This is a genomic window from Coriobacteriia bacterium (genome assembly GCA_034370385.1).
GTDB lineage: Bacteria > Actinomycetota > Coriobacteriia > Anaerosomatales > PHET01 > JAXMKZ01.
The window spans coordinates 173,015-225,473 of record JAXMKZ010000059.1 but is presented as its reverse complement, the minus strand read 5'-3'; the positions used below and the strand labels follow the sequence as shown (position 1 = coordinate 225,473).

Here is a 52,459-nt window from a genome sequence, read left to right as displayed (position 1 = left end):
TCAATCGACAAGACGATGCAGCCGACACTCGTCGTGACCGACGGACTCGATCAGGAGGTGGTGCCCGCGCTCATGGCCGGCTGAGTGACAAGCCCGAGGTCGGAGCAGAGGGCTTCATACACCACTTGCCGGGACGTGGCCTCCCCGATGATTTTGAACTCGCCGAAAGTGTCGCCCATCGGACCCCTCAGACTCCCTATCTTCTGGCGAGGATTGTACCTGAACGTTACCTTCGGCCTCCGCGCCGCAGTCTACCTATCGGCACGAAGGACACCTCTGCGGTGTTGATCGTGAGGAACAACATGGGCGCGGGGGAAGCAGCGCATGTGCACCGGGGCACTACACCGATCACGCTGCGAGTGCGAGCGGTTACGACTACATCACAGTAAGGTAGCCCGGCGCGGCGAGGGTCGCCGTCGGCTCAACGGGGTTGGAGTTCGTTCAGGAGCCGCCACGATCGCGGTTTCTGCGTCGGTGGGGACCTACTTCACGGTGATGTAGTCGTACCCCGGGGACGAGGCGGCCCCAAGAACGGTCGATCCGGGGTGGTACGCACGTATTCGCCAGGCTCCTTTGGACGGGAGACGCAGGGATGTCGTGTATCTGGAATACGTCGAGTAGTTGATGGCCTTCGCCGTGGTCGTGCCGCGGTACTGCCACCACCCATCGATTCCAACCTTCTTCCACAGATAGAGCCTCACGGGGGACGTGTTCGCAATGTGCCTCGGCTTGAGGGTGCCGTACACGGTTCGAGCCTTGCCGGCGTACATGAGCGCGGGAGCCACGGGGGTGCCCACGTAGGGCCGCGGCCTGACGGTGAGGGCGCTGACATCTTCGAGGTAGATGTCTGCCTCGATCCGGATCTCATCTTCGTAGACGACCTTCGTGCCATCGACCGCCGGATGACTCTGCGAAGCGGGGTCCGCGGTCACCCTGTGCGTCACGCCAGTGGCGAGGCGGTGGGCGTAGACATCCGTGTTGCCACCGCTCTCAACCTGATAGACCACCGTGTCGCCGGAGATATCCGGACGCCAGTACCAGCCCGTGCCCGTAGTGAGCTTGCGCTCGACGTTGGTCGCCACATCGTAGAGGTACACGCCGGTTGGTCGGCGTGACGCGTTGAGTCCGACGTACACGAGGTTGGTGCCCCACAAGGCGGGTTGGCTTTGATAGGTCGCGGTTGACGGAACCCGCCGGTCTGTTCCGTCTCGCAAGTCGTGTATGCGAATGGACGATTCGTCGTACGAGCCCTGCTCGTAGGCCACCAGGTCACCGTGAATGACCGGACGACGGTGCTGTCCGAATCCGTCGGTGAGCCGCACCTCCGTGCCGGCGGTCAAGTCGCGCAGATAGATATCAGACGATTCCCCGGAGACGTTGTCCGGGTCGTTCCTGTAGTCCTCCCACACGACTCTCTTGCCGTCGATGCTGGGGTTCGTCTGACGATGATCGTGGCTGGTCAGCTGGCGCTCGGTGCGAGTTGACAGGTCGTACACGTAGATATCACCTTGCGACCAGTGCCCAGATCGTTCGTAGGCGACCAGGTTGCCGTCGATGACCGGCGTCTCGCAGTCCTTGGTGCTCGTCAGGCGTCGTTCGGTTCGGGTGTTGAGGTCATAGGCGTAGATGTCTGCGTATAGGGCAGGGAAGTCGGCGTCGAACAGGTCTAGGACGCGCCAGTCCTGCGCGCGCCAGTCCGCGTACACGATTGTGGAACCTGAGATGTCGGGTGCCATCTGGCTCTTCGCGTTCGTGGTGATCCGAAGAGCGGCCGCAGCCGTGCCGGGATGCGAGAGGCTCAGTGCGACTGCGACGCACGCGATGAGGATTCCGATTGTGCGCCCCGTGGATCCCGGGACAGCGTGATCCTGCGTGGTGCTGTGCGGGGCCCCGATCCTCCAGATTGGCCGTGCCACTGGTTCCCCCTCGTCGCTCGTCCCCGGCGCGCAGCAGGGGTTCTGCCCCGTTGCTGTCGCGTTGCCGTGGCGTCGAATCAGTCTAGCATCGTGTTCTACGGCGACATGAGGCTGGTTACTTGTGGCATTGCGGGGGATAGCGTTGTTGCCCAATCGTGCGATGCGACACGGATTGGCCACCCACACACTGCTATGCTGTTGAGTGTATCCAGACTCAGTTACCTCTTCAGCGAGTGTAACGGGCGATAGTACGCTAGGGAGTAAGTGATGCAGCGGTTCGCACACTATCGGTTGGCGATGGCGACCCTGCTGCTGTCCATGGGTGCCGCAATCTGGGTGTACGGATCGACGACCCCTGCTGATGCGGCGACCGGGACTGGTACGCGCGTATCCGCGGTTCCGGCTACTTGGACAGACGTCACGAACTGGACCGCCGGTTGGTCGGAGCCATGGGGCGTCGCGCTGACGCCCGCAGGAGGCTTTGTCGTCTCCGACAAGGGCACAGATAGAGTCACAGTTGTCCGCTCCGACGGGTCCTCATTCGCGCTCCGCAGTGCGTTCCGTGACCCCACCGGGGTCGCAGTAGACCGCTCTGGGCGCATCTACGTTGCCGACAGCGGCAACGGCATCATCCGCGTGTTCAGCTCAAGCGGGGCGTTCCTGAGAAGAATCGGTTCGCCGGGAACCAGCAGAGGGAAGCTCCGCTCCCCAGGTGGAGTCGCCGTTGGCAAGGACTACTCCGTGTACGTGGCTGACACCGGCAATAATCGGGTGCAGCGATTCAGCTCGACGGGGCACTACCTGAGCCTGATAGGAGGTGGTGCTGGCAGTGGGGCGCACCAGTTCCGGCAGCCGCGCAGCGTAGCGGTTGACTCCCGTGGGCGTGTAGTGGTCGCCGACACCGGCAACCGACGCGTTCAGCGCTTCTCGTCAGTGTCAAACCGCTCCTCGGTGAGGACTCTTGCCACCATCGGTTATACGGCCGGACCACTGGTCGGTCCGTACGGCGTTGCATGTGATGTGACCGGCAACGTTTACGTCACCGATCGATCAGGGGCGCGACTTCAGAAGTACAGCGCACTCGGCACGCTCGTCGAGTCATGGGACGGGCGTCCTGCCGGGGATACGGCGCTGGCGGGCCCTGTCGGGGTCGCGGTCAATGCGACTGGCGAGAGGGTGGTTGTTGCAGATCCCTCACAGGGTAAGGTCCGCACGGGTTCGATGCCGCTGTTCGAGTCCGACGACGACGTGAGCGGCGCGCGCAAGGTCACGAGCTGGCCCGCTTCGGGGGAGTTCGGGGGTCCCCAGGATCCGTGCGACGTCTTCACTTTCACCGTTCCGGCCAATGCGGAGTTCACCATTCGCTCATCGGCGGGGCAGATCGCGATACTGCGCGAGGGAGCGTCATCGGTGGCGGTCGATTTGAGTGACCCCTACGCGTACGGCTGGAAGTTTGCTGCGTCGTCTCGGACTCGCACGGTGGTGGCGTCAGTCCGTGCCTTTGGCGGGGCGCAGGGCGCCTACACGCTTCAGCGCGACATCAAGGCCAAGACGAAAGCGGGATTGAGCTCGCCGACAAGTCGGAGCGGCGTCGTCGCATATGGGAAATCCGTGTCTATCGCCGGCTACGCGAAGTCACTGGCTCCAGGCGTCGCAGCTCCCCCTGAGGTGGAGTTGCTCTTCAATACGGGTGCCAAGGGTTCTACGGCCCTGCCGAGCGTCCGAGTACCAGTCAGCGGCGGTCGATTCGCTTACAACTTCCGGCCCAAGCAGAACACGTGGGTGCGAGTCCGAGTGCCCGACTCCGATGGTTACGTCGCCTTCGGGCCCAGTCCGCGCGTCGACTTCTCGAAGGACGCTCCTGTGCTTCGCGTCAGGCCCCGGATCACACTCACCAGCGGCGCCAGCAAGAGCCGGTACAATCCGCCCGTCGTACGGAAGGGTCAGACGATCACGTTCAAGGGGACGATCCAGCCCGCTCACAGCGTGGGCGACATCGCCGTTACGTTTCGCACGGCGCTCTCGACCGCTCCCACCCAGCGCACTCCGGTACCTGGCAGAGTCGTCAGTGTCGGCGCGAACGACACGGGGTACTGGGAAGCGAAACGGGTCTTTGGCAAGCCGGGCCTCTACCTCATTCAGCTCGATCACCAGCTGAGCGACTGTGGCCTACATGCGGTCACGACCGTCGGACCGTACTACGTGCGAGTGAAGTAGCTCACCCGTACGCGTCCTAGTCGAAAGGATTGCTGCCCCCGCCGGTGCTGCCCCCGCTTGAGCCCCCGCTCGAGCTTCCGCGGGTGCTGCCCCCGCTTGAGCCCCCGCCACTACTGCCCCTGTTGACCGGCCTGGCCTTGACCGTGAGCCGTTTACTCGTGGCGCTCTTCTTGAACGTGTCGCTGCCAGCGAACTTCGCATGAATAGTGAACGTCCCCCGACTGTTCACCTTCCATCCCTTGAGAGTCGCCCACCCGGCAGAGTCCGTGCGGTGCCGACCGAGATCGCCAATCTTTCCCTTGGAGTTTTCGGAGTAGAAGTGAATCCACTGGCGGCGCAAGCCGTTGCCGCCTGAGGTCAGTTTCGCTTTCAGCGTGACTTGGCCGCCCTCGGTGAGGGTGGTTGGCGCTATGGTAAGCGCCACTTTTGTCAGGCGCTTCTCCGCGGGCTCCGCGGGAGGCGCCTCTTCGACGATCGGGGACGGTTCTTCTTTCACTGCCACAGGCTCCGGCCGGGGCTCTTCCGCTGCAGGCTTGCGCAGTACTCCTGCGGCGGTGCCTCCCGCGATGAGGACGAATGCGATTGCCGCTGCGAGGGCAACCCGACGACCCTTCTTGGATCGAGGTGGCGTGACGGGCGTCGGCGTCGGGTCTGATTCGACGTGCGGGGGAGGCGCGACCGGCTCGATGACTGGTTCGACGGGCTCTGGGTACTCGAGCATGGTCGGCTCGGCCATCTCGATGATGGTCGGCTCGGGTGGCGGTGGCGGTGCCGGCACTTCGGGCGAGGCCTGCAGGGCCGGCCCGGGCGCTGGGTACGGTTCGGCTCTTCCCTCGGATGATGGGGGATACGAAGGTGCGGGTGGGGGGGCGGTGGGAACCGACAGAGGATCAGCTGACGCACGAGGATCCACTGTCGCGACGGTCAACCCTGCCCCGGGTCCGAGGGTCGGATCCTGCATGGGATGAGGTGCCTGTGGCGGGTGAGTCGGTACGATGGAAGGCGGGTACTCCACCTCTTCGAAGCTTCGCAGTTCCCAGTCCGAGAGCATGGCATCGGCATCGGCGTAACGGTCGTCGGCGCTCTTCGCCAGGGCCTTCATGACCGTTTCGGACAAATGGGAGGGAATCTCCGGATCGAGTTCGACCGGTGTCGGCGGGTCTTCGTGCGCGATACGGTAGAGCGTCGTGGCGATGCCTGTGTCTGCCGCGCCCTTGAACGGGTTGGTGCCCGTCAGAAGCACGTAGGCGATCACGCCCACCGAGAAGAGGTCGGTTCTCTTGTCTATCGGCAGGCCCCGCACCTGCTCGGGTGACATGTACGCCGGCGTGCCGAGTACCGTGCCGACCGCCGTGTACTCTTCGGTGCTGGCCACGTGGGCGATGCCGAAGTCGGTGATCTTCACGCCGCCGTCTGCGGTCACGAATACGTTGTCGGGCTTGAGGTCGCGGTGAACCACGCCCATCGTGTGCGCGTAGCCAACCGCCTCCAGAAGCTGGCTGATGTGGGCGACCGTCCACGGCACTGGTGCGCGCCCGTGCGCGACGATATCCGAGAGCAACCGTCCGTGGATGAGCTCCATGACAAGACCGGGTCGGCCGTCAAATACGGCAGCCGCATGCACCGTGACGATCCCCGGGTGGCTCAGCCGCGCCACCGCTCGTGCTTCGCGAATGAATCGGCGTTGGAAGTCCGCCGTCACGTGCTCCGATGAACCGGGCGGTGGAAGCGGTTCCTTGATCGCGACCTCTCGTTCGAGCGCGGGGTCATAGGCGCGCCACACCACCGCCATCGCGCCACGGCCGAGCTCTGAGATGATGTGATAGGGACCGAACTCCGCCACGTTGCCTTCCCTCATACGCAAAACTACCGACTGTTGCCCTCTGGTCGGCTTCGTTCACTCTGATAGTGTACGTGAAGATAACCTAACCTGAGCACCGCCCTCTCGGGGGATTCGAGCGGTCGCTTGGAGCGCGCGGAACAAGTATCGAGATGGAGGGGAAATGCAGCTCATTCTGGTCGACGGCGACCGCATAGAGCGACTCAATCTCCCAGCGAAGCCGTTGGGTCAGTACTGGGTTACCCGCGCTGACGAGTCGGGCGGGTGCGACGAACTCCTCAGTGTTGAAGGGGTCGCCGGCCAGTGGGTCTTGAAGTCCAACAGACGCGCGGCGGTGCTTGGGCAGGACGAACAACCGGTGAAGACGATGGTTCTTGAACCCGACGTCTTCTACGGTATACGCATCACCGCGACAGGCGATAGTCTGCTCCTGCTGTGCGAGTCGACCACCGAGGATCGCCAGCGCTTCGTTCGCTACCAACTTCCGGCACATGGATCGGCGCGGATCGGCAGAAGCGAGAGTTCCGAGATCTGTTTCGCGAGCAGATTTGTGTCCAATGCCCACGCGGCGCTGCGCTTCGACGATGGTCATATCGCTGTGGAGGACAGGGGCAGTGCGAACGGCACGTTCGTCAACGGACGCCGTGTTCAAGCTGCCACGCTCAATCCCGGTGACGTGATTTGGATTGTCGGTCTCACGATGGTCGTGGGCCAGAGCATCATCGCCATCAATAATCCTGATGGACTCGTGACCGTCGACGAGCGAACCCTTGCACCCTTTGAGCTGCCAGACTTCAATCTAATGCTCGACGAGGATATCGAGGAGGCTGCCGTTGCGCAGCTGTTCTCGAGGTCCCCGCGCTTCTCGGAGAGAATCCGGACCGCTGCATTCAAATTGGATCCGCCCCCGCAGAGGCGCGAAGAGGATACGCTGCCGGTCATGCTCGTCATCGGCTCCGCACTCACGATGGGAGTGGCCGCATCTTCCATCGGTATCTTCACCGCCTTCAACGTGATTAACCAAGGTCGTCCATTCAGCGACGCGATACCCGCACTCGTTATGTCCGCGAGCATCCTTCTCGCGATGGTGATGTGGCCGTTGTTGAACCGCAGATATCACACGAAGCAGTCCGCCCTGCGGGAGCAGGAGCGCCTGGAGAAGTACCGCGCTTATCTCAGCGGAATCGATGCGCGCATCGAATCCGAGCGTGCTCGGCAAGCGGATGTACTCGGCCGTGCGGTTCCCACCCTTGCCGACTGCCTGGGTTGGGTCATGCGCAGAGACGGCGAGCTCTGGAGCCGCACTGCTGACGCCCACGACTTTCTGTCGGTGAGGCTGGGCGTCGGTGACGCGTCCATGGATATGGAGCTCAGTGCACAGGAGCCGAAGTTCAGCGTCGAAGAGGATTGTCTGGAAGCAGAGATGCGTGCGGTTGCGGACGCCGCTCGAGTGATGACGGGCGTGCCGATCACGGTTTCGTTGCGGGAGCACGCGATTCTGGGTCTGGTCGGCAGCGCGGAGCGGACACACTCGTTGCTTCGTGGCCTTGTCCTGCAGCTCGCCGCGCTGCACGCTCACGATGTCCTTCGACTCGTCTTCATCTATGACCAGGATTCACACTCGGACTGGGCGAGCGCGCGGTGGCTTCCCCACACATGGAGCGACGATGAGTCGATTCGTCTCGTAGCCTCCAGTGCAGAGGAGCTCAAGGGGCTTTCTGTTCACATTGAGGCGCAGATGCGGCAGCGCGAGGATGAGCGTATCCCCGGGCGCACCGGACCACTGAAACCGCACTACGTGGTGTGCGTGCTCAACCCGGCTCTGGCGAGTCGTTCGCACGGCCTTGACCGGATCCTTCGTGAGGGCGCAGAACTCGGATTCAGCGTTGTTGCGGCGTATCAGGACAGGAGTGAGCTTCCCGATGAATGCACCGCGATCGTCGACTTGGGGGATTCGCCGACCTTGATGCTGGCCGAGCAAGGGGAAGTGAGCACGCTTCCCTTCACTCCGGACGTTGCGGTGGCCTCTTGGCCCCGAGATGCGGTCGAAACGCTCGCGAACACCCGGCTTGACACGACCACGGACGTACGAGCGTTCCCTGCCGCACTGCCCGTTCTCGACATGTATCGCGTAGGTCGGGTCGAACACCTCAATATCCTGACGCGCTGGGCGGGCAGCAATCCGGTTCTGTCTTTGGAGGCCCCGATAGGTGTAGATGCGTCGGGCAACATCATGAAACTCGACGTTCACGAGCGATTCCATGGGCCCCATGGATTGATCGCTGGCATGACCGGGTCCGGCAAGAGCGAGTTCATCATGACGTACATCCTCTCGCTCGCACTCAACTACGACCCGCACGAGGTCGCCTTCGTACTCATCGACTACAAGGGCGGCGGCATGGCGAATGCGTTCTCGGAGCTGCCGCATGTGGTTGGCACGATCACCAACCTCGATGGCGCGGAGGTGAACCGATCGCTGGTGTCGATTCAAAGCGAACTGAAGCGTAGGCAAGCGCTGTTCAATGCGGCCGCAGATGCCACCGGCACAAGCAACATCGACATCTATGCGTACCAGGGATTGTACCGAGAGGGCGAGGTCAGCGAGCCGCTGTCCCATCTGTTGATCATCTCCGACGAGTTTGCCGAACTCAAAGCGCAGCAGCCTGAGTTCATGGACCAGCTCGTCAGCGCTGCCAGAATCGGACGAAGCCTGGGAGTCCATCTGATTCTTGCAACGCAGAAGCCATCAGGCGTGGTGAACGACCAGATCTGGTCCAACAGCCGGTTCCGTGTATGCCTCAAGGTTCAGGAGAAGGCCGACAGCGTCGAGGTCATCAAGCGTCCCGATGCGGCCGAGCTGTCGGCAGCGGGGCGCTTCTACCTCCAGGTCGGGTTCAATGAGGTGTTCGAAATGGGACAGTCGTCGTGGGCTGGTGCACCGTATGTTCCGAATGACACCTACACTCCGGATTACGATGACAGTGTCGCGCTGGTCAGCCATCTCGGGCAGATCGTTCGGCGATCACGCGGAGAGAAGTCACGCGGAGTCTTGGGCCCTGCCCGCAGACAGCTTGATGAGATCACGGCCTACATCGCAGGGGTCGCTCAGAGCGAAGGAATCAACATCCGTCCGCTGTGGTTGGACCCCATTCCCGGCGACGTATTCGTTGACGAGCTCAGACGAAAGTACGGGCAGCCCGCGCGCGCGGGTGTCTTGGAACCGATCATCGGAGAGTACGACGACCCGGCCAATCAGCGGCAGGAGGTTCTTGCCGTCCCGCTATCCCGCGACGGCAACGTCGTGGTGTACGGGTCCACCGGGAGCGGGAAGGAGCGGTTCATCCGGACGCTTATGTGGTCGCTCATAGAGTCCAGCCCGCCAGATCTACTCAACATGTACGTGATCGATTGCGCCGCCGAGACTCTTGGTGCGTTCAGGTCTGCACCGCACGTCGGCGATGTGCTCTTCAGCCATGATCACGAGCGTATCATCCGTCTGATGAGGATGCTTGGCAGGGAGATGACGCGCCGCAAGCGGCTCCTGGTTGAGGCGAATGCCGGCTACTCGGCGTACCGTACGCCCAGCGGAGAGCGTCTCGCCTCGATTGTGATCGTCGTTCACAACTACGGCGGCTTCGCAGACGCGCACCCTGACGCGCTGGAGGCGCTCACCTGGATTGCGCGAGATGGAATACGCTACGGATTGTTCGTCGTCTTGTCGGCGACGGGTTCAAACGACGTCCGGTTCCAGATGCTTCAGAACTTCAAGCAGATGTTCGCTCTTCAGTTCAACGACCCAGTCGACTATGTCTCGGTGCTTGGAAAGACCGGCGGCATGCGGCCTTCCACGCTGGAAGGACGCGGGCTGGTGCGGCGCGACGGAGTGCACGAGTTCCAGACCGCCCGACCCCGTTCCGGTGTCGACGACGACCTCGCCTTCATTCGTGAAGAGTGTCAGCGTATGGCCGACGCGTGGGATGGTGCCGCCGCGCCGGCGGTGCCGGCGATGCCGACCATCGTGACTCCGGAAGCGATTGAGGCGATGCTGTCGGATGCTCGGTTCCAAGGAGGAATCCCCTGCGGCGTCGAGGTCTCTACGCTTGAACCCGCTGGTCTGGACTTCGCCGGATCCTTCGGAACCTGGGTGCTCAGCCATGACCCGGAGGATGCGGCGTTCGCTCAGGGCATGACGGAGCTCATGGGTGCGGACATGGGCAACGATGTGGTCGTCTTGGACGCGGCGCCCGCGTTCGTGCAGGATGAGAACCGAACGTACGCCTACGCCACAGGAGCTGCCCTGGACCCGGCGGTTCGAGAACTCAGCAGCCGCATCGCCGAACGACACGTCAGCGTGGAGGCTGGAACGGCCGCAACCGAGTTCGAGGCGCACCCCATCGTCTGCGTCATCGTTTCGTACTCGCGGCTCGCGCAGTCCTTGAGTGCCGAGGTGCGGCTCCTGCTTGAGGGGATGATAGCTCGCGACGGAGTGCCGATAGGCTTCCGCATCGTTCTCGTCGAGGCCGCCTCAGAGGCACAGAAGCTCGCTTATGAGGCGTGGACCACGCACTTCAAGCCCACCCGCGGCGTGTGGCTCGGGAACGGTTTTGCCGATCAGAGTGTCCTCAAGGTGCTCTCCGGACGCAACGACATGTATCGGGAGATCGGCTCTCGGAACGGATACCTGATCTCCAAGGGCGTACCCCGGTTGATCAAGACCCTGCGGTCACCGCTGTGGGCGAAGGACGAGGAGGCCCTCGATGAGTAGAGTGCTGGTGAGCGTGTTCGTGCCGGTCGTGAACCGGGAGATGGACGTCTTCATCCCGTACGAGGTCCCGCTTGGCCGCACCACGGGGTTGCTTCGGAATCTTTTGGGAGACGACCCGTTGACCGGGGGTGAAGCGGTGCGCTCGGCCGTCCTGTGTGACCGCGGAACCGGTGCGATACTGAATCCCGAATTGAGCCCTCAGGAGGCGGGACTCACCAACGCCTCGCAGTTCCTATTTCTCTGATGCCAACACGGCGTCACGGTACGTCATCACTGTGCTTCCAAGCCTGATGCGGTCCCCGTCTGACAGGCGGACCGGATGGGCCAGAGCCGAGTCGTTGACGAAGACCTGAGCGGATTCGCCGACCGGACCCACAATCGCCGTGCCGCCGTGCGTGGTCACGAGTGCATGCACCTCTGCGGCGTCCGAATCGGAGATGAGCAGTTCACACTGGTCACCTTTGCCGACGCGCGTCACACGTTGCAGGGCCACCTGGCGCCCGTCCGCGAACTCGAGAAGTCCGCGCGGCTGGCCCCGGTCGATATCGTAGAGGCCGCGGCCGACCCGAACGATGCGTCCGTCAGATCGCTGGAAGCGACTGATCAGATTGGCGGGCAGGCCCTTTCCGGGTAGCGGGACCCCCTGCTCAAGAAGAGCCGATCTCAGCTCGTCGATCGACATTGCCGCGCCGCGACTCTCAAGTATCGACGCGGTTGCGTCGATGAACTCACCATGACGGGCGGGGGCCTTGCGCGCAGAGACTTCTGCGGCAGGGGTGCCCATCTCTAGGGCAAGCAGTTCTTCGAGCAGGCGAACCCGCGCTTGGGCGTTCTGGAGGCGAAGCTGAGCCGCAGCCAGGTCTTGAGTCGCGTCCGCGAGTTCTTCGCGGGCCCGAGAGAGCAGTTCGCTGAGGTCGCCATTGGGCGTCATTGGCATCCGTCCAGTGTCTTGTGAGCTGTGTCTGCAACATAGCATACAGCGTGCCGAACAGATTCCTCAAGAATCTTCAGTTTCGTAGTTGACAGACTATTTGGTCATAGCTACAGTGTAGCTACAGAGGCGATTGACAACAGAACAGAACACATCAAGCGAGGCAAACAAGGTGAGCGGGGGGATGCGTGGCGCGATGAGGGTGAAGCAGCGAATAGGTAGTGCGCGCTCGATGCGAGCGCTGCCCAGAAACCGAAGTTAGGAGACAGAGATGCCAGCACCGAAGATTTTGGCGGATCCGACTGCGATGAAGCGCGTGGCCTCTGAGGTTGACGGCCTTCGCGAGCGTTATCAGGGACAGGTTGACGCTCTCTACAGCAGCGTTGGCGCCATCGGGTCGGGGTGGACCGGCGCGGATCAGGATGCCTACCGCACTCAGATCGACCAGTTTCGGGACGACTTCACGGAGATGGTCAACCTGCTCCGCAGCTACACCGACTATCTCAACAAGTCGGCGCAGCAGTACGCAACCGAGCAGCAGAATATCGCGTCCGACGCACGTTCGCTGCGCACGGACTTCTGAGGCCCGCCATCACGGTCGATTCGTTCCGTACAAGTAGGAGGAAACCATGAGCTCTGAAGTCATCAATATTCAGCCGGGACAGGTGCGCTCCCATGCGGATGCCATCAAGAACAGCAACACCCAGCTCACCGAGATCATGAATGAAGTCACGCGCAGCGTGTCAGGCTTGCTCGGTGTCTCGTGGGAAGGCACGCCGATCGAGGGCATGAATGCCAAGCTCTCAGCCCTCAAGAACAAGATCCAGACCGAGCAGCAGGTCATCCAGGAATACGAGACCTTCCTTCGCCGCACGGCTGATCGCTGGGAGGCTGTTGACCAGGGTGTCGCCGGCAACGTCCAGCAGGTTCTCGAGTAGAAACGGGCAGACATGGCGGGTGCTGATCGCACCCGCCATGTTGCGCGCCCCAGGAGGTACACGACTTATGCTTCACGGTGAGACGGTTCATTCGAGCAGCCGGCCGCTCGTGGCCTGCGCGCACGACGTCCGGGCAGCGCAAGGACGGCTCCGGATATTGAGCGAAGCGCTTAACGGCAGCTGGCACGGATCCGAGATGGTTCCCGTGAACGACGCCACATCGAGCATCGGTGGGCAGTTGCACGCATTGGAGCGCGAGCTCCGAGCGCTCGCCGAGGACATGGATCACGAGGCCGGCGCCGTTCGAGCCGAGATGGCCGCTGAGGCTGAGCGGGTTGAGGCAGAGCGCACGAAGGCCGAGGCTCAGAAGACAGCTGAACAGCAGGCCAAGCGTGGTGCCCGGTGAGCCGGGTGGACATCGACACGGCCTCGGTCATGCGGATTGCGCATGATATTGCCGCTCTAGCCGCGGCCATGGATCGTGTTCGCCAGGAGCTTGAAGCGGTTCCCGTGGATCCGCGGCTCGCCGACCGGCGACAGATCGCACCGCGTCTGGCTCGCTGTCGTGCAGCCGCTGCGGGAGCGGGTTCCCGTCTGCGGGAGCTCGCACAAGCGCTGGAGGGAGCGGCGGTGCGTTACGAATCCGCCGATCGCCGTGTAAGCATGATGGCGGAATCAATGAACCTCGGTGGCACAGCGAGGGACTCGAAGTCCGGCGGGCCTCAGTCGAACTCGAACAGCACCTCGGTGCGACCGAAGCGGATGTGAGCGCCGCCATGCAGTGCTCGCGTTCCCTCGACTCTGACCCGATCCACGTAGGTTCCGTTCGTACTGCCGTGGTCCTCGATGTAGGGTGCATCGCCGTCTACGCCAATCGAGAAGTGCTTGCGGCTCACAAGGGGGTCCGCGAGGATCGCGTTGCAGGTGGCTCGGTCACGACCCACCACGAAACGCACGGCGCTCGACGTCAGCGTGAATGTGATCGGCTCTTCGCCGGGAACGACAAGGCGGGCGACGAGAACCGGCTCGGGGTCCTGACCTTCGATGAAATGGGCGGCGTCGTGGAGCCCTTTGGCGATGATCACGGTGCCACCGCGTTCGGCTCGAACGCACTCGGTCGAGACGATCTCCCAGCCGGGGGGTGGCGCCGCGGGACGCGTCGGCTGTCCGATGGCAGCAGTGCGCCGAGAGTAGTCGCCGGTCTTCTCGTTCATTCGTCAACGCCAATCTCGGGCTGGGTGAGTGCAGTCTAGTGTATCGTCCGTTCGAAGCGGGTGCTTGAGTAGGTACCCACACGGGGGGCATCCGAATGGGGCGCGGAATCAGGGGCGTTTTCGCGCAGCAATGATGGTCTTGGGACCGTTGTGTCGTTCAACCGAAGGGGGTTTGTGTTCGATGAAGCACCGCCGCATGTTGCGTGCAGTGGTCTCAGGACTGCTTCTCGTCCCGCTGCTGTTGTCCAATATCGCGATCGCCGGAGCCGCACCGGAGCCGGTGGAGCCGAGTGTCTACAAGATGGCCGCTATGGCCACCGCATCCACGGGCAGGCCCACAGAGGTCGAGAAGCCCGGCTTCAGCCGTGTCGCGGCGTCGGGAGCAGTTGCCCAGTCGGTCGCCCTCTCGCGCGGGTGGAGCACCGCTTCGTCCGTCGTGCTCGTCGGCAAGTCCAACTGGAAAGAGAACGCGGTCGCGCCTGGACTGGCCGGAGCGCTCGACGCGCCGATCTTGGCGACATCGGGGTTGCGGTTGGACACGGCCGTCAGCTCGCGACTGTCCCAGATGCGCACGAAGACGGTGTACGTGATAGGAGGCTCGCGGGCGGTGTCGTCGTCCGTGGTGAAGGCGCTTCAGCGCAAGCGGATCCGGGTGATTCGACTCGCTGGCACCAGCCCGGCCGACACCTCGCGCGTAGTTGCGCTGCGCATCAAGTTGATCACCAAGGCCACGCCGGTGGTCATTGCGGTGGCCGAAGGTGACTACGCGGGGGCCGGCGCTGTTTCGGCCTACGCCGCCGCAGCAGCCGCTCCGGTATTGCTGACCAATCGGACTACGGTTCCGTCGGCAACGAAGCTCGCGCTTCGATCGCTGCAGGCGACGATGACGGTGGTGGTCGGACCGACTTCGAAGATATCGGCTGCAGTTGCGTTGGCGTTCCCGGGCGCTGTGCGAGTTGGTGGTGCGAATGCATACGACACATCGGCGAAGCTAGCCGACTTCGGCGTCCAGCGGGGAATGTCCCTTGAGAAGACCGTGGTGATGACTGGGGAGAGCTTCCCGCAGGCGGTACTCGCTGGCCCGTGGGCAGGGCGAACTGGCTCACCCATTCTGCTCACCAAGCGCACGTCGCTGCCGGCCGAGGTCAAGACCTTCGTCGCGAGTTCGGGCTCGAGCATCAAGAAACTCAGGGTGGTGGGAACCACCAAAGAGGTCGCTACGGGAGTCGTCTCGCAGATGATGACGGCGGCCGCGACCATTATCTACGCCGACCTGATCAACCCCGACACGCCGTCGACATCCATTGACGTTCAGTCGGTAAGCGCCACGTCACTGCGAGTCACGGGTACGCCCGCTGACCTAGGGGACCTCAAGATCGGTTCGGTGCTCATTGGTGAGCGGTCGACGACGGCTCCCGAGGGCTACTTCCGCAAGGTCGTCGGAATAGCGCAGAGCAGCGGTGCTGTCACCCTCGAGACGACGGCCGCTACGCTCTCGGACTGCATCGCACAAGGCGGGCTCAACCTTTCGTTCGCATCAGGTGGATCATCCACCGGTGCCGGGTCAGGCTCACTCGTCTCGCCGATGTCTCAACGGGCTCGGGGTTCGGACATCACGGCTGCAGGTTGGGACGAGATCGGGCAGGGGGCATCCATCACGTCTGCAATCGCGTTCGAAGTAGCAGAGGGTGTCACGATCAATGGGTCGCACAAGTTCGGTTGGTCAATAAGTCTCAAGTGGTACGAAGGGGATTTCTGGCACCCAGGTCCAGAGATTGTCGAGTTCAGGCGGACAATCGATCGCTCCTACAAGTTCTCGATCAAAGGCAAGGCCACGCTCGCCGAGTGGAAGCGAGAGAAGAAGCTCGTCGACAAGCAGTTCACAGGCCCGTCGATTCCAATCGGGATCGGCGCCATTCCGACGCTCATTGATTTTGAAGTGATTTCGAAGGCATCCCTGAGCGGGGAGTTCAGCGCCAGTATCGAGGGCGGGGCGACGAAGACCGACACTCAGGGGTGGCGTTGGAAGGATGGATCCCTCTCGACCATCGATGAGTCCCACGACTGGAAGCCTGACAATCCCAAGCTTGTGCTTGAAGGTCAGGCCGAGGCGAAAGTCTCCATCCAGGTCGAGGTCACCTGGCTCATTGCCGGCCTAGCCGGACCGGGCGTTGCAGTCGAGGGATACTTGGCGAACCGCTTCGCGGTGACCGTCGAGGTCGAAGCGTCGAACGAAGGCGCAGGCGCCACGGTGGGTGCTGCGACCGTAACCCCCTCCATCAAGTGGGGGTTGTACGCGGGAGTAACGGGCAAGATCATCGCCAAGGTCGACATCTTCGGTGTTATCGAGCTCGCCAAGAAGGAGTGGCCGGTATTCGATGCGGAGGTGAAGATTCTTGAACGCACTGTAACCGCCGAGAAGCTCGATGACAAAGCTCCTGTGGCCAGTAGTGATGCTCAGCCCACGTACTCCGCCGTGCCTTCGGTGGTGAAGATCACTGCGACAGATGATGGCTCCGGGGTCGCATCGGTGAGCTATCAACTGAATGGTGCTGCCGAGAAGAGGATCACTGGCGACAAGGCCAACGTCTCAATCACCAAGGCCGGCAAGCACACGCTGAAGTTCTGGGCCACGGACAAGCAGGGCAACAAATCGAGTCCGATCACGGTCGTGTTCTTCGTCTCCTCACCGCAGAGCGTGCGCTATTTTGTGAAGACGTGGAACGTTGACGACCGGTCACTGGTGATCGTCAATGGAACCACGGTGGTCGACGTCGCGGCGGGTTCGGAGTCGGGCTGGCGAGAGATCACGCAGTTGCTTTCGCCCAGCGCGAAGGACACGCGAATCGAGTTCAAGACCTACAACGCGGCCGGCGGCTACGCGTGGGGCTACGCGATCGGCGAGCAACGCGCGACCGACACGACCGTCAAGACGCGGGCGAGTCGTTGGAATGAGGGCCTGGCAGGGGTTCCGGGCCAGGGTGCCAACAACAATGACCTGTCTCGCCAGAATCAGTGGATTCCCGTGTTCAACGGCACGCTCGGCGTGGCGCTGGGGCTGTAGGGACCCGCAGATGGTAGACGTCGTCATGGGCGGCGCGGGGAGTCAATCCCGTGCCGCCCATGAATCGTACGGAATCGACGATGGGGCCTCGTCTCAGGCCCGCTGATTCGGCGGAGTGCACACATGACCCACTATGCGATTTCATCCGTTGCCGGTCCGCGACCTCATAATGAGGATCTAGGCTTCGCGTTCGATCTTGCGGAATCATCCATAGGCGTCGGGAATCCTCGAGTGCTGCTGGGGGTATGCGATGGAATGGGAGGTCATCGTCACGGCGATGCGGCCAGTGCTGCCGCGGTGGCCGCGGTGGGACTGTACGTGAGCAATCACGACGGGCGCCTCGAACCCATCGACCCCGAGGCGGCCCTCGCGGAAATCTTGGCATGCGCGAATGACGCGGTAGAGAATCTGGACGGAGCCGAGGACGGGCCGAGCGCTGGCTCGACCATGGTCGCAGTGCTGGTCGACGGCGAGCAAGCGTCTGTTGGACACGTTGGCGACAGCAGGGCTTACGTGATGCGCGGAAACGAGATCAGCCGGATCACGACAGATCACTCGCTCATAGGTCGGCTCGTTGCTGAAGGTACCATCAGTGAGGAAGAGGCTCGTTCCCACCCGCGCCGCAACGTCATCGAGCGCGCCTTGGGATTCGGTGGCCACGACGGGGATTTTGCCTCCGTGGCTCTTGAGCGCGAGGATGTGCTGCTGCTGTGCAGCGACGGTCTGCACGGAACTCTGAGCGATGCGGCGATTGCTGAGACGCTCAGCACAAGCTGGGGTCCGCAGGAGGCGGTGGCCCAGCTCACGGCCCGAGCGGTCTCGGAGGGCGCCAGCGACAACGTGACTGCTGTTGTCTGGTCCCGTCGATGGGAGCGAGGGCCGCGAAGCGAGAGGTTTCGAAAGCGCGGGATACTCGGACGATTCAGCGGCGGCTTGCCCGCCTGATTCTGCGCCGCTTCACCAGTGCAAGTCACTCGTCTGGAGCTGTGGGCTCCTTGACTGACGCTATTGGTAAGGAGTAAGGTTTTACGTAAGGAAGAGTGTTGGAGGTAAGACGATGCGAGCCACAGCCAAAGTCACATCGAAAGGCCAGGTCACAATACCCATCGATGTGCGCGAGGGCCTCGGCATCATGACCGGCGATTCGCTGGTGTTCGAGGTCAAGGCCGGGTACGCGACGGTTAGCCGACAGCGTTCGGCGCTTGATGTCGCAGAGGAGCAGTTGGCTCGGCGAGGAGAGTCCATTGCCCGGCACGCGTCGAAGGAGGAGGCCATTGCGGCCTACTTCCGGGATCGCGGCAAGGACGAGGACCATCCCGAGCGATACGTGGATGAGCTCTTCGTGATCGGTGGCGCGAAGGAGCCACCGGAGTGATTCTTGCCGACACAAACGTCGTGGTCGACTTCTGTGGGGTCACCGCCGCCCGAACCCGACGTGCCCAGTCCGTCAAGAGTGCAATCCCGCGCGGAGAGCGGCTGGTCATCACCGAAGCCGTCCTCGCCGAATGCTTCTGGGTACTGCGTCAGTCGTACGGCTGGAGCGACCGGGATTCGGCGGATGTTCTGGCCGACATCGCGGATTCGACGGAGTTCGCTGCAGAGAATGGATATCTGCGCGTCAGCCTCACGATCAAACGCTCACACCCTTCGCTTGACATCGCGGACTGCCTTCTAGCTGCTCGCGTGTTGGACGGAGACGATCTGATCACTCACGACGCGCGGCTCAATCGCGCCATCGAACTCGAAATGAGAGGGCCTACCCAATGACCGATCGTGAACGCGACACCCTGACCATCCCCGAGCTCACCTACACCGCCGACGGCCTCATTCCGGCCATCGTGCAGGATCGCGCATCAGGCGAGGTCATGATGCTCGCATGGATGAACGCTGACTCGCTCGCCAAGACCTGCGAGACCAAGCGCACGTGGTTTTGGAGCCGCAGCCGTCAGAAGTACTGGATGAAGGGCGAGGAGAGCGGCAACGTCCAGATCGTCCACGATGTACGCTACGACTGCGACGCTGATTGCCTGCTCGTCATCGTGACGCAGGCTGGCGAGGGCAAGGCATGCCACACCGGCGAGCGGTCGTGCTTCTACCGTTCGCTGTGCGAAGGAGAGGACTGAGAGGCGATGACCGACTACATCCCGTCCGGCGAAGACCGTCCCGAGGACATCCTCGAGTACGGCGCGACTCCGGAGATCGGCCCGGTGCTGGAATCGCTGTTCGCCACGATCCGTCAGCGCGGAATCGACCTGCCTGATGGCAGCTACACCGCCACGCTTCTGTCGGGTCACGAGGACAAGTTGCTCAAGAAGATCGGCGAGGAGGCGACCGAGGTCGTCATGGCCGCGAAGTCGGGAGACGCCGACCAGCTGCGCTACGAGTCGGCCGATCTCGTCTATCACCTGCTGGTTGTGATGCAGCGCTGGGGCCTCACGCCGCACGACCTCGCACGCGAGCTCGAATCGCGCTTCACGTAGAGATCAGGGGACGCCGCCATCGTGGTCACACCTCTCGCCGGCAGGCCGGAACCCCAGCGGCGCGAGCCGTTGTGGGACCGCGTGGACCGCAACCGGTTGAGGCTGGTGGCCTACCTCGCGGTGTTCGCTGTGGTGGCGGCCGTGTTCCTCGCCCTCATCGTGGCCGTATTCGCGTTGCTGGTGCGATTCCTCGCGGGTGAGACGGGGGTACTGGCCAAGGCGGCTGGCTGGATGCTCGCCGATGGCGTCTGGCGGCCAGGGGCGACCGGAATCCTCATCGCGGTGCTGTACGAGGTTTGGGCGCTCAGGCGTAGCGAGAAGTGGATCGTCGGGCGCCTGAACGCCGAGTTCGTCGTGAAGGGCACCATGCTCGAGGCCAAGATGGTGCTCAAAGACATGGCCATCGCCGCCGGGCTCCCCGTGGCACCGGCGCTCTACCTGCTGCACACGTCGAACGTGAACGCCTTCGCGTTTGCCACTGCGGGACGACGGCCGATCGTCGGCGTGACCGAGGGATTCGCCGCCCGGCTCACGCTCGACGAACAGCGGGCCGTCTTCGCCAATCTCGTCGCGCGTTTGGCGAGCGGAGACACGATGGTGTCGTCCGCGGTGGTTGCGTTGCTGACGCCTCTCCAGAAGTACCGCTCTCATCGAGTGCGCATGCTTGACGAGGAAGACCGTTTGATTCGCGACGTCTTGGAGGAGCGCCGCTTCGACCCCAATGCCCGGACGGAAGTGGCGGTGCCCGTATCCGCGGCGTTCCTTCCGGTTCTGTTCCCGCTCATCCTGGCAGGCGAGGTCCTCGCCGCAGCTCAGCGCCGCTCGCAGCTTGTCGCGGCGGAGAAGGCGGACGCGGAGGGCATGCTGTTGCTCAAGGATCCCGCGAGCATGCTCTCGGCGCTCGAGCGGTGTGTTCGCCTCAACAACAACGTCATCGAGGCGGACCAGAGCTTAGGCGATGTCTTCTACTGCTGGACGGGCGACAGCACCGATGATGAGGACGATCCTGAGTGGAGACGGGTTGCCCGGCTTCGCGAGGTGCTCGGCGTCGAGGGCTGGGTACCCACCGATATGCCGGCGACGGCCGGGGTCGATATAGTGCCGCCGCGCGCGCCTCGGGTCGGGTCCGGCTGGGAGGGGCGGGGAGAATGAGCGCCTCGGCCCGGCGGCGGATGCGCCACGCCTGCGCGGTGATGGCGGCGCTCGTTGTGCTGCTCGCCGCATCGGGCTGCACACGCACTCCCGTCACCTACGAGCCCCGTTTGGCCGCGTCGCCGCCGTCGAAGCTCGGCGGCACGGTGCCGTCACAGGACTCGTCGCGTCAGGCCGCGGCCCTTATGCGCCTGGCACCGCGCGCCGAAGACCCCGCCGGCTACGGGTTCGATCCGATCGCTGCACTGCGCCACGCCACAGCGATCGCCGCCTTTGGACCTCGGCCCGGCGGCAGCCCCGCCGAGAGGCAGGCCGCTGAGTACATCGCCGCCCGCCTACGTGAACTCGGCTACGAGCCGCGGTTGCAGGAGTTTGCCCTGCCCAGCGGCCTGACCAGTGTGAACGTGATCGCCGTGGCGTTGGGACGGGATGAGTCTCGCCGTTTCCTGATAGGGGGGCATATCGACACCAAGCCGCCCTCCCCGGGCGCCAACGACAACGCGTCGGGCTGCGGGGTCGTGCTCGAAACCGCGCGGATTCTGGCAAAGAACCCGCCCCCGGTGAGTGTGGAGATGGTGTTCTGGGGAACAGAGGAGTTCATCCCGGAGGGCACCGACAGCCACCACCTGGGCTCGCGCCACCATCTCAAGACCCTCACAGGCCAGCAACGCGATCAGCTCGTCGGTGCGGTGTCGGTCGACATGGTCGGCGTCGGGTCGAGCTTCCACGTTCGCACGATGGAGCGTGGACCGCAGTCGCTCAGGGACATGATGCTGCGTGACGCCCGGGCGAGGGGAACGAACCTGACGTTTCTCAAGGACCTCGGCCGAACAGGCTGGAGCGATCATGAGCCCTACGAGCTACACGGGGTTCCTGCGGTGTGGCTCCAATGGCAGAAGGATCCCAACTATCACACCGTGAGGGACGCCGCAGGGATGCTGCGTGCCGCGCCGGTGCGCACCACGGGCGAGTTCCTTGTGGGCTTCATCTATCGGTTGGACGAGGAGCGCATCGCGCGGCTGGACGCCGACCGGTAGGGCCCGATGCGATGGGACAGGGTCGTCGTTGCCAACGAGTCCTTCGTGTGGTATGAACTTAGGGAATGAACGAACGGTATGACCGCTTGGAGGCATCATGGGCGTGGCCAAGGTCACCGTGTCGCTGCCGGAGGAACTCGTGGCCCAGATCGATGGGCTTGCTGACGAGCGCGGGGAGAGCCGCAGCGCCATCGTGCGGGAGGCCGCGCTCGACTACGTGACGGCCCAGAAGCTCGACGCGCAGGACAAACGGCGCGAGGCGGGCGCTCGCAGAGCGATCGAGGCGCTGGAGGCCTTGCGCGCACTGCCGGGTAGGACGGGGAGGACCGGATCGGAGATCCTTCGGCAGATGCGTGACTCAGATGACGGCGGGTGGGACGCCCGTGCACAGTGATCGCAGCCAACCCGTCCGCGTGGTGCCCGACGCTTCGGTTCTCGTGAAGACATTCAGGCCAGAGCAGGGCAGCGAAGAGGCGGTCTCGATGCTCGATATGAGCGGTAGAGGAGAGATCATCCTCGTACTGCCGGCGCTCGCACTCGAAGAGGCTCTGAACGTCGCACGACGGGAGCTCGGAGTGCCCGAAGCGCGCGTGGTATGGACCGCGTTCCTCGAAACGGAGTCTCCCGTGATCGGCATCGATGACGTGGTGGTTCAGACCGCTTTGGACGTCTGTGAGCTGTATGGCTGCACGTTCTACGACGCCGTCGCACCTGCGGTTGCACAGCTGGCAGGTGCAACGTTGTGGTCAGGAGACCGACGGGCACATGGCAGGATTCCGGGAGTGGTACTGGTCGGGTGAGAAAGAAAGGAGCCGACCTCGCATCCGAAGCCGACTCCTACAGGGGCAAGAAGAGTGCGGTGCGCGGCAGCCTACTGCTGCACGCGGATCTTGAATCCTTGGCCGCCACATGACGGGCACTTGATCCAGGACTCCCTCGTCGGGGTCTTGGTCACGGGGATGTACTTGTTGCCCTTGCACTGCGGACACTGCTCTTTGCGGACCATCTCGGTCGCCTCCTTCTTTCAGGAGCTCTACTTCAGTCTTATCGGCTCCTGTGTGATGGGACTTAAGGAGCATTAAGCGTGCCAAGGTGCTTGATTCTTCGCGGCGGGTGGGTATACACTCGCCCGCAACCGAATAGTACGGCCTTTGACGGGGAAGAGTACGCGGTTTTGACGCTCTAGAGAGCCTGGGATGGTGGAAACCGGGCGCGGCCAAATCGGCGGAATGGGCCCCCGAGGCTCCGGGACAACGGTGCAAGACACCTACTAGTTCCGGCGGACTCTCACCGATACAAGGGACCGGGTATGAACGGCGAGCATCGCCGGAGTACTGCAGGCTGAGTGGGTCGGACCGCTACGGTTCGGCCAACAAGGGTGGCACCGCGAGAGGAGTCTCTCGTCCCTTGGGGACGGGGGACTTTTGTGTTTTCCCGACCCCGAAGACCATGTCGTGTCACCGGGAAGGGAACAGCAAACAGATGATACTGCCCACCAGAGAAGAGTTCGTCGCACTGGCGGCCGACTACGATGTCGTGCCGGTGGCTCGAGAGGTCTATGCCGACCTTACGACTCCGATCAGCGCGTTCATGGCGCTGTCCGAGGGCGCGGAGCACGCCTTCCTGCTGGAGAGCGTGGTGGCTGGCGAGCGGCTGGGACGCTACAGCTTCCTCGGCGTGGGTGATCGCGAGGTCATCACCGCCCGCGGCAACGAGGTCGTCGTGGAGAACGGCGGGGTATCCGGCGAGTTGGCCGACGACCCGCTCCGCGTGGTGCAGCGACGCCTGAAGGCCGGGCGCGTGGCGCGGGTGCCGGGACTGCCGCTGTTCGTGGGCGGCGCCGTGGGGTACGTCGGGTACGAAGCTGCGACGACCTTCGAGCGCGTCCCTCGTCACGCTACCGATGATCTGGGCGTGCCTGACCTGTGCTTCATGCTCGCCGACGTCGTGGTCGCGTTCGATCACGCGCGCCGGGTCATGCAGGTCATCGCCCCGGTCAGGCCCGGTGGTGCCCCTGAGCTCGCCTACGACGCCGCGCTCAAGCGCATCGATGGGTTCCTCAAGCGCATCGATCGCGGTCCTTCCGGTGCGGAGCTCGGCGCCGTGGGTGTGCGGCGGGATGTGCCGCTCGTGGAGCACACGTCGCGGGAGGATTTCGTGGCGAGTGTCGAGAGCGCCAAGGAGCACATCGCTGCCGGGGACATCTTCCAAGTGGTGCTGTCCCAGAGGTTCAGCGCGCCCTACGAAGGCGACGGACTCGACCTGTATCGCGTGCTTCGCGCGGTCAACCCGAGCCCCTACATGTTCTACGTTCGAACGCGCGACGTGACGCTCGTGGGCTCCAGCCCCGAGCCGCTCGTGCGGGTTGAGGACGGCGAGGTACTCACGCGACCGCTTGCGGGGACGCGACCTCGGGGGGTCGATGCAAGTGACGACGGGCGATTGCGCGCCGATCTTCTCGCTGACGAGAAGGAGCGGGCCGAGCACGTCATGCTGGTCGATCTGGGCCGCAACGATCTAGGGCGCGTCTCCAAGCCGGGGAGCGTCAGCGTGGACGAACTCATGGAGGTCGAGTACTACAGCCACGTCATGCACATCGTGAGCAACGTGACCGGCACGCTCGCCGACGGCAAAGACGCGGTGGATGCCCTCAAGGCCACGTTCCCCGCCGGTACGGTTTCGGGTGCCCCCAAGGTCCGGGCCATGGAGATCATCCGCGACCTCGAGCCAGCAGCGCGCGGCCCGTACGCCGGCACCGTCGGCTACTTCGGCCTCGATGGCGCTATGGACATGTGCATCACCATCAGGACGTTCGTTCTGGCAGACGGCCATGCCTACCTGCAGTCCGGAGCGGGCATCGTCGCGGATTCCGTGCCCGAGCGCGAGTACGATGAGTGCCTGCACAAGGCCCGGGCGCTCCACACGGCGCTGGAGCTTGCAGCGGGCATGCATGACGAGGGAGAGGTGGCCTAGATGATCCTCGTCATCGACAACTACGACTCGTTCACCTACAACCTCGTGCAGTTGCTGGCCGCTCTCGGTGCTGAAGTCGAGGTGCGACGCAACGACGCTCTCAGTGCGGCTGACGCGCTTGCGCTGGGCCCCTCGGGCATCGTGATCTCGCCGGGGCCCGGTACACCCGACGACGCCGGCATCTCGCGCGACGTCATCCGGGCAGCCGTGGACGCGGGCGTGCCGGTTCTCGGGGTCTGCCTCGGGCACCAGTGCATCGCGGAGGTGTTCGGCGGCTCGGTCTGTCGCGCGCCCAAGCCGGTCCACGGCAAGACTGACGAGGTGTCTCACGACGGATCGGGCCTCTTCGCCGGCGTGCCGAGCCCCTTCACGGCCACGCGCTACCACTCCCTGATCGTCGACGCGGCTCATGTACCCGAAGAACTACAGGTTCAGGCGAGCACGCCTGACGGCGTGATCATGGGGCTTTGTCACCGCGAGAAGCCCGTCTTCGGGGTCCAGTTCCACCCCGAGAGCGTGCTCACCCCCGAGGGCGCGAAGCTGCTCGCCAACTTCCTTGACGTGGCAGGCGAGGTTCCGCTTGCCGGCGAGGCGAGCGGCGCACCACAGATGCTGGCCGCGGCCGGCGGCTCAGCCCGTGCGGCCGGCGACTTCGCCGACGTGCAGACGGTCACCCAAGCCATCGCGCGCGTCGCTGCGGGGGACTCGCTGTCGGAGGATGCAGCGCACCGCGTGATGGGACTGGTGATGGATGGCGAGGCCACGTCGGCTCAGATCAGCGCGCTTGTCACGGGGATGCGCATGAAGGGTGAGACCGTCGACGAGATCGTGGGCTTCGCCCGGGCGATGCGCGAGCGCGCCACCCCGGTGCGCCCGATGGCCGCAGGTCTGCTCGACACTTGTGGGACCGGCGGCGACGGGCTGCACACCTTCAACATCTCAACGACCACGGCGTTCGTGGTGGCGGGCGCGGGCGTGCCCGTCGCCAAGCACGGCAACCGGGCAGTATCCAGTTCGTGCGGCTCGGCTGACGTGCTCGAGGCGCTCGGCGTCGACATCACCCTCGATGCGCACGAGATGGCGCGCTGCATCGACGAGGCCGGCGTCGGATTCCTCTTCGCTCAGGCGCTGCACTCGAGCATGCGCCACGCAGCCGGACCCCGGCGCGAGATCGGTATCCGCACGGTCTTCAACATCCTCGGCCCTCTCACCAATCCGGCGGGCGCCAAGCGCCAGCTGCTGGGGGTGTACGACCCGCGCCTCACGCCGGTGCTCGCAGAGGTCGCCGGTCGGCTCGGGGCGGAGCGTGTGCTTGTCGTCCACGGGCATCCGGGCATGGACGAGGTTTCGGCGTCCGGGCCCACGACGGTTGCGGAGTGTACCGGCCAAGGGCAGACGATCCGTCTGTTCGAGGTGACTCCCGAGCAGGTGGGAATCGCGCGGGGCTCTCTTGCCGATCTGGCCGGCGGTGACGCAGCGGAGAATGCCGCCATCCTACGCGCGATCTTGCGAGGCGAGCATGGTCCGCGTCGCGACGTCGTGTTGATGAACGCGGCCGCGGGGCTGCTGGCAGCGGGGGTGGCCGCTGATCTGGCCGAGGGCGTCACACTGGCGCGTCAGTCGATCGATTCGGGCCGGGCACAGTCGGCGCTTGAGACCTTGGTGGCCGTTTCACAGCGGCTCGGGGCGGCGCGACGCGAGATGGAAGGGAGCGCATAGTGACCGATGACTTTCTTGCGCGCGTGATCGGCGCCCGCCGTGACGCGCTGTCCGTGGCCTTCGGTGACCTGAGGCCCGCCGACCGCGAGCGGCTGGCATGCGCCGCCCGCCCTCCGCGCGACTTCATCGACACCCTGCGGTCGCGAGATGACGTCGCGGTCATCGCCGAGGTCAAGAAGTGCTCGCCGTCCGCCGGAGTGATCGCTGCTCAGTGCGAAGCGTCGAAGCAGGCGCTGCACTATCAGGATGGCGGTGCCGCTTGCATCAGCGTGCTGACCGAGCCGAAGTTCTTCGGTGGATCGTTTGCCGACCTGTCGGATGTCGCGGACGCCGTGGATGTGCCGGTGCTGTGCAAGGACTTCGTCGTGGACCCGGTGCAGCTGTTCGCCGCACGTGGGCATGGTGCCGACGCGGTGCTGCTCATGGTCAACGTGCTCGGTACGGAGGTGGGCGACTTCCTCGATCTTGCCGAGACGTTGGGGATGGCCGCGCTCGTCGAGGTGCACTCCGAGAGCGATCTCGACCTCGCGCTGGCGACCAAGTGCCCGCTCATCGCGGTGAACAGCCGCGATCTGAGGACACTCGATGTCACGCCCGAACGGGTTGCACCGCTGGTGTCGCGAGCGAAGCGAGGAGGCGCGACCGTCGTGTGGGCCAGCGGCATCAAGCGCCGAGCCGATGTCGAGGCGGCGGCCCGGGCGGGGGCTGATGCGGTACTGGTCGGCGAGGCGTTGATGCGAGCCGACTTCCCCGAGGACGTGCTTGAGGAGTTGACGGGCGTGGCAAGGATGCCCGCGAACGAATAGAAGCTAGTGGTTTGTCAGCGGATGGCTCAGTCGATCAGGTAAGCAAGGGGAAGGGAGCACCACCATGTCAGACAAGACGCGATTCGGGCTCGACGAGACCAGGATTCCCGAGGCCTGGTACAACATCATTCCGGACCTGAAGAACCCGCCTGCACCTCCGAAAGTGGTCACGCCCGACGGCACGGAGCTGGCTCCGGAGCAGATCGGCGAGGTCATGATGAAGCTCTTTCCGATGGAGTGCCTCAAGCAGGAGTCCTCGCCGGAGCGCTACATCGACATCCCGGGTGCGGTCATCGACGTGTACAAGACCTACCGGCCCTCGCCGATGCTGCGCGCCAAGCAGCTTGAGCGCGACCTCGGTCTGCCGGCGGGCGTCAAGATCTTCTACAAGTACGAGGGCGTGAGTCCCGCCGGCTCGCACAAGCCCAACACCGCCATCCCGCAGGCGTACTACAACAAGCAGGAGGGCATCACCAAGATCTCGACCGAGACCGGTGCGGGTCAGTGGGGCAGCGCCATGTCGATCGCCGGCGCGCTCTACGGCATCGACGTCGAGGTCTTCATGGTCGGCGTCAGTTACGACCAGAAGCCCTACCGTCGCATCCTGATGGAGACCTACGGCGGCACCGTTCACAAGTCCCCGAGCAACCTCACCGAGGCCGGGCGCCACGTGCTGGCCATGGACCCCGATTCCACGGGCTCGCTCGGCATCGCCATCTCCGAGGCCGTCGAGGTCGCCATGAAGAACGACGACACCCACTACTCGCTCGGCAGCGTGCTCAACCACGTGTGCCTGCACCAGACCATCATCGGTCTTGAGTCCATCGAGCAGATGGCACTTGCCGAGGAGGAGCCCGACGTCGTCATCGCCTGCGTCGGCGGCGGCTCCAACTTCGCCGGGATCGCCTTCCCGTATTACCACCGCAAGCTTGAGGGCAAGAGCAACGCGCGTCTGCTTGCCGTCGAGCCCAAGGCGTGCCCGACGCTCACCGCCGGCGAGTACCGCTACGACCTCGGTGACGAGGCGGGCATGACGCCGCAGATGCTGATGTACACCCTTGGTCACGACTTCGTGCCCGCCGGTATCCACGCCGGCGGTCTGCGCTACCACGGGGACTCGCCGCTGGTCTCGCAGCTCGTCTTCGAGGGCGAAGCCGAGGCGGTTGCCGTCGACCAGACCGCGTGCTTCGCTGCCGCGGTGCAGTTTGCCCGCGCAGAGGGAGTCTTGCCCGCGCCGGAGTCCAGCCACGCCATCCTCGCCGCCATCAACGAGGCGAAAGCGGCTCAGGCGGCTGGCGAAGACAAGGTGATTCTGTTCAACCTCTCGGGTCACGGCCACTTCGACCTGGCGGCTTACGCCGCGTACAACTCAGGTGAGCTGCAGGACTTCGACTTCGCCTCCGGCGCCACGCTCGGCGATGATCTGTAGTCTTCGGTGAGAAGAACGCGCATCAAGATATGCGGCCTGACGCGGGCCGAGGATGTCAGGGCCGCCGTGCAGGCGGGCGCTGACGCGTGCGGATTCATCTTCGCACCCTCGCCCCGTCAGGTGAGCATCGAGCAGGCGAAGCAGCTTGCGGCGTTCGTGCCGCCCCCGGTCGCGCGTGTCGGGGTCTTCGTTGACGCCGACAGCGCATTCATCCGGCGTGCCATCGACGAGGTCGGTCTGACGTCCGTGCAGTTCAGCGGCTCGGAGGCCCCGGAGGACTGCGATGCGGTCGGCGTCCCCGTCATCAAGGTCGTCGCTGTTGGCACGGATTTCGGTTTTGAGAAGGCAGAGCCCTTCCGGGGTCATGCCGCCGCCCTGCTTCTGGACACGTACGACCCGCAACGAGCAGGCGGAACCTCACGAGCGTTTGACTGGCACACAGTCGGCGATCGCCCCGGATGGGCTCCTATGTTTGTCGCGGGGGGACTTCACTGCGGAAACGTCGGGGAGGCGGTAGCTTGTCTGCGCCCGTTCGCCGTCGACGTGTCGTCGGGTGTCGAGTCGGCACCGGGCATCAAGGACCACGATAGAATCGCCGAGTTCTGCGCTGCGGTACGTGCAGCCGACGGGGAGGACCCCTCATGAGCAGACTGTTTCCACGCGCGGACGAGGTCTACGCCGGTCCTGACGAGGCAGGGTTCTTCGGACCGTATGGTGGGCGCTTCGTTCCGGAGACCATCATGCCGGCACTGCTCGAGTTGACTGCGGCCTTCGAAGAGGCCTCGAGTGATCCGGTCTTTCAGCAGGACTTCGACGACCTGATGGTCAACTACGTGGGGCGCTCCACTCCCCTGTATGCGGCGCACAGGCTCGCTGAAGCGGTGGGCCTGGGAACGGTGTTTCTGAAGCGCGAAGACCTGTGCCACACGGGGGCGCACAAGATCAACAACTGCATCGGACAGTGCCTACTCGCCAAGCGAATGGGCAAGAAGCGCGTCATCGCCGAGACGGGTGCCGGTCAACACGGCGTCGCGACGGCGACGGCTGCGGCGCTGATGGGTCTCGAATGCGCCGTGTACATGGGCGTCGAGGACATTCGCCGTCAATCGCTCAACGTCTACAAGATGAAGCTGCTTGGCGCCGAGGTGGTGCCCGTGAACGAGGGCGGCGGGACGCTTGCCGACGCGGTCACCGCCGCCCTCAGGCACTGGGTCGAGCGCGTGGAGGATACGTTCTACGTGCTCGGCTCAGCCGTGGGACCGCATCCGTACCCACTCATGGTGCGCGATTTCCAAAGCGTCATCGGGCTCGAGATCATCGACCAGGCGCTTGCGCGGGGCATCTCCAAGCTTGACGCGGTCGTGGCCTGCGTCGGCGGCGGCAGCAATGCCATCGGCACGTTCTATCCCTTCGTGCTGGCGCCCGACCTGTTCGGAGGCCCGGCGCTGTTCGGGGCCGAGGCGGCGGGACTGGGTGTGGACTCGGGCAAGACAGGCGCCAGCATGGCCAAGGGCGCGCCCGGCGTGATGCACGGCTTCTACAGCTACCTGCTTCAGGACGATACGGGCAACCCGCTCGAGGCATACTCGATCTCGGCCGGTCTGGACTACCCGGGTGTCGGCCCCGAGCATGCGCACTTCCGCGATGCCGGACTCGTGCGCTACGAGCCGGTCACCGATGAGCAGGCACTGCGCGCTTTCGAGCAGCTGTGCCGCACGGAAGGCATCATCCCGGCCATCGAAAGCAGCCATGCGCTCGCACTGCTCCCGCTACTGGCCGAGGAGTTCGGTCCGGCAGCTACGGTGGTGCTGACGCTGTCCGGGCGCGGCGACAAAGACATCGATATCGTGAGAGAGGCGGGTCTTGGTGAGTGATGCGCCGGTATACGGGGAGCGTCTGGGTCGTGCCTTCGCCAAGGGGCACCCGGCCCTCGTGACCTACCTCATGGCGGGCTATCCCGACCACGCCGGATCCCTCGAGGCGATGCGGGCTGTGACACGTGCCGGCGCCGATCTCATCGAGGTAGGTGTGCCGTACTCGGACCAGCTCGCCGACGGACCGGTCATCGTCGACGCGTCGGCGCGCGCACGCCAGGCAGCGGCCGGCCGGTATGGGCTCGTCGAGTCACTGGCGCTGGTCAAGGAGTTCCTCGCCGATGCAGGCCCAGGCGCCCCGGCGATCGCTCTCATGTGCTACCTGAACCCCATCATGCAAGCCGGCTACGCGCGGGCAGCGACGATGATCGCCGATGCCGGCGTGGGCGGCGTCATCGTTCCGGATCTGCCGCCCGACATGGCAGGCGAGTGGCTCGAAGCATCGCGTGACCGGCTCGACACGGTGTTTCTCGCTGCACCCACCTCCACGCCGGAGCGGTTGAAGGCAGTCGCCGCAGCCGCCAGCGGCTTCGTCTACTGCGTGTCGACCACGGGCATCACGGGCGAGCGTGCGAAGCTGCCTGTACACCTCGCCGACACGGTCGCGCGGGTGAAGGCGCACACGACGCTGCCCGTCGCAGTCGGGTTTGGCGTGTCGACCTCCGAGCAGGCCTCTGCCGTTGCCCAAGTAGCCGACGGTGTGGTCGTCGGATCAGCGCTGGTCAGACGTCAGGACGACCCGGTCGCTCTTGAGGCGCTGGCCCGTCAGATGGCAGAGGCCGTCCATTCGGCCTAGGTTCCCTATCGATTCCTCGAGCGCGTTGGTCAGCGGGCTAGCGAAGCCGATGCAGCGCTCACGACACCGCTGCTCTCGCTGGACGGAACCGCCGCTACCGGCGCGGGAGTCGGCTTGGCGGCCACCCTGCGAACCGGGGTGCGCACGCCCTTGTAGCGCAGTGCCTTGCCGCGCGATGGAATCGTGCGAACGCGCCGCTTAGCATGGCTGCCCCAGGTGGTCTGCTCGAGGGCGTAGTACTGACGCTTCTGCTTGTTCTTCCAGCCACCGAAGATCGAGACGTGGCCGGGCTTCCACACTGCGTCGCCGGGCTTGAGCTTCGAGACCGGAATCCGCCTCGCCACGGAGGATATGTTCCTCGACGTGTAGGAGCGCTTGAGTCCCCATGCCATCGACACGAAGCCGGAGCAGTCTTGGCGATAGCCGCGGTAGTAGCGGTGCTGACTGTAGGGAATCTGCTTGACGATCCAGGTCTTCGAGCGAGCCAGGATCGTGGAGCGGGTGATCGCCTGCGCGGAGGCAGGGCCAGAAAGAAGCGCCGTCGCGAGTACCGCGGCGGCGATGACCGCGCTTGCCAGCGCGCGGACGGTGAGACGAGCGGTCGTTACCTTCACACAGTGCCTTTCGCCGACAACAATGCCATGAAGGGCCGTCTCCGGGGCTCTCGTTGCCCGGTCGGTGCCTTCGCGGCGCGCCACTTCGCACGGTCTGCCAACACGATCTGGTACTCGTGTGCGAGCAGCGCCGAAGGGGGAGGGAAGCGAGCGTAGTGCCAAGTCCGACAAACCTGCAGCTCAGAAGGGGTACGGGTCGGCCGTCGTGCTGCTCGGGTAGACTCTGGGAGCGAGAGGAACCGTCCGCGGCGATGCTGGAGGATCTCGGGATGCGCGTGGCGCTGGCACAGATCAACGTGACCGTCGGTGACATCTCCGGCAACGCGGAGCGCGCGATACGCGCCGTTGCTTCGGCGCAAAGCGAGGGCGCGGGAGTGACGCTGCTGCCCGAACTCACCATCACCGGCTACCCGCCTGAGGATCTGCTGTTCAAGGACCATTTCGTCGAGGAGAACCTCATCGCGCTCGAGCAAGTGGCGGCGGTGTGCGGTCACTACGCCCTCGTGGGCTTCGTGGACCGGGTGGACGATGAGCTCATGAACGCAGTCGCGCTGTGCGGCAACCACCGCGTGCTGCACATCTACCACAAGCGCCGCCTGCCCAACTACGGCGTCTTCGATGAGCGCCGATACTTTGCACCGGGACCTGGGCTCATGCTTACCGAGATGGGCGGTTCGCTGTTTGCGACCACCATCTGCGAGGACATCTGGGTTCCTGAGATAGCCGCTGAGGCCGCAGCTGCGGGCGCTGCGGTGCTGCTCAACGTCTCCGCATCTCCCTTCCACGCCGGAAAGGGCGCGGAGCGCGAGGAGATGCTTCGGGCGCGGGCCAGGGACAACGGAGTCTGGCTTGCGTACGTGAACCTGGTGGGTGGTCAAGACGAACTCGTCTTCGACGGTCGCAGTCTTATAGTGTCGCCCCAGGGTGAAGTGGTGGCGCGTGGAGCGGCGTTCGCGCAAGACCTCGTGATCGCTGATTTCACGCCGGGCGCGAAGCTTGGCGCCTCAGCTGACGTGGCTCGGGTCGTCGAGGGCCCCGAAGAGGTGTACGCCGCGCTGACCACCGGCCTGCACGACTACGTCGTCAAGAACGGCTTCACCGACGTCGTGATCGGACTGTCGGGGGGCATCGACTCGGCTCTCACCGCAGCGATCGCTTCCGATGCGCTCGGTGCCGAGCACGTGCACGGGGTGACCATGCCGGGGCGCTATTCCTCGCCGGGGAGCATCTCTGATTCGCGGATGCTCGCCGAAGCTCTGGGCATCGATTTTCGCGACCTGTCGATCGAGCCCGCGTTCGACGCGCTGCTGGGCACCCTCGCGCCGGAGTTCGCGGATCTCCCGACTGACGTGACCGAGGAGAACCTCCAAGCACGCGTGCGGGGCACGCTTCTGATGGCGCTGTCGAACAAGTTCGGCTGGCTCACGCTTGCCACCGGCAACAAGAGCGAGCTGTCCGTCGGCTACTCGACGCTGTACGGAGACATGGTCGGCGGTTTCGCTCCACTCAAAGACGTGTTCAAGACCCGGGTCTACGAGCTCGCCCGCTGGCGCAATTCACAAGGCGAGCATCCGGTCATACCCGAGGCCACTCTCACCAAGGCCCCCAGTGCAGAACTGCGACCCGATCAGACCGATCAGGACTCGCTGCCGGACTACGCGGTGCTTGACGGCATACTCGAACACTACGTGGAGTCCGACCAGAGCGCGGAGCAGATCGTGGCAGCCGGGTTCGATCCGGCGACCACCACCCGGGTGATCCGCATGACCGATCGAGCGGAGTACAAGCGCCGCCAGGGTCCGCTGGGCGTCAAGATCACCCCTAAGGCGTTCGGTCGAGACCGCCGCATGCCGGTCACCAACAGCTACCAAGGGTGAGAACCGTACATCGCGGAATGGTCAAGCGGCCGACAGAGACGCAGCCGAGCTGAACCGACGCGCGTAGCGTGCGAGCAACAATTCTGTCCCTTAGTGACATTCGTCACTCAGTTCCGAATGCTTAAGTCCGATTAAGGGAATAGTTGATTCATCGTTTCGCGACTCGATCGGGAGGAGGGCGCGCGTTGTCGGCATGCGAACACCGCCAGGAATGCCATTTCTTTCTGGGGATGAGCGCTCACCCCAGTCCCGACTGCGCGTGCACCCAGGCTCGTTTCTGCTACGGCGCTCCTGAGGACTGTGCACGGCTGATCGTCGCCCGACGGCTGGGGTCGCATGCGGTGCCTGCCACCCTGCGCCCCGGCGACGGGCGCGCTGCGATGCGTCTGGTGGTAGCGGAAGGCTGAGTGCACGTTCGTGTCGTGGACCGTGCTCGAGCACCGCGCTCACCCGTGCGCCATGGGCCCGCGGCAATCCCTTGTGGTTCGTGGTAGCACGAGCGCACCCGATGTCATACCCTAGACCGCACGAAGGTTACCTAGCGCCGCACGAGGGGTTGGGGCACGTTGCGGCGCGCCGACACTTGAGGGAGGGTCATTCACGATGCCGAGCATCACCCGCGACCAGGTTCGGGTACCGGCGGACGTCCCCGCCGACGCGCGCGAGACCTACATCGACAACTACCTGAAGGCGACCAGGGGCACGGGGCGCCTCATGCTGTTCGCCTGTGACCAGAAGATCGAGCACCTTAACGACGACTTCTATGGCGCCGGCATCGACGCGGCGGACAACGAGCCCGAGCACCTGTTCCGCATCGGCAGCCAGGGCGTGTGCGGTATCCTCGCCGGTCAGCGCGGTCTGATTGCCGCCTACGCCGCCGACTATCCGGACATCAACTACCTGGTCAAGATCAACAGCAAGTCGCACCTGGTGAAGACGAGCCAGGATCCGGCCAAGCATCAGGACGACCCGTACTCGCCGCAGCTCTACGGCATCGAGACCGTGATCGACCTCGTCAACAATGGTGTCAACGTTGTGGGCGTGGGCTACACGATCTACCTGGGCTCCGATTACGAGGCCAACATGATGTCTGAGGCCGGTCAGCTGATCGCCGATGCGCATCAGCTTGGACTCGTCGTGGTGCTGTGGATGTATCCGCGCGGCATGGCCGTCGCCAACGAGAAGGACCCGCACCTGATCGCGGGCGCGGCGGGCACGGCACTGTGTCTGGGCGCCGATTTCGTGAAGGTCAACCCGCCCAAGGGCGACGATGCCGGCTCTTCGGCCGACAAGCTGAAGGAGTCCTCGCTTGCGAGCGGCCGCTGCGGGCTGGTCTGCGCCGGCGGTTCCACCGTCGAGGCCGACGTGTTCTTGCAGCAGCTGTGGGACCAGATCCACGTGGGTGGCGCGAAGGGCAACGCGACCGGGCGCAATATCCACCAGCGCTCGCTCGATGAGGCCGTCCGTCTGACGAAGGCGATCAGCGCCATCACGCTTGGTGACTGGGGCGTGGACGACGCTGTGGCTGTCTTCAAGGGCGAGAAGGATTTCTCGCTCTAGGGACCGGCAACTGAACCAACACGACCGCGGCACCGTCAGGCGATGCAGAATCGTCGGACGGTGCCGCGAGTCGCTTCAATGCGGGTACAAGCACAGGCACAAAGGTTACCGATCAGACAGGCCCGGAAATGCCCATCGCAGACTGGTTCTCTGCGCGCGACAGCAGACGATATACGCAGGCCGGTGGCGAGCAGCCTCCGGTTGCCTCTGACGTGCCCGACGGCGTCTGGGCCAAGTGCGAAGGATGCAAGCGCACGCTCTACGAGGGCGAGCTCGTCGAGAGCATGCGGGTGTGTCGACACTGCGGCCATCACTTCGCGCTGACCGCGGAGCAGCGCATCGAGCTGCTCACCGACGCGGGCTCGTTCTCAGAGACCGAGACCGGGCTGCTCCCCGCAGACCCCCTCGAGTTCGTCGCGGCCAAGCCCTACAGCCGTTCGATCGAGGCGGCCCGCGAGAAGTCGGGACTCGACGAGGCGGTCGTGACGGGTGACGCGACCATCGGGGGCACGCCCATCATTCTTGCGGTGATGGACTTTCGCTACATCGGTGCATCCATGGGCTCGGTGGTCGGCGAGAAGATTACGCGCGCATTCGAGTCCGCTACCGCGAAGCGACGGCCTATCGTCATCGTCACCGCATCGGGCGGAGCCCGCATGCAAGAGGGCATGTACTCCCTCATGCAGATGGCCAAGACCAGTGCGGCCGCAAAGCGTCACACGGATGCCGGGCTGGCCTACGTCTCGGTTCTCACCAACCCCACGTACGGAGGGGTGACCGCGAGCTTCGCGGTGCTCGCAGACGTACTCATCGCTGAGCCCGGGGCCATGATCGGCTTTGCCGGGCCCCGGCTCGTCGAGGACACGATCCGGCAGAAGCTGCCCAAGGGCTTCCAGACCGCTGAGTTCATGCTCAAGCACGGCATGGTCGACGCGGTCGTTGAGCGAGCGGCACTTGCTGAGCGAGTTTCCCTACTGATCGGCTACCTGACCGCCCGTGAAGGGCAGGTGGGCTGATGGCTCGCCGCTATGTCATGGATTTCGAGCGGCCGCTGTTCGATCTCGGGCACAAGCTCGATGAACTGAGGAAACTCGACCTGTCGGCGAATCCCGAGCTTCTGCTCGAGGTATCGGCGCTGTCGGAGGAGTTCGAACGGCTCAAGGTCGACACCTACCTCCATCTGGACCCGTGGGCTCGCGTGCAGATATCCCGGCATCCGGACCGCCCCAAGACCGAGAACTATCTCGCGGCGCTGTTCACCGACGTGATCGAAGTACACGGCGATCGTGCCTACGGTGACGACGAGGCGATCTTCGCCGGCCTGGGGACGCTCGGCCATCGCAAGGTGGTCGTACTCGGCCATCGAAAGGGCACCGATACCAAGAGCAACGTGAGGCGCAACTTCGGCTCGCCGCACCCCGAGGGGTACCGCAAGGCGATGCGCGCGATGCGCCTGGCCGACAAGTTCGGGCTGCCGATCGTGACGTTCCTCGACACCGCCGGTGCCTACCCGGGAATCGAAGCCGAGGAGCGCGGACAGGCACTGGCTATCGCGGAGTCGTTGGCGCTGTTGTCCGGAGTCCGCGCACCGGTCGTGGTGGTCGGTATCGGCGAAGGCGGGAGTGGCGGGGCGCTGGCGATCGGATTCGGTGACCGCATCATCATGTTGGAGAACGCCTACTACTCCGTCATCAGCCCTGAGATGTGCAGCAACATCCTGTACAAGGACCCCGCACAGGCCAGGACCGCGGCCGCGTGCCTGAAGCTGACGGCCGCCGATCTCGTCGCGGCGGGAATCGCCGACGAAGTCGTGGCCGAACCGCTGGGCGGCGCGCATCGTGACAGTGATGCCGTCTTGGCGGCCGTGGGCGAAGCGGTCGCGCGCGCGCTTGATGAGCTCATGCCGATCGGCACTGACGACCTGGTCGAGCGCCGATATGCTCGGCTGCGCGCCATCGGGGAATACCGCTCCTAGACGTATCGGTATCGAAGGACGGGGACAACGTGTCTGAGGCCAAGCCTATTCGCCGTGTTGGGATGCTGTTCTCGGGCGGCCCGGCGCCTGCAGCGAACGCCGTGATCTCGGCGGCGGCGATGTCGTTTCTCAACGCCGGGATTCAGGTGATCGGGTTCCTCGACGGTTATGAGGGACTTGAGAAGTACTGTGAAGAGTGCCCGTTGATCGAGGGTCGGGACTACCTGTGCCTGACACGTGACCTCGTGTCCGGTATTCGGACGCGCAAGGACATCATCCTTCGGACCTCGCGAGCCAACCCCGGTAAGGCGATCACCGAGATTCGCGACCTCGCCGATCCCGCGAAGAACGGTCAGTTGATGGCGGTCTACGCCAGTTTCGAGAAGCATGGCGTCGACGCGCTCGTGTCGATAGGTGGCGACGACACGCTCAAGACGGCGAACTACCTGCTCAAGATGCAGGAGCTCATGCCTGAGCTTCCGCGCACACGGATAGTCCACCTCCCCAAGACCATCGACAACGACTACTACGGAATCGACTGGACGTTCGGTTTCACCTCGGCGGCCCACTTCGCCGCCCAATCCATCCGAAACATCGGTGCGGATGCTCGGTCCACCAAGGCGTGGTACGTCCTGGAGATCATGGGACGCAAAGCGGGCTGGCTCACCTACGCCGCGGGCATAGCCGGCGAGGCCACACGCCTACTCTCCGTCGAGGACGTGGAAGGCGAGTTCGATGCGCAGTCGGAGGCACGCGAACTCGTCGATCTGATCGAGGCCCGTGCCGCTGATGGCCGCGAGTACGGTGTCATCTGCGTAGCAGAGGGGCTGGCTGATCTCCTTCCCGATGGGCAGCGCCCCCAGGTGGTAGACGAGCACGGCAACTCGATGCTGGGTGCGGCACGCATCGGGGAGCTGCTCGCCGCCAACATCGAGGCGGAGTGGACCCGGCGTAGCGGCAAGCACCGCAAGGTACGGGCCAAGCAGATAGGCTACGAGACGCGCTGTGCCGAGCCCGGCGCCTTCGATGTGCTGCTCGGGTCTCAGCTAGGCGTGGGTGCGTACCGGGCGTTGGTCGAGGAGCAGCTCACGGGTGTCATGGTGAGCGTGCGCGACCAGCTCGATCTCACGTACGTGCCGTTCGGCGACCTTATCGATCCCGCCACCTTCAAGACGCGCATTCGGTTCATTCGGCGCGACAGCGACTTCTACCGCCTCGCGCGCGCCCTGGAGTACCAGCAGGTTGAGCACGAAGAGCCAAAGTGCGAGTAGAGATGTTCGAGCTCTTCCGTGACGTCGGCCGCGACCTGTTCGTGGCGGGCGCCGTGACGGCGCGACACGGGAACCTCTCGATGCGGTTCGGAGACCGCATCATCATCACCCGCAGTGGCTCGATGCTGTCCAGACTTGAGCCGGACGATGTCATGGAGACAAGCATGCAGCCGAGCGTCAGTGATGCGGGCTGCAGCCGCGAGCTCGTCGTCCATCGAGCGGTCTACCAGGCGACGGGCGCCCAGGCCATCTGCCACGCGCACCCTCCGCACACGATGTTCCGCTCACTGGTGGATGACGTCATCCGACCCCTCGATTCGGAGGCCGGATGCGTCATCGGTGCCGAAGTGCCGGTGCTGGCGCCCGAGCAGGCGATCGGCTCGGCGGAAGCGGGACAGCTGCTTGCACAGGCGCTTCAGCACGTGCCGATCGCCGTGCTGCGCACGCACGGGCCGTTCGCCATCGGCGAGACTCTGTGGGATGCGTGGGGCCTCATCGGAGTGCTCGAGGAGTCGTGTCACATCCTCGACCTGCGTGATGGGTGCGGCCTCCCGCTGCGCTGAGGGCGGGCTGCTCGTCATCTCTGCCGTGCGCTTCCTTGTAGCGGTCACAGTGTCGCGGGCACGCACTCATCTCAATCGATCGCGAGCCGCTCGCGAAGCGCGTCGAGGCCTACTTTGACCCGGCTGTCAGCGACAGCGCGGTCGCGGAAATGTGCCCGTCAATGATGATGACGGGCAACCGTATAGTCGGCCCCGATGCACGAGCGAAGCTTCTTGGCGCATCGCGCTTCGAAGACAGCCGACTTGTGCGGTTCACCTTCAAGCCATTCGATGTGCGCTGGTGCTACCTGGACAACATCAGACCCCTCTTCAGCGAGCCCAGCCCGCAACTGATTGCCGAGCAAGGATGCGGAGCTCGCTTCTTCGTCACGCGTGACGCCGCAGACAAGCTGGATGAAGGGATTCCATTCGTCTGGGCGAGCGCAGTCTGTGACTACCACGCGCTTGATGGGGAGGCCCGTCACTTTCCGGTTTCGCTGAAGCGGCCTTCTGGCGGGCTCCTCGGCGAGAATCCCATACGCGTTCCGAACACTTCACGGCTGGCGCAAGGCTACTTGGGAAGCGTCGGCGCGGCGGATCACTCGTATCTCTGCGAGCACGCTCTGGCGATTGGGTACTCAACTGCCTACCTGTCCGAAAATCGTGATGGCATCAGGACGGACTGGCCGCGAATCCCGCTGCCTTCGACCTCGAGTGCATTCGACGCTTCGGCCGCCCTCGGCGCTCGAGTCGCCGAGCTGCTCGACCCGAGCCAGCCCTTCTCTGGCGGCATTCGGCTTGGCGCTCTGTCCGCCGCCGCTGGGGGCTCTCTCGACCCCGCCACCGACCTCGCTGTCACCGCGCGATGGGGCGTCGCCGGCAGGGGCGGCATCTGCATGCCCTCGACCGGCAAGCTTAACGAGCGCGAGTACACCGCCGACGAACTCTCGGCAATTGCGGGACACGCGACCGCCCTCGGGATGACGCGCGGCGAGTCGGTCGCCCTACTCGGCGAGACGTGTTTCGACGTCCACCTAAACGATTTGGCGTATTGGCGCTGCGTTCCTTCGGCCGTGTGGCGCTACACCATCGGTGGCTACCAGGTCATCAAGAAGTGGCTCAGCTATCGCGAGCATGCGCTGCTGGGGCGTGACCTCAAGGTCGACGAGGCCAGGTACGTCACGGAGATGGTGCGCCGCATCGCTGCGCTCGTGCTGATGGGACCGGAGCTCGACACGAACTACGAGCGCGTGAAGGCGGATACGTGGGAGTGGGGGAAGTGACCCGGCTAGGCGGAACGCGTCTCGCGTCTCTGTCAGACCTCACTGTTACGGTATAGCCACCCCTCGGAGTTCTCCCGCTCCTCCTAGCCCTGGAGGTGCGAGATGGATTCAACGAACGATGCAGTGGTCGCGCCCGACGAAGGGGCGCTGTTCGGCGATGTGGCCGGCCTGATCGACGGGGCACGCACACGCGCAGCGGCAGCGGTGAACGGCGAATTGGTGATGCTGTATTGGAGCGTTGGCAAGCGGATTCGCGAAGATGTGCTCGGCGGCCGACGGGCGGCGTACGGGCAGGACGTTGTGAAGCGACTGGCTCTTCGGCTCACAAAGCGCTACGGGCGCGGGTGGAGTTGGCAGAGCTTGTTCAGGATGATGAAGTTCGCTGAGGTCTACCCGACTACGGAGATATTCTCGACAGTGTCGAGAATATTGACGTGGAGCCAATTCTCCGAGCTCCTCACCTTGGCTGACAAGTGCCAACGCGAGTTCTACGCGACTTCAGCAGCCTGCGAGCACTGGAGCGTACGCACTTTGCGCGAGCGCATCGCAAGCAGGCTCTACGAGCGAACGCTGGCGGCGGTGGGCTCGGAGGATGCTCTTCAGGCGCAGATGGCGGCGCTCGACCAAGCCGGCGATGGTGCATCGGAGGCGGTCACGTCTAGCGCCATTCTCTTGCGCGATCCCTACGTCCTCGACTTCCTGGGCCTGCCGTCGGAGCACTCCGAGGCTGAGCTCGAAGACGCGATCCTCGACCAGATGCAGCGTTTCCTCTTGGAGCTGGGCGCGGGGTTCGCCTTTGTCGAGCGTCAGAAGCGTATGCCGGTCGACGGGCGCGACTACCGGCTTGATCTGCTCATGTACCACATCCACCTGCGCTGCTATGTGGCCATCGAGCTCAAGAACCGACCGCTCGAGCCCGCCGATTTCGGCCAGATGACGTTCTACCTGCGGTGGCTGGCGGCGTACGAGAACAGGGAGGGCGACGCAGCACCGCTGGGCATCGTGCTGTGCGCGCAGCGGGGTCCGGAACAAGTGCGGTTGATGGGCCTCGACGACGGCGAGGTGAGAGCGGCGAGCTACGTTGTCGAGCCGGTGCGGGCGAGTCTGGCGCGAGCGCTGGAGGCGTGAGGCGCCAGCGCTTGCGTCGACGAACCGGCACTGCATTCCGTCTGATAGCATTAGCCCGCATCCTGTGATCCACCACATCAGAAGGAGCCATCCGCCATGTCTTGGGGCCTTGAGAACCGCCTGTCACGCATCCTTCAGCCGGAGGATGGTCGTACCGTTATGCTCGCCGTCGATCACGGCTACTTCCTCGGTCCCACCACGGGTCTGGAGCGCTGCTGCGACACCATCGTTCCGCTCGCTCCCTACGCCGACACGCTGATGCTCACGCGCGGTGTGCTGCGCAACGACATCCCCAGCTCGGTGAACACGCCGATTGTGCTGCGTGTCTCGGGTGGCAACAGCGTGCTTGAAGACGACCTCTCTAACGAGACGATCGTCGTGGGCGTCGAGGAGTGCATCCGCCTTAACGCCGCGGGCATGGCGCTGCAGGTCTTCATCGGTGCGCCGCACCAGCATCAGACGATTGCGAATCTGGGCAGGCTCGTCGATGAGGGGGAGCGCTACGGCATCCCGGTCATCGGCGTGACGGCGGTGGGCAAAGACATGGTGCGCGACGCCCGCTACCTCGCACTTGCGAGCCGCATCATCGCCGAGACAGGCGGACACATCGTCAAGACCTACTACTGTGAGGACTTTGAGCGGGTCACGGGCACCTGCCCGGTGCCGATCGTGATGGCGGGCGGCAAGAAGCTGCCCGAGCGCGAGGCGATCGAGATGACCTTCAAGGCGATGGCTGCGGGCGCTGCGGGTGTCGACATGGGGCGCAACATCTTCCAGTCCGATAGTCCCATCGGGATGATCAAGGCGGTCAACGCGGTCGTGCACGGTGGCGCCTCGGTGGACGACGCCTACGCTGTCTATGAAGACGAGAAAGCGAAGTCGGGCATCACAGGCCCGGGGGTCGGATGCGCGACCGTTGCCGCTGACGATTCTCGCAAGGTCTAGGGGCCGGTCGTGGCCGAGACCATGCGGGCCGGGGTTTACCACAACAACACGGACGTTCGCGTTGAGGAGATGCCCATACCGGGTATCGGGCCTGGCGAAGTGCTCATGCGGGTGCGCGCTTCCGGCATCTGTGGCTCGGATGTGCTCGAGTGGTACCGCGTTCCGAAAGCGCCGCTCGTTCTCGGACACGAGGTCGCCGGCGACATCGTCGAAGTAGGCGAGGGCGTAGACAAGGTGCGTGTCGGCGACCGGGTCGCCGTCTCGCACCACGTCCCGTGCAACGCGTGCCCGATGTGCCTCGCCGGCTTCCATACCGCCTGCCACACGCTCCACACCACCAACTTTGATCCCGGCGGATTCGCCGAGTTCGTCCGGGTGCCGGGGTTGCAGACCGACCGGGGCGTGCTCGTTTTGCCCGAAACGGTGAGCTACGAGGACGGGACGTTCATCGAGCCTCTGGGCTGCGTCTCGCGCGCCCAGACGCGCGCCGGGGTGCGGCCGGGCTCGACGGTGCTTGTCATCGGGAGCGGTATATCGGGGCTGCTGCACATCAGGCTCGCTCGGGCGTTGGGCGCTGGCCGCGTCTTTGCCACCGACGTGAGCCCTTACCGGCTCGAGTGGGCCAAGCGCAGCGGCGCCAGTGAAGCCTTCGACGCAATCGAAGCCGGCGAGAAGCTGCCCGAACTGCTGCGGCAGGTGAACGGGGGCCGCCTCGCTGACCTCGTCATCCTGTGCACCGGCGCGCCCTCGGCCATCGACCAAGGCCTGGCGTGCCTAGAGAACGGAGCGACCTTCGTTGTCTTCGCCGTGCCCGCACCCGGCGAGCAGCATCCCATGCCGCTCAATGAGCTGTGGCGCCGAGAGGTCACCATCCGCACCGCGTACGGCGCGGCGCCCAATGACCTGCAGACCGCGCTCGATCTCATCGCTACCGGGCGCGTTCGCGTGGACGACCTCATCACCCACCGCCTGCCGCTGAGTCGCATCCAGGAGGGTTTTGGTCTCGTGGCCGATGCTGATGAGTCTGTGAAGGTCGTCATCGAGCTGTAGAGGGACCACGGCTCGAGACGATCACCTACTGTCAGACCGAAGGGAGGCATGCCGTGACTGAGGACCCGAATCCCGGCGCCGAGCAGGTGGACGAGCGCCACGACCCGGATCGGCCGCCGGAAGAGCCCCCCGTCTCCAGGCACCACGACCCGGCCCGGCGTCGGCCTTCGCTTCTCGATCAAGTTTCCGGTGTCGAGGCCGCGTTTCTCCAAGGCGAGCAGGCACACCACGACGATCTTGAGAGCGCGGTTCGCTACTTCCTCGAGTTCCTGCGCGGATTCGAGTTCATGCAGATGGACCGTCCCTGCGTGACGGTCTTCGGGTCGGCACGCTTCAAGGAGGGCCACCGGTACTACGAGCAGGCCCGCGAGCTCGGTGCGCATCTGGCGGGTCACGGGTATGCGGTCATGACCGGTGGTGGGCCGGGCATCATGGAGGCGGCCAACCGGGGCTGCAAGGAGGCCGGCGGTCTGTCGATCGGCTGCAACATCATGCTGCCGCACGAGCAGGACCCCAACCCGTATCTTGACCGCTACATGGAGTTCGAGCACTTCTTCGTTCGCAAGGTGATGCTGGTCAAGTACTCGTGCGCCTTCGCCGTCATGCCCGGCGGCTTCGGCACCCTCGATGAGGTGTTCGAGACGATCACCCTGATGCAGACTGAGAAGATCGACAGCTTCCCGGTGGTGCTCGTCGGCGGCGAGTTTTGGCGTCAGATGCGGGGGTTCTTCGACCGCGTGCTTGTCAGCGCGGGGACGATCAACCGCGAGGACCTCGCACTGCTGGGCTTCGCCGACAGCGTCGAAGATGCGTGCGCCTATATCCGGTCACATCCGCGCGGTTGCGAGCGCGGCGACTTCTGAGCTGGTGCGTTACTCCCACAGGCGTCGCACTGCGCTCCGTGGGTCGATGGCCGCGGCCGGGGACATCGGCTTGTCGGGCGCTGGCGTGTCGGACGACGCTTGCTCCTCGACGAAGAGCGGCGCCACGCGCTCGGTTACGAATCGCGTGCGTTGCGCGTATCCGTGCACGTCGGTGGCCGGGTTTCCTGCTTTGTAGTAGCGCAAGGGGTGCGTCACGTACAGGTGGCGCCGCGCTCGCGTGCACGCCACGTAGAAGAGGCGCCGCTCCTCTTCGATCTCGTCGGCGGATCCCGTGGCCATATCCGAGGGGATGTTGCCGTCTGCGGCGTGCATCACGTAGACCACATCGAACTCGAGCCCCTTGGCTGAGTGCATCGTCGAGAGCACGAGCCAGTCCTCGTCGAGCAGCGGTGGCCCCGCAAGGTCACTTGTCCACGCCGGGGGATCAACAGCCAACTCTGCGAGCAGTGACGCCCGATCGGGGGAGCGGCCGGCGATGTTCTCGATCTGCTCGAGATCGGCGAGCCGGGCCAAGGCGTTGTCGTAGCGCAGCTCCACGAGCGGCGCGAGCACCGTGCGCACCGCATGCACCTGGGCCGGGACTTCGCCATCCGAGCCAGCCAGCCCCCGGAGCACGCCGACGAGTGCGGGCCAGATACCGGACGCGGCCTCGGGCACATCCGCGGTCACCCACGCCTCGAAATCGCCCTCAGCACTGTCGAGGCGGGACACGAGGGACGAGGCCGTCTTCGGCCCGATGCCGGGAACCAACGAAAGCACGCGGAGCGCAGCGGTCGAGTCGCGTGGGTTCTGGGCGATACGCAAGAAGGACACGAGGTCCTTCACGTGCGCCATCTCCACGAAACGCAGCCCTCCGTACTTTCGGTAGGGAATCGATCGCCGGGACAGCTCCAGCTCCAGGTCGGCCGCATGATGCTGGGCACGGAAGAGGATGGCTTGACCCGAGAGGGGTGTCCCCTGTTCGCGATGCTCGAGCACTCGGTCGGCGATCCACCTGGTCTGTTCGGCCTCATCGCGGCAGGTGAGCAGCACCGGGCGACCTCCGCCTTCGCGCTCGGTCCACAGGTTCTTTTCATAGCGCTGGGCGGCTTCCGCCATGATCGCGTTGGTGGCGTCGAGGATGGGGCGGGTCGAACGGTGGTTGCGCGTCAGCGTGACGATGTTGGCACGGGGGTATCGCGCGGGGAACTCGAGGATGTTTCTCACCGTGGCTGCGCGAAACGAGTAGATGGCCTGGGCGTCATCCCCCACGCACGTCACGCCCCGGCCGTCCGGTCTCAGCAGTTCCACGATCTGCGCCTGCACCGTGTTGGTGTCCTGGTACTCGTCCACGAGCACGTGATCGAAGCGCTCGCGCACGCGATCGCCCGATGCCGGCTCGGCGAGCAACGCGTGCCAGAACAACAGCAGGTCGTCGTAGTCGAGTACGCGTTGCCGTTCCTTCTCGCACGTGTACGCCTCGAAGAGCGTCGCCAGTCCGCCCTGCGCGTTGCGGCACCACGGGAAGCGGCTGCGCACAACATCGGCGAGCGGCTCGTTGGCGTTGACACAGCGAGAGTAGATGTCGAGGCATGTCGCCTTCTGGGGGAACCGCGATGCGCCGCTTCCCAGCGAGAGCGCCGTGCGGCATCGGTGGATGAGGTCCTCGGCGTCTGAGCGGTCAAGAATCGTGAAGTCGGGTTCGAGTCCGATGTCTCGGGCATGCAACCTGAGCAGCCGCGAACCCACGGAGTGAAACGTGCCGCCCCACACGCGCGACCCAGTGGCCTTGATGCGTTCGTGACCGGAGCGCTCAAGAAGGCCTTCGGCACGGCGGAGCATCTCGCCGGCCGCCCTGCGGGTGAACGTGAGCAGCAGTATGCGTCCCGGTTCGGCACCGCCCGCCACGAGGTGGGCCACGCGGTGCGCCAGCGTCGCGGTCTTGCCGGTGCCGGCGCCGGCGACTATGAGCAGCGGTTCATCGCCCGCGCCCGCCGCCTCGGCCTGCTCGTCCGTGAGGTCTGCATACAGCGTGTGCCGAGGGTCGGCGGGGGTTCCGGGGACGGGCTCCATGGCGAACTCCTGTTCGATGCTGTCGGCCCGACGATAGCATCTCGCCGCAGTCATGTCGAACATATGTTCGCATCGCGAAGAGAATCGGGTGTTCGTGCCATAATCACGAAAGGTGCCTACGAATCAGGCGGTCTGCGAAACGGGAGGGTGCGATGCGTCGCCGAATGGGGATTCTCACAGTCGCGGTGTTGGCAGTGGCGGTCGCCGCAGGCGTGTGGGCGGTGCCTGCGATGGCAAGCGAGAGCGCGAGCGAGACGGTCGGGTCACCGCAGGTGCGCGTCGAAGACGACGATACCCGCATCGTGTTCTCGGGACCGTGGACCTATCGGTGGGAGCAACGCTCATCCGGCTGGAGCCATCGCTCGGCGACCAAGGCGGGCGCGTCGGTCACCATGCGCTTCGAGGGAACGTCGATCTCACTCATCTCGCCGGTCGCGCCTGATCGCGGTATCGCTCGTATCGAGATCGATGGTTCCGAGGTGGCGACGGTCTCCACCTTCGCGCTCCGTGCTGCCAGCAAGGAGGTAGTGTGGACGAGCGGCGAGCTGGCGCCGGGCCCACACACCATCAAGGTCACGCTCACCGGCACGCGCGAGCGCGGCTCCAAAGGCACATGGTTCTCAATCGACGCATTCGACGTGGCGGGTGACGCTTTGGCGCGCGAAGGCAGCGCCGGAGCCTCGCTCCAAGAATCTGACCGGCGCCTGAAGCGCACCGGCCGGTGGACCGCGCGCAGTGCTGCGGCGGCCAGCGGAGGCGCGGCGCGTTCCGCCACCTCACGCGGTGCGACCTATCTGATCAAGTTCAAGGGCACCGCGATCACGTGGACCGGTCGTAAGTATCGGGGTACCGGAAAGGCCGAGGTGCTGCTCGATGGCAAGCGCGTTGCCATCGTCGGTGGCTCGGAAAGCGGCAGCACCGAGCGGCGGGTGCTGTGGGCAGCTTCAGGGCTTGCGAACAAGACGCACACCGTCACGATTCGCGCGCTTGGGCAGCGCAGTTCGGGTGCGGGAACCGGTACCGCCGTCGATGTCGATGCGTTCTATGTGTCCGGCACCCCTCTGCGGGCGGTCACGCCGCCTCCGTTCAGCTACCCGTGGCGCACCTACATCGTCATCGACAAGTCCGATTTCAAGTTGTATTGGGTCCGCAACGGCGAACTCGTCAAGGTCTATCCCATCGCCGTGGGCAAGATCGGCTGGACGACACCGAACGGCACATGGAGAATCGATGCGAAGTACTACTCTTCTGGGGTCTACGGACCTCGCAAGATGCGCATGTTCAAGCAGGTCCGCACGGGTAGCGGCTACCGATACGTGCACACCGCTTACAACATCCACGGCACGAACCAGGAGTGGGTGATCGGCACGCGCGCTTCGCACGGCTGCATCCGCATGTACAACCGTGACGTGCTCGAGCTTTGGCCGCAGGTGCCCATCGGCACGATGGTTGTGACGCGTGACTGAACCCGGTGATCTTGCGGGGAGAACGATCGCAATCACCGGCGCATCGTCAGGCATCGGTCGCGCGGCCGCAGTGGAGTTGGCGCAGCAAGGCGCGCGCGTCGTGCTACTGGTTCGCGACACGGCTCGGGGCGAGACGGTGCGCGAGCAGATCAAGCAGCTGTCCGGCGAAGACGCACGGGTCCGGGTGGTGCAGTGCGACCTATCGTCGTTTGCCAGTGTAGGTACGGCGGCGACCGAGGTGCTCGCCGCCTGTCCTGAGCTTGATGTCCTGGTCAACAACGCCGGCCTCATCGCTTCGGCTCGCCAGCTCACCGCAGATGGGCACGAACTCACCTTTCAGGTGAACCACCTGTCGCACCATCTGCTCACGCGGCTGCTGCGCCCGGCGCTTCAGGCTGCGCAGGGTCGCGTCGTCACCGTCTCAAGCGATGCGCACTACGCCGCATGGCGCGGCCTGCGCTTCGACGACCTGACGCTTGAGCGGCGGTGGTCGCCGTTTGGCGCCTACGCACACTCCAAACTGGCCAACATCATGTTCGCCTACGAGCTCGCCGTGCGGCTTGGCGGTACCGGAGTGACATCCAACGTGATGCACCCGGGTATGGCCAGTACCGGATTCGGCCAAGATGGGTGGGGTGCCAGCGGCCAGTTGTGGGGTAGGTTCGTGCCCAAACTCACCGCACAAGAGGCGGCGGACACGCTCGTGTACCTGTGCGCGGCAACGGATGTCGGCACCACGACCGGTGCCTACTTCTACCGCCGCCGGCCCAAGGGTTCGTCTCCCGTCAGCCGTGACAAGCGCGCGTGGACTCGTCTGTGGGAGCTCTCTGAACACGCGACGTGGACAGGTGGGGAGGAATAGCGGCATGCGCTCGGGACGTTCTGCGCATACGCCGCGCACCGTGACGGTCGCCTATCTGTCTGCAAGCGGGATCTTCGCGCTGGCGATGTCGCTCATATGGGCTACGAATACCATCTACCTGATGCGCGTGGGTGGGCTCGACATCTTTCAGGTGATGCTTGTCAACACCGCCTTCACCGTCTCTCAGCTGCTGTGCGAGGTGCCCACCGGCGTCGTGGCAGACACGATTGGTCGCCGTGCCTCGATCCTGATCGCCATGGGAATGCTGTTCGTATCGACGCTGCTCTATGTGGCGACCCCCGTGATGGGCTGGGGCATGACCGGGTTCGTCGGTGCGAGCATCCTCCTGGGCGTGGGCTACACGTTCCAGACGGGCTCCGTCGAGGCATGGTTGGTCGACGCACTGGACGGGACCGGTTCGACGGTTCCCAAGGAGCAGGTGTTCGCGCGCGGTCAGATAGCCTTCGGAGTGGGCATGCTCTCCGGATCGATCATCGGTGGACTGCTCGGCCAGGTGGATCTGGCGTGGCCGTTCCTTCTCAGGGCGGTCCTGCTCGTGGTCGAGTTTGGCGTGGTCTGGGCATTGGTGTTCGACATCGGGTTCGACAAGCGGCCGCTGACCGCTGCCAACTTTGGCGTTGAGACCCGACGGATCCTTGCCACGGGCGTGCGCTACGGCATGAAGAACCGCGTGGTCAGGCCACTGTTCCTCGTCTCCGGGCTATCGGGACTGTTCTTCATGTTCGCGTTCTACGCCTGGCAGCCCTATGTGCTTGAGCTGCTCGGATACGACTACGTATGGGTTCTCGGTCTGGCTCAGGCCGCCTTCTCGGTCGCGGGCATCGCGGGCAACTCCCTCGTCGGGCGCCTGATGCGAGACGGCGTGAACCGTCGCGACCCCGCGCGCTTCTGTGCGGTTGCCGCGCTCGCGGAGTTCGTTATCGCCGTGGCCATCGCCGGAGTCGGCCTGCTGGCAGCAGAGTCGGGAGTCGTACCGGCAGCCATCGCGCTTGGGCTGTGGGTGGCGTGGGGCGGCGTCTTCGGCGTTTACGGGCCTGTGCGCGCGGCCTACCTCAACGCCCACATACCATCGTCGGAGCGCGCGACCGTACTGTCCGTCGACGCGCTCTTCGCCGACGTCGGTGGCGCGGTGGGACAGCCTGCCCTGGGTTACGTTTCGCATCGGGCGTCGATCTCGGTGGCTTGGCTGATCGGTTCACTGGGTCTGGCAGCCTCAGCGCCTCTGTACCTAGCATCGGGAAGGGCCGCGGCACAAGCAGAAGCGACCCCGGATTAGGGGGCCGCGTGTGCTGATGGTGCCCGGGGTGGGAGTCGAACCCACACGGGGTTTCCCCCAGAGGTTTTTGAGACCTCCGTGTCTGCCATTCCACCACCCGGGCATGAGTGCGACGACGAGTATACCGAATCACCGTGCCGCAGCAGACGAGAGGCACGCGCTTTCAGAGAGGAGCGGTTTGTTGCCGCCGCCTCGATGCCGTATCTTCGAGGGACGGTATGACCGCGCTGCGCCGCGCTCTGACGCTGCACGCGGCACAGAGCGTTCTGTCGGCCTTCGAGGGGGAGCTCAGGTGGATTCGCGTTCTCACGGCGTGAGCGATGATGGCACCCCGCGCCTGAGCGCACATCTTGAGAACGTGGCGGCCAACCTCCAGTTGGTGGCGGACCTCGCGTATGCGGATTTCGCGCTGGCGGCGCCCGATGCTTCGGGTCGACTGGTCGTGGTTGCCGACGCGCGTCCCGCCACAGCCCTTGCGCCCGTTGCGTCCTCCCGCGTGGGTGCGAGGCTCGATGAGCGTGAGGAGCCGGAGGCGTACCACGCGCTTGCGACGGGTCAGCCGGCTGAGAGCGGTCGGCGCCGCGTGGTGCGCGGCATCACGTTTACCACGACCGGCTTTCCGGTCGGCGAGGGCGCATCACCCACAGGGGTACTACTCCGCAACATCGCCGAACAGGTCACGCTCGCCCCGGGGCGCATGGAGACGGCGTTCATGGACGCAGCCGAGGAGCTGGTCGACGTGCTGAGGGCGGCTCCGCTGCTCGACGTGCGTGACTCCTCGGCGTTCTCTACGGTGCGGCGTGCAGGGGATGGCGTGTTGCGGGTGAGTGCCACGGGGCGCGTGAGCTATGCGTCTCCCAACGCCGTCAACATCATGCGGATTGCCGGCGCGGACGGCCGGGTAACCGACATGCAGGCATCCGCGTTGCCCGGCGGCGGATTCGCGATCTCCCCGGTGCTGGGCACGACCGGCGCCATCGCGGTCGAGGCGGAGGTCGTCGACCGCGTGCTGGGCTATCGCAGCATCGCTCTGCCGGACGGCGCCCTCGTGCTGGTCGAGGACCTGACCGAGGCGAGGCGTCGCGATGATGAGATCAAGGTCAAGGAAGCCACCATCCGTGAGGTCCACCATCGCGTGAAGAACAATCTGCAGACGATCGCCTCTCTGCTGCGTATCCAGGCGAGACGTACTCCGAGCGAGGATGCGCGTCACGCACTGGGTGAGGCGATCGAGCGGGTGTCGTCCATGGTGGTCGTGCATGACATGCTCGCCAGCAGCGACGAGGAGCGCGTCGATTTCGCCGAGGCAGCTCGCACGATTGCTGCGCTTGTGGGTCGGGGCCTCTCCGGTGACGACACGCGCGTGCGCCTGCAGGTGAGCGGCTCCACGGGGCAGATCGACGCCCCGCTCGCCACGTCACTCTCTCTCGTGGTCGCCGAACTCGTGCACAACGCCATCGAGCACGGGTTTCCGAATGATCGGCAAGGCGGCGTCGAGGTGACGCTGCGGCGCGGTGGGGACGAACTGGTGCTGACGGTGCGCGACGACGGCGTGGGACTGCCCGACGGCTTCGACCCGGAGTCCTCCGCCAATCTGGGGCTTGCGATCGTTCGCACGGTCATCGAAGACGATCTGCGCGGCACGATCACGTACTCGGGCGTGCGCGGTGCCACGGTGACCGTGCGCGTGCCCGTACGCGACGAGTAGGGGGGACGGTCTAGAAACATGCGTGTGCTCATCGCAGAAGACGAAGCCATCATCCGCATGGACCTGCGCGAGATGCTCGAGGAAGAGGGTCACGAGGTTCTCGGCGAAGCTCGAAACGGTGACGAGGCCGTGGAGCTCGCGCGGCGGCTCGAACCCGACGTCGTCTTCATGGACATCAACATGCCCGGGATGAGCGGCATAGAAGCGGCGCGGATTCTGGGAGATGACCGCGTTGCGCCAGTGGTTATGGTCACCGCGTTCTCCCAATCCGGCTACGTCGAGCAGGCCGCGAGCGCCGGTGCGATGGCCTACGTGGTGAAGCCCTTCTCGCGCGCGGATGTACTGCCTGCGATGCACGTTGCCGTGTCGAGGTTCGCTGAAGCCACGGTCCTGTTGGACGAGGTCTCGGATCTGACCGAGCGGCTTGAGACTCGCAAGGTGGTCGATCGCGCCAAAGGCCTGCTCATGGAGCGCGGCATGACTGAGCCGGAGGCGTTCAAGCGGCTGCAGAAGCTCGCTATGGACAAGCGCAAGTCGCTGCGTGAGATCGCGGAGGCCGTCGTGCTCGCCGAGGAGGCCTCGGCCGAGCTGTGAGCGAAGCCGCCAGCCTCCTTGCGCGCACCTTCGTCATCGGAATCCTTGTAGCAGCGCCTGTCGGTGCGATGGGGGTGCTGTGCATCCAGCGCACGCTTGCGCACGGGTGGCGCGCCGGCACGGCAACCGGGGCCGGCATTGCGACCGCCGATGGCATCTATGCGGCAGTGGCGGCGTTTGGGCTGACGACCCTTTCGGGT

The 52,459-nt window shown here is 64.7% G+C and carries 46 protein-coding genes, 1 tRNA gene, 1 pseudogene and 1 other annotated feature (1 of these 49 only partly in view); of the genes and pseudogenes, 40 read left to right on the top strand and 8 right to left on the bottom strand.

The features are described from left to right. Nucleotides 1-482 precede the first annotated feature (482 nt). On the bottom strand, nt 483-1,916 hold the full coding sequence (locus U1E26_12690) for a hypothetical protein (GenBank protein MDZ4170489.1): 1,434 nt from the start codon (nt 1,914-1,916) through the stop codon (nt 483-485). 267 nt (nt 1,917-2,183) lie between these two features. Here U1E26_12690 and U1E26_12685 point away from each other — a divergent pair, with 267 nt between their 5' ends. Then, nucleotides 2,184-4,133 (top strand): NHL repeat-containing protein, encoded by a 1,950-nt coding sequence (locus U1E26_12685; GenBank protein MDZ4170488.1) that lies wholly within the window; start codon nt 2,184-2,186, stop codon nt 4,131-4,133. Between the two features lie 16 nt (nt 4,134-4,149). On the opposite strand, the gene U1E26_12680 is transcribed toward U1E26_12685, so the two are convergent. Next, complete coding sequence (locus U1E26_12680) at nt 4,150-5,976, bottom strand: serine/threonine-protein kinase (protein ID MDZ4170487.1); 1,827 nt, start codon at nt 5,974-5,976, stop codon at nt 4,150-4,152. Between the two features lie 160 nt (nt 5,977-6,136). On the opposite strand from U1E26_12680, the gene essC reads away from it, so the two are divergent. Both essC and U1E26_12670 read left to right on the top strand, forming a co-directional pair. Beyond that, a complete protein-coding gene (essC, locus tag U1E26_12675; protein MDZ4170486.1) occupies nt 6,137-10,738 on the top strand; it encodes a type VII secretion protein EssC in 4,602 nt (1,533 codons plus the stop codon). Then, nucleotides 10,731-10,982 carry a hypothetical protein gene (locus tag U1E26_12670; protein MDZ4170485.1) on the top strand — a complete coding sequence of 84 codons (252 nt, stop codon included), beginning with the start codon at nt 10,731-10,733 and terminating at the stop codon, nt 10,980-10,982. The genes essC and U1E26_12670 overlap by 8 nt, the downstream gene beginning before the upstream one ends. Here the strand turns inward: U1E26_12670 and U1E26_12665 are convergent. Continuing rightward, the gene (locus U1E26_12665; protein MDZ4170484.1) at nt 10,971-11,669 is read right to left on the bottom strand and encodes an FHA domain-containing protein; all 699 of its coding nucleotides are present in this window, start codon (nt 11,667-11,669) and stop codon (nt 10,971-10,973) included. The genes U1E26_12670 and U1E26_12665 overlap by 12 nt on opposite strands. Before the next feature lie 271 nt (nt 11,670-11,940). On the opposite strand from U1E26_12665, the gene U1E26_12660 reads away from it, so the two are divergent. The 3 genes from U1E26_12660 to U1E26_12650 all read left to right on the top strand — a co-directional run bounded on the left by U1E26_12660 (nt 11,941) and on the right by U1E26_12650 (nt 13,013). Further along, nucleotides 11,941-12,252, top strand: coding sequence for a WXG100 family type VII secretion target (locus tag U1E26_12660; protein MDZ4170483.1), 312 nt, complete (start codon nt 11,941-11,943; stop codon nt 12,250-12,252). Between the two features lie 46 nt (nt 12,253-12,298). Continuing rightward, nucleotides 12,299-12,607: a WXG100 family type VII secretion target gene (locus U1E26_12655; GenBank protein MDZ4170482.1), complete on the top strand. Its 309-nt coding sequence runs from the start codon at nt 12,299-12,301 to the stop codon at nt 12,605-12,607. Nucleotides 12,608-12,764: 157 nt separating this feature from the next. Continuing rightward, nucleotides 12,765-13,013, top strand: a complete 249-nt coding sequence (locus U1E26_12650; protein MDZ4170481.1) for a hypothetical protein — start codon at nt 12,765-12,767, stop codon at nt 13,011-13,013. Nucleotides 13,014-13,329: 316 nt separating this feature from the next. On the opposite strand, the gene U1E26_12645 is transcribed toward U1E26_12650, so the two are convergent. Continuing rightward, the gene (locus tag U1E26_12645; GenBank protein MDZ4170480.1) at nt 13,330-13,821 is read right to left on the bottom strand and encodes an FHA domain-containing protein; all 492 of its coding nucleotides are present in this window, start codon (nt 13,819-13,821) and stop codon (nt 13,330-13,332) included. A gap of 181 nt (nt 13,822-14,002) precedes the next feature. Between U1E26_12645 and U1E26_12640 the strand changes: the two genes are divergently transcribed. From U1E26_12640 to U1E26_12595, 10 genes are all read left to right on the top strand, one after another. Then, entirely contained in the window at nt 14,003-16,885 is a 2,883-nt protein-coding gene (locus tag U1E26_12640; protein ID MDZ4170479.1) for a cell wall-binding repeat-containing protein, read from the top strand. A 123-nt stretch (nt 16,886-17,008) separates the two neighbouring features. Continuing rightward, the gene (locus U1E26_12635; protein ID MDZ4170478.1) at nt 17,009-17,830 is read left to right on the top strand and encodes a protein phosphatase 2C domain-containing protein; all 822 of its coding nucleotides are present in this window, start codon (nt 17,009-17,011) and stop codon (nt 17,828-17,830) included. A 112-nt stretch (nt 17,831-17,942) separates the two neighbouring features. Further along, a complete protein-coding gene (locus U1E26_12630) occupies nt 17,943-18,260 on the top strand; it encodes an AbrB/MazE/SpoVT family DNA-binding domain-containing protein (protein ID MDZ4170477.1) in 318 nt (105 codons plus the stop codon). Next, nucleotides 18,257-18,652, top strand: a complete 396-nt coding sequence (locus U1E26_12625) for a PIN domain-containing protein (GenBank protein ID MDZ4170476.1) — start codon at nt 18,257-18,259, stop codon at nt 18,650-18,652. The genes U1E26_12630 and U1E26_12625 overlap by 4 nt, the downstream gene beginning before the upstream one ends. Further along, on the top strand, nt 18,649-19,008 hold the full coding sequence (hisI, locus tag U1E26_12620; protein MDZ4170475.1) for a phosphoribosyl-AMP cyclohydrolase: 360 nt from the start codon (nt 18,649-18,651) through the stop codon (nt 19,006-19,008). Before U1E26_12625 ends, hisI begins: the two co-directional genes overlap by 4 nt. 6 nt (nt 19,009-19,014) lie before the next feature. Then, entirely contained in the window at nt 19,015-19,365 is a 351-nt protein-coding gene (gene hisE / locus U1E26_12615; GenBank protein ID MDZ4170474.1) for a phosphoribosyl-ATP diphosphatase, read from the top strand. A gap of 21 nt (nt 19,366-19,386) precedes the next feature. Next, entirely contained in the window at nt 19,387-20,517 is a 1,131-nt protein-coding gene (locus U1E26_12610; GenBank protein MDZ4170473.1) for a hypothetical protein, read from the top strand. Beyond that, nucleotides 20,514-21,554 carry a M28 family peptidase gene (locus U1E26_12605; GenBank protein ID MDZ4170472.1) on the top strand — a complete coding sequence of 347 codons (1,041 nt, stop codon included), beginning with the start codon at nt 20,514-20,516 and terminating at the stop codon, nt 21,552-21,554. The genes U1E26_12610 and U1E26_12605 overlap by 4 nt, the downstream gene beginning before the upstream one ends. Before the next feature lie 97 nt (nt 21,555-21,651). Then, complete coding sequence (locus U1E26_12600) at nt 21,652-21,948, top strand: ribbon-helix-helix domain-containing protein (GenBank protein ID MDZ4170471.1); 297 nt, start codon at nt 21,652-21,654, stop codon at nt 21,946-21,948. Then, a complete protein-coding gene (locus U1E26_12595; protein MDZ4170470.1) occupies nt 21,938-22,354 on the top strand; it encodes a type II toxin-antitoxin system VapC family toxin in 417 nt (138 codons plus the stop codon). The genes U1E26_12600 and U1E26_12595 overlap by 11 nt, the downstream gene beginning before the upstream one ends. Nucleotides 22,355-22,425: 71 nt before the next feature. Here the strand turns inward: U1E26_12595 and U1E26_12590 are convergent, their stop codons facing one another. Then, entirely contained in the window at nt 22,426-22,560 is a 135-nt protein-coding gene (locus U1E26_12590) for a hypothetical protein (protein ID MDZ4170469.1), read from the bottom strand. A 136-nt stretch (nt 22,561-22,696) separates the two neighbouring features. Next, nucleotides 22,697-22,965 (top strand) — a binding site (T-box leader). Between the two features lie 71 nt (nt 22,966-23,036). Here U1E26_12590 and trpE point away from each other — a divergent pair. The 7 genes from trpE to trpA all read left to right on the top strand — a co-directional run bounded on the left by trpE (nt 23,037) and on the right by trpA (nt 31,151). Further along, the gene (trpE, locus tag U1E26_12585) at nt 23,037-24,527 is read left to right on the top strand and encodes an anthranilate synthase component I (protein ID MDZ4170468.1); all 1,491 of its coding nucleotides are present in this window, start codon (nt 23,037-23,039) and stop codon (nt 24,525-24,527) included. Next, complete coding sequence (gene trpD / locus U1E26_12580; protein ID MDZ4170467.1) at nt 24,528-26,246, top strand: anthranilate phosphoribosyltransferase; 1,719 nt, start codon at nt 24,528-24,530, stop codon at nt 26,244-26,246. Further along, on the top strand, nt 26,246-27,052 hold the full coding sequence (locus tag U1E26_12575) for an indole-3-glycerol-phosphate synthase (protein MDZ4170466.1): 807 nt from the start codon (nt 26,246-26,248) through the stop codon (nt 27,050-27,052). The genes trpD and U1E26_12575 overlap by 1 nt, the downstream gene beginning before the upstream one ends. A gap of 64 nt (nt 27,053-27,116) precedes the next feature. Further along, nucleotides 27,117-28,481, top strand: coding sequence for a TrpB-like pyridoxal phosphate-dependent enzyme (locus U1E26_12570; protein ID MDZ4170465.1), 1,365 nt, complete (start codon nt 27,117-27,119; stop codon nt 28,479-28,481). 6 nt (nt 28,482-28,487) lie between these two features. Next, complete coding sequence (locus U1E26_12565) at nt 28,488-29,126, top strand: phosphoribosylanthranilate isomerase (protein ID MDZ4170464.1); 639 nt, start codon at nt 28,488-28,490, stop codon at nt 29,124-29,126. Then, nucleotides 29,123-30,355 (top strand): tryptophan synthase subunit beta, encoded by a 1,233-nt coding sequence (gene trpB, locus U1E26_12560; protein MDZ4170463.1) that lies wholly within the window; start codon nt 29,123-29,125, stop codon nt 30,353-30,355. The genes U1E26_12565 and trpB overlap by 4 nt, the downstream gene beginning before the upstream one ends. After that, the gene (trpA, locus tag U1E26_12555) at nt 30,348-31,151 is read left to right on the top strand and encodes a tryptophan synthase subunit alpha (GenBank protein MDZ4170462.1); all 804 of its coding nucleotides are present in this window, start codon (nt 30,348-30,350) and stop codon (nt 31,149-31,151) included. Before trpB ends, trpA begins: the two co-directional genes overlap by 8 nt. 29 nt (nt 31,152-31,180) lie before the next feature. Here trpA and U1E26_12550 read toward each other — a convergent pair whose 3' ends face one another. Further along, nucleotides 31,181-31,765: a hypothetical protein gene (locus U1E26_12550; protein ID MDZ4170461.1), complete on the bottom strand. Its 585-nt coding sequence runs from the start codon at nt 31,763-31,765 to the stop codon at nt 31,181-31,183. A gap of 251 nt (nt 31,766-32,016) precedes the next feature. Between U1E26_12550 and U1E26_12545 the strand changes: the two genes are divergently transcribed. The 11 genes and pseudogenes from U1E26_12545 to U1E26_12495 all read left to right on the top strand — a co-directional run bounded on the left by U1E26_12545 (nt 32,017) and on the right by U1E26_12495 (nt 44,259). Then, nucleotides 32,017-33,642: an NAD+ synthase gene (locus U1E26_12545; protein ID MDZ4170460.1), complete on the top strand. Its 1,626-nt coding sequence runs from the start codon at nt 32,017-32,019 to the stop codon at nt 33,640-33,642. A 603-nt stretch (nt 33,643-34,245) separates the two neighbouring features. Further along, the gene (locus U1E26_12540; protein ID MDZ4170459.1) at nt 34,246-35,202 is read left to right on the top strand and encodes an aldolase; all 957 of its coding nucleotides are present in this window, start codon (nt 34,246-34,248) and stop codon (nt 35,200-35,202) included. Between the two features lie 128 nt (nt 35,203-35,330). After that, on the top strand, nt 35,331-36,218 hold the full coding sequence (gene accD, locus U1E26_12535; GenBank protein ID MDZ4170458.1) for an acetyl-CoA carboxylase, carboxyltransferase subunit beta: 888 nt from the start codon (nt 35,331-35,333) through the stop codon (nt 36,216-36,218). Further along, nucleotides 36,218-37,177, top strand: coding sequence for an acetyl-CoA carboxylase carboxyltransferase subunit alpha (locus U1E26_12530; protein ID MDZ4170457.1), 960 nt, complete (start codon nt 36,218-36,220; stop codon nt 37,175-37,177). The genes accD and U1E26_12530 overlap by 1 nt, the downstream gene beginning before the upstream one ends. Nucleotides 37,178-37,206: 29 nt before the next feature. Continuing rightward, entirely contained in the window at nt 37,207-38,448 is a 1,242-nt protein-coding gene (locus U1E26_12525) for a 6-phosphofructokinase (GenBank protein MDZ4170456.1), read from the top strand. Continuing rightward, on the top strand, nt 38,439-39,011 hold the full coding sequence (locus tag U1E26_12520) for a class II aldolase/adducin family protein (protein MDZ4170455.1): 573 nt from the start codon (nt 38,439-38,441) through the stop codon (nt 39,009-39,011). Before U1E26_12525 ends, U1E26_12520 begins: the two co-directional genes overlap by 10 nt. 161 nt (nt 39,012-39,172) lie before the next feature. Next, complete coding sequence (locus U1E26_12515) at nt 39,173-40,273, top strand: type ISP restriction/modification enzyme (GenBank protein ID MDZ4170454.1); 1,101 nt, start codon at nt 39,173-39,175, stop codon at nt 40,271-40,273. Between the two features lie 102 nt (nt 40,274-40,375). Further along, nucleotides 40,376-41,401, top strand: coding sequence for a PDDEXK nuclease domain-containing protein (locus U1E26_12510; GenBank protein MDZ4170453.1), 1,026 nt, complete (start codon nt 40,376-40,378; stop codon nt 41,399-41,401). A gap of 93 nt (nt 41,402-41,494) precedes the next feature. Beyond that, a pseudogene (gene lsrF, locus U1E26_12505) lies at nt 41,495-42,346 on the top strand (3-hydroxy-5-phosphonooxypentane-2,4-dione thiolase). Between the two features lie 9 nt (nt 42,347-42,355). After that, the gene (locus U1E26_12500) at nt 42,356-43,396 is read left to right on the top strand and encodes an alcohol dehydrogenase catalytic domain-containing protein (protein MDZ4170452.1); all 1,041 of its coding nucleotides are present in this window, start codon (nt 42,356-42,358) and stop codon (nt 43,394-43,396) included. Nucleotides 43,397-43,449: 53 nt separating this feature from the next. Beyond that, nucleotides 43,450-44,259, top strand: coding sequence for a TIGR00730 family Rossman fold protein (locus U1E26_12495; GenBank protein ID MDZ4170451.1), 810 nt, complete (start codon nt 43,450-43,452; stop codon nt 44,257-44,259). A 9-nt stretch (nt 44,260-44,268) separates the two neighbouring features. Here U1E26_12495 and U1E26_12490 read toward each other — a convergent pair whose 3' ends face one another. After that, a complete protein-coding gene (locus tag U1E26_12490; GenBank protein MDZ4170450.1) occupies nt 44,269-46,332 on the bottom strand; it encodes an ATP-dependent helicase in 2,064 nt (687 codons plus the stop codon). A 152-nt stretch (nt 46,333-46,484) separates the two neighbouring features. On the opposite strand from U1E26_12490, the gene U1E26_12485 reads away from it, so the two are divergent. From U1E26_12485 to U1E26_12475, 3 genes are read left to right on the top strand one after another with little or no spacing between them, the layout of a single operon-like run. After that, on the top strand, nt 46,485-47,798 hold the full coding sequence (locus U1E26_12485; GenBank protein ID MDZ4170449.1) for a L,D-transpeptidase family protein: 1,314 nt from the start codon (nt 46,485-46,487) through the stop codon (nt 47,796-47,798). Further along, entirely contained in the window at nt 47,791-48,660 is an 870-nt protein-coding gene (locus U1E26_12480) for an SDR family oxidoreductase (protein MDZ4170448.1), read from the top strand. The genes U1E26_12485 and U1E26_12480 overlap by 8 nt, the downstream gene beginning before the upstream one ends. Nucleotides 48,661-48,664: 4 nt before the next feature. After that, entirely contained in the window at nt 48,665-49,957 is a 1,293-nt protein-coding gene (locus tag U1E26_12475) for an MFS transporter (protein MDZ4170447.1), read from the top strand. Between the two features lie 17 nt (nt 49,958-49,974). On the opposite strand, the gene U1E26_12470 is transcribed toward U1E26_12475, so the two are convergent. Then, nucleotides 49,975-50,060 (bottom strand) — tRNA-Leu (locus U1E26_12470). Nucleotides 50,061-50,249: 189 nt separating this feature from the next. On the opposite strand from U1E26_12470, the gene U1E26_12465 reads away from it, so the two are divergent. The 3 genes in view from U1E26_12465 to U1E26_12455 are tightly spaced (at most 18 nt apart) and all read left to right on the top strand, a layout consistent with a single transcriptional unit that may run on beyond the window. Continuing rightward, a complete protein-coding gene (locus U1E26_12465; GenBank protein MDZ4170446.1) occupies nt 50,250-51,665 on the top strand; it encodes a histidine kinase N-terminal domain-containing protein in 1,416 nt (471 codons plus the stop codon). Between the two features lie 18 nt (nt 51,666-51,683). Continuing rightward, entirely contained in the window at nt 51,684-52,259 is a 576-nt protein-coding gene (locus U1E26_12460) for a response regulator (protein MDZ4170445.1), read from the top strand. Next, nucleotides 52,256-52,459, top strand: partial view of a LysE family transporter gene (locus U1E26_12455; GenBank protein ID MDZ4170444.1) — the 5' end (the start) only. 432 nt of this gene lie beyond the right edge of the window; 204 of the gene's 636 nt are visible here — the first part of the coding sequence; the start codon lies at nt 52,256-52,258; the stop codon falls past the right edge of the window. Before U1E26_12460 ends, U1E26_12455 begins: the two co-directional genes overlap by 4 nt.

What these genes read in the sequence shown, in the direction of transcription:
- U1E26_12685 (MDZ4170488.1), top strand. Translation starts at nt 2,184, where the DNA reads ATGCAGCGGTTCGCACACTATCGGTTGGCGATGGCGACCCTGCTGCTG.
- essC (MDZ4170486.1), top strand. Translation starts at nt 6,137, where the DNA reads ATGCAGCTCATTCTGGTCGACGGCGACCGCATAGAGCGACTCAATCTC.
- U1E26_12670 (MDZ4170485.1), top strand. Translation starts at nt 10,731, where the DNA reads ATGAGTAGAGTGCTGGTGAGCGTGTTCGTGCCGGTCGTGAACCGGGAG.
- U1E26_12665 (MDZ4170484.1), bottom strand. Translation starts at nt 11,669, where the DNA reads ATGACGCCCAATGGCGACCTCAGCGAACTGCTCTCTCGGGCCCGCGAA.
- U1E26_12660 (MDZ4170483.1), top strand. Translation starts at nt 11,941, where the DNA reads ATGCCAGCACCGAAGATTTTGGCGGATCCGACTGCGATGAAGCGCGTG.
- U1E26_12655 (MDZ4170482.1), top strand. Translation starts at nt 12,299, where the DNA reads ATGAGCTCTGAAGTCATCAATATTCAGCCGGGACAGGTGCGCTCCCAT.
- U1E26_12645 (MDZ4170480.1), bottom strand. Translation starts at nt 13,821, where the DNA reads ATGAACGAGAAGACCGGCGACTACTCTCGGCGCACTGCTGCCATCGGA.
- U1E26_12640 (MDZ4170479.1), top strand. Translation starts at nt 14,003, where the DNA reads ATGAAGCACCGCCGCATGTTGCGTGCAGTGGTCTCAGGACTGCTTCTC.
- U1E26_12635 (MDZ4170478.1), top strand. Translation starts at nt 17,009, where the DNA reads ATGACCCACTATGCGATTTCATCCGTTGCCGGTCCGCGACCTCATAAT.
- U1E26_12630 (MDZ4170477.1), top strand. Translation starts at nt 17,943, where the DNA reads ATGCGAGCCACAGCCAAAGTCACATCGAAAGGCCAGGTCACAATACCC.
- hisI (MDZ4170475.1), top strand. Translation starts at nt 18,649, where the DNA reads ATGACCGATCGTGAACGCGACACCCTGACCATCCCCGAGCTCACCTAC.
- hisE (MDZ4170474.1), top strand. Translation starts at nt 19,015, where the DNA reads ATGACCGACTACATCCCGTCCGGCGAAGACCGTCCCGAGGACATCCTC.
- U1E26_12605 (MDZ4170472.1), top strand. Translation starts at nt 20,514, where the DNA reads ATGAGCGCCTCGGCCCGGCGGCGGATGCGCCACGCCTGCGCGGTGATG.
- U1E26_12600 (MDZ4170471.1), top strand. Translation starts at nt 21,652, where the DNA reads ATGGGCGTGGCCAAGGTCACCGTGTCGCTGCCGGAGGAACTCGTGGCC.
- U1E26_12590 (MDZ4170469.1), bottom strand. Translation starts at nt 22,560, where the DNA reads ATGGTCCGCAAAGAGCAGTGTCCGCAGTGCAAGGGCAACAAGTACATC.
- trpE (MDZ4170468.1), top strand. Translation starts at nt 23,037, where the DNA reads ATGATACTGCCCACCAGAGAAGAGTTCGTCGCACTGGCGGCCGACTAC.
- trpD (MDZ4170467.1), top strand. Translation starts at nt 24,528, where the DNA reads ATGATCCTCGTCATCGACAACTACGACTCGTTCACCTACAACCTCGTG.
- U1E26_12570 (MDZ4170465.1), top strand. Translation starts at nt 27,117, where the DNA reads ATGTCAGACAAGACGCGATTCGGGCTCGACGAGACCAGGATTCCCGAG.
- trpB (MDZ4170463.1), top strand. Translation starts at nt 29,123, where the DNA reads ATGAGCAGACTGTTTCCACGCGCGGACGAGGTCTACGCCGGTCCTGAC.
- U1E26_12545 (MDZ4170460.1), top strand. Translation starts at nt 32,017, where the DNA reads ATGCTGGAGGATCTCGGGATGCGCGTGGCGCTGGCACAGATCAACGTG.
- U1E26_12540 (MDZ4170459.1), top strand. Translation starts at nt 34,246, where the DNA reads ATGCCGAGCATCACCCGCGACCAGGTTCGGGTACCGGCGGACGTCCCC.
- accD (MDZ4170458.1), top strand. Translation starts at nt 35,331, where the DNA reads ATGCCCATCGCAGACTGGTTCTCTGCGCGCGACAGCAGACGATATACG.
- U1E26_12530 (MDZ4170457.1), top strand. Translation starts at nt 36,218, where the DNA reads ATGGCTCGCCGCTATGTCATGGATTTCGAGCGGCCGCTGTTCGATCTC.
- U1E26_12515 (MDZ4170454.1), top strand. Translation starts at nt 39,173, where the DNA reads ATGATGATGACGGGCAACCGTATAGTCGGCCCCGATGCACGAGCGAAG.
- U1E26_12510 (MDZ4170453.1), top strand. Translation starts at nt 40,376, where the DNA reads ATGGATTCAACGAACGATGCAGTGGTCGCGCCCGACGAAGGGGCGCTG.
- U1E26_12490 (MDZ4170450.1), bottom strand. Translation starts at nt 46,332, where the DNA reads ATGGAGCCCGTCCCCGGAACCCCCGCCGACCCTCGGCACACGCTGTAT.
- U1E26_12485 (MDZ4170449.1), top strand. Translation starts at nt 46,485, where the DNA reads ATGCGTCGCCGAATGGGGATTCTCACAGTCGCGGTGTTGGCAGTGGCG.
- U1E26_12475 (MDZ4170447.1), top strand. Translation starts at nt 48,665, where the DNA reads ATGCGCTCGGGACGTTCTGCGCATACGCCGCGCACCGTGACGGTCGCC.
- U1E26_12460 (MDZ4170445.1), top strand. Translation starts at nt 51,684, where the DNA reads ATGCGTGTGCTCATCGCAGAAGACGAAGCCATCATCCGCATGGACCTG.